The sequence below is a fragment of the Paenochrobactrum sp. BZR 201-1 genome, from assembly GCF_044987585.2.
GTDB classification, from domain to species: Bacteria; Pseudomonadota; Alphaproteobacteria; order Rhizobiales; family Rhizobiaceae; genus Paenochrobactrum; species Paenochrobactrum pullorum.
Genome location: NZ_JBJDRZ020000028.1, coordinates 1 through 57671, shown reverse-complemented (window position 1 = coordinate 57671; position 57671 = coordinate 1). Strand labels below are relative to the sequence as shown.

At 46.9% G+C, this 57671-nt stretch carries 52 protein-coding genes and 1 pseudogene (1 of these 53 running past the window's edge); 38 read left to right on the top strand and 15 right to left on the bottom strand.

Annotated elements, in window-relative coordinates:
* The 4 genes from ACI0FR_RS14615 to ACI0FR_RS14600 form a co-directional block, all read left to right on the top strand.
* Positions 1 to 337, top strand: the end of a protein-coding gene (locus tag ACI0FR_RS14615; protein WP_374833751.1) for an ABC transporter permease. It extends 1460 nt beyond the left edge of the window; only the last 337 of its 1797 coding nucleotides appear in the window; its start codon lies off the left edge, out of view; it ends in the stop codon at positions 335 to 337.
* Positions 337 to 1422: an ABC transporter ATP-binding protein gene (locus ACI0FR_RS14610; protein WP_374833749.1), complete on the top strand. Its 1086-nt coding sequence runs from the start codon at positions 337 to 339 to the stop codon at positions 1420 to 1422. The genes ACI0FR_RS14615 and ACI0FR_RS14610 overlap by 1 nt, the downstream gene beginning before the upstream one ends.
* A 47-nt stretch (positions 1423 to 1469) precedes the next feature.
* Complete coding sequence (locus ACI0FR_RS14605; protein ID WP_374833747.1) at positions 1470 to 2615, top strand: ABC transporter substrate-binding protein; 1146 nt, start codon at positions 1470 to 1472, stop codon at positions 2613 to 2615.
* Positions 2616 to 2836: 221 nt separating this feature from the next.
* Positions 2837 to 3886, top strand: a complete 1050-nt coding sequence (locus ACI0FR_RS14600; RefSeq protein WP_374833745.1) for an LLM class flavin-dependent oxidoreductase — start codon at positions 2837 to 2839, stop codon at positions 3884 to 3886.
* 54 nt (positions 3887 to 3940) lie between these two features.
* On the opposite strand, the gene ACI0FR_RS14595 is transcribed toward ACI0FR_RS14600, so the two are convergent.
* From ACI0FR_RS14595 to ACI0FR_RS14580, 4 genes are all read right to left on the bottom strand, one after another.
* Positions 3941 to 4864 (bottom strand): LysR family transcriptional regulator, encoded by a 924-nt coding sequence (locus ACI0FR_RS14595; protein ID WP_404907033.1) that lies wholly within the window; start codon positions 4862 to 4864, stop codon positions 3941 to 3943.
* Positions 4865 to 4888: 24 nt separating this feature from the next.
* Positions 4889 to 6073: a M20 aminoacylase family protein gene (locus ACI0FR_RS14590; protein WP_404907031.1), complete on the bottom strand. Its 1185-nt coding sequence runs from the start codon at positions 6071 to 6073 to the stop codon at positions 4889 to 4891.
* Between the two features lie 84 nt (positions 6074 to 6157).
* Positions 6158 to 6673 carry a hypothetical protein gene (locus ACI0FR_RS14585; RefSeq protein WP_374833739.1) on the bottom strand — a complete coding sequence of 172 codons (516 nt, stop codon included), beginning with the start codon at positions 6671 to 6673 and terminating at the stop codon, positions 6158 to 6160.
* Positions 6674 to 6688: 15 nt separating this feature from the next.
* A complete protein-coding gene (locus ACI0FR_RS14580; RefSeq protein ID WP_374833770.1) occupies positions 6689 to 7483 on the bottom strand; it encodes a DUF3100 domain-containing protein in 795 nt (264 codons plus the stop codon).
* A gap of 328 nt (positions 7484 to 7811) precedes the next feature.
* Between ACI0FR_RS14580 and ACI0FR_RS14575 the strand changes: the two genes are divergently transcribed.
* Positions 7812 to 8702: an NAD(P)-dependent oxidoreductase gene (locus ACI0FR_RS14575; protein ID WP_404907029.1), complete on the top strand. Its 891-nt coding sequence runs from the start codon at positions 7812 to 7814 to the stop codon at positions 8700 to 8702.
* 14 nt (positions 8703 to 8716) lie between these two features.
* Positions 8717 to 10255, top strand: a complete 1539-nt coding sequence (locus ACI0FR_RS14570) for an aldehyde dehydrogenase family protein (RefSeq protein ID WP_374833735.1) — start codon at positions 8717 to 8719, stop codon at positions 10253 to 10255.
* A gap of 47 nt (positions 10256 to 10302) precedes the next feature.
* Here ACI0FR_RS14570 and ACI0FR_RS14565 read toward each other — a convergent pair whose 3' ends face one another.
* On the bottom strand, positions 10303 to 11244 hold the full coding sequence (locus tag ACI0FR_RS14565; RefSeq protein ID WP_404907026.1) for a sugar-binding transcriptional regulator: 942 nt from the start codon (positions 11242 to 11244) through the stop codon (positions 10303 to 10305).
* 136 nt (positions 11245 to 11380) lie between these two features.
* Between ACI0FR_RS14565 and ACI0FR_RS14560 the strand changes: the two genes are divergently transcribed.
* Genes ACI0FR_RS14560 through ACI0FR_RS14535 form a run of 6 tightly spaced genes read left to right on the top strand, consistent with a single transcriptional unit; the run spans position 11381 to position 17134 of the window.
* Entirely contained in the window at positions 11381 to 12706 is a 1326-nt protein-coding gene (locus ACI0FR_RS14560; RefSeq protein ID WP_404907024.1) for an extracellular solute-binding protein, read from the top strand.
* Positions 12707 to 12713: 7 nt separating this feature from the next.
* Positions 12714 to 13697 (top strand): ABC transporter permease subunit, encoded by a 984-nt coding sequence (locus ACI0FR_RS14555; protein WP_404907022.1) that lies wholly within the window; start codon positions 12714 to 12716, stop codon positions 13695 to 13697.
* 2 nt (positions 13698 to 13699) lie between these two features.
* Positions 13700 to 14620: an ABC transporter permease subunit gene (locus ACI0FR_RS14550; protein WP_374833728.1), complete on the top strand. Its 921-nt coding sequence runs from the start codon at positions 13700 to 13702 to the stop codon at positions 14618 to 14620.
* A 24-nt stretch (positions 14621 to 14644) separates the two neighbouring features.
* Positions 14645 to 15385, top strand: coding sequence for a glycerophosphodiester phosphodiesterase family protein (locus ACI0FR_RS14545; protein WP_404907020.1), 741 nt, complete (start codon positions 14645 to 14647; stop codon positions 15383 to 15385).
* Complete coding sequence (locus tag ACI0FR_RS14540) at positions 15382 to 16086, top strand: HAD family hydrolase (protein ID WP_374833724.1); 705 nt, start codon at positions 15382 to 15384, stop codon at positions 16084 to 16086. Before ACI0FR_RS14545 ends, ACI0FR_RS14540 begins: the two co-directional genes overlap by 4 nt.
* Before the next feature lies 1 nt (position 16087).
* Positions 16088 to 17134 (top strand): sn-glycerol-3-phosphate import ATP-binding protein UgpC, encoded by a 1047-nt coding sequence (locus ACI0FR_RS14535; RefSeq protein WP_404907017.1) that lies wholly within the window; start codon positions 16088 to 16090, stop codon positions 17132 to 17134.
* A 108-nt stretch (positions 17135 to 17242) separates the two neighbouring features.
* On the opposite strand, the gene ACI0FR_RS14530 is transcribed toward ACI0FR_RS14535, so the two are convergent.
* Positions 17243 to 19600 carry a helix-turn-helix transcriptional regulator gene (locus ACI0FR_RS14530; protein ID WP_404907015.1) on the bottom strand — a complete coding sequence of 786 codons (2358 nt, stop codon included), beginning with the start codon at positions 19598 to 19600 and terminating at the stop codon, positions 17243 to 17245.
* A gap of 136 nt (positions 19601 to 19736) precedes the next feature.
* Here ACI0FR_RS14530 and ACI0FR_RS14525 point away from each other — a divergent pair, with 136 nt between their 5' ends.
* The 10 genes from ACI0FR_RS14525 (at position 19737) to ACI0FR_RS14480 (ending at position 33052) form a co-directional block, all read left to right on the top strand.
* Complete coding sequence (locus ACI0FR_RS14525) at positions 19737 to 20765, top strand: ABC transporter permease (RefSeq protein ID WP_404907013.1); 1029 nt, start codon at positions 19737 to 19739, stop codon at positions 20763 to 20765.
* Entirely contained in the window at positions 20765 to 21646 is an 882-nt protein-coding gene (locus tag ACI0FR_RS14520; RefSeq protein WP_374833716.1) for an ABC transporter permease, read from the top strand. The genes ACI0FR_RS14525 and ACI0FR_RS14520 overlap by 1 nt, the downstream gene beginning before the upstream one ends.
* Before the next feature lie 3 nt (positions 21647 to 21649).
* Entirely contained in the window at positions 21650 to 23296 is a 1647-nt protein-coding gene (gene nikE / locus ACI0FR_RS14515) for a nickel ABC transporter ATP-binding protein NikE (RefSeq protein ID WP_404907010.1), read from the top strand.
* Positions 23297 to 23314: 18 nt separating this feature from the next.
* Positions 23315 to 24871, top strand: coding sequence for a hydantoinase/oxoprolinase N-terminal domain-containing protein (locus ACI0FR_RS14510; RefSeq protein ID WP_404907008.1), 1557 nt, complete (start codon positions 23315 to 23317; stop codon positions 24869 to 24871).
* On the top strand, positions 24864 to 25997 hold the full coding sequence (locus tag ACI0FR_RS14505; RefSeq protein WP_374833710.1) for a DUF917 domain-containing protein: 1134 nt from the start codon (positions 24864 to 24866) through the stop codon (positions 25995 to 25997). The genes ACI0FR_RS14510 and ACI0FR_RS14505 overlap by 8 nt, the downstream gene beginning before the upstream one ends.
* Before the next feature lie 40 nt (positions 25998 to 26037).
* Positions 26038 to 27633, top strand: a complete 1596-nt coding sequence (locus tag ACI0FR_RS14500) for an ABC transporter substrate-binding protein (RefSeq protein ID WP_404907006.1) — start codon at positions 26038 to 26040, stop codon at positions 27631 to 27633.
* A 63-nt stretch (positions 27634 to 27696) separates the two neighbouring features.
* Positions 27697 to 28773, top strand: a complete 1077-nt coding sequence (locus tag ACI0FR_RS14495; protein ID WP_404907004.1) for a DUF917 domain-containing protein — start codon at positions 27697 to 27699, stop codon at positions 28771 to 28773.
* Positions 28774 to 28984: 211 nt separating this feature from the next.
* The gene (locus ACI0FR_RS14490; protein ID WP_374833704.1) at positions 28985 to 29518 is read left to right on the top strand and encodes an RNA polymerase sigma factor; all 534 of its coding nucleotides are present in this window, start codon (positions 28985 to 28987) and stop codon (positions 29516 to 29518) included.
* Positions 29515 to 30504 carry a FecR family protein gene (locus tag ACI0FR_RS14485; protein ID WP_404907002.1) on the top strand — a complete coding sequence of 330 codons (990 nt, stop codon included), beginning with the start codon at positions 29515 to 29517 and terminating at the stop codon, positions 30502 to 30504. The genes ACI0FR_RS14490 and ACI0FR_RS14485 overlap by 4 nt, the downstream gene beginning before the upstream one ends.
* A gap of 127 nt (positions 30505 to 30631) precedes the next feature.
* Positions 30632 to 33052, top strand: a complete 2421-nt coding sequence (locus tag ACI0FR_RS14480) for a TonB-dependent receptor (RefSeq protein ID WP_404907000.1) — start codon at positions 30632 to 30634, stop codon at positions 33050 to 33052.
* A gap of 67 nt (positions 33053 to 33119) precedes the next feature.
* Here ACI0FR_RS14480 and ACI0FR_RS14475 read toward each other — a convergent pair whose 3' ends face one another.
* The 4 genes from ACI0FR_RS14475 to ACI0FR_RS14460 all read right to left on the bottom strand — a co-directional run bounded on the left by ACI0FR_RS14475 (position 33120) and on the right by ACI0FR_RS14460 (position 36768).
* Positions 33120 to 33581 carry a copper uptake system-associated protein gene (locus tag ACI0FR_RS14475; RefSeq protein WP_404906998.1) on the bottom strand — a complete coding sequence of 154 codons (462 nt, stop codon included), beginning with the start codon at positions 33579 to 33581 and terminating at the stop codon, positions 33120 to 33122.
* A gap of 24 nt (positions 33582 to 33605) precedes the next feature.
* Positions 33606 to 35213 (bottom strand): copper resistance CopC/CopD family protein, encoded by a 1608-nt coding sequence (locus ACI0FR_RS14470; RefSeq protein ID WP_404906996.1) that lies wholly within the window; start codon positions 35211 to 35213, stop codon positions 33606 to 33608.
* Between the two features lie 61 nt (positions 35214 to 35274).
* Positions 35275 to 35805: a YcnI family copper-binding membrane protein gene (locus tag ACI0FR_RS14465; RefSeq protein ID WP_404906994.1), complete on the bottom strand. Its 531-nt coding sequence runs from the start codon at positions 35803 to 35805 to the stop codon at positions 35275 to 35277.
* Positions 35806 to 36387: 582 nt separating this feature from the next.
* Positions 36388 to 36768, bottom strand: a complete 381-nt coding sequence (locus ACI0FR_RS14460; RefSeq protein ID WP_404906992.1) for a c-type cytochrome — start codon at positions 36766 to 36768, stop codon at positions 36388 to 36390.
* 235 nt (positions 36769 to 37003) lie between these two features.
* On the opposite strand from ACI0FR_RS14460, the gene ACI0FR_RS14455 reads away from it, so the two are divergent.
* The 3 genes from ACI0FR_RS14455 to ACI0FR_RS14445 all read left to right on the top strand — a co-directional run bounded on the left by ACI0FR_RS14455 (position 37004) and on the right by ACI0FR_RS14445 (position 39844).
* Positions 37004 to 38269 (top strand): ATP-binding protein, encoded by a 1266-nt coding sequence (locus ACI0FR_RS14455; protein WP_374833691.1) that lies wholly within the window; start codon positions 37004 to 37006, stop codon positions 38267 to 38269.
* Positions 38259 to 38792 (top strand): response regulator transcription factor, encoded by a 534-nt coding sequence (locus ACI0FR_RS14450; protein WP_374833689.1) that lies wholly within the window; start codon positions 38259 to 38261, stop codon positions 38790 to 38792. Before ACI0FR_RS14455 ends, ACI0FR_RS14450 begins: the two co-directional genes overlap by 11 nt.
* Before the next feature lie 380 nt (positions 38793 to 39172).
* The gene (locus ACI0FR_RS14445) at positions 39173 to 39844 is read left to right on the top strand and encodes a L,D-transpeptidase (RefSeq protein ID WP_374833687.1); all 672 of its coding nucleotides are present in this window, start codon (positions 39173 to 39175) and stop codon (positions 39842 to 39844) included.
* 121 nt (positions 39845 to 39965) lie between these two features.
* On the opposite strand, the gene ACI0FR_RS14440 is transcribed toward ACI0FR_RS14445, so the two are convergent.
* Both ACI0FR_RS14440 and ACI0FR_RS14435 read right to left on the bottom strand, forming a co-directional pair.
* Entirely contained in the window at positions 39966 to 41084 is a 1119-nt protein-coding gene (locus ACI0FR_RS14440; protein WP_404906989.1) for a sterol desaturase family protein, read from the bottom strand.
* Positions 41081 to 41671 (bottom strand): phosphatase PAP2 family protein, encoded by a 591-nt coding sequence (locus ACI0FR_RS14435; protein ID WP_404906987.1) that lies wholly within the window; start codon positions 41669 to 41671, stop codon positions 41081 to 41083. Before ACI0FR_RS14435 ends, ACI0FR_RS14440 begins: the two co-directional genes overlap by 4 nt.
* Before the next feature lie 195 nt (positions 41672 to 41866).
* On the opposite strand from ACI0FR_RS14435, the gene ACI0FR_RS14430 reads away from it, so the two are divergent.
* Genes ACI0FR_RS14430 through ACI0FR_RS14415 form a run of 4 tightly spaced genes read left to right on the top strand, consistent with a single transcriptional unit; the run spans position 41867 to position 45986 of the window.
* Positions 41867 to 42877, top strand: coding sequence for a 3-oxoacyl-[acyl-carrier-protein] synthase III C-terminal domain-containing protein (locus tag ACI0FR_RS14430; RefSeq protein ID WP_374833681.1), 1011 nt, complete (start codon positions 41867 to 41869; stop codon positions 42875 to 42877).
* Positions 42877 to 43854 (top strand): NAD-dependent epimerase/dehydratase family protein, encoded by a 978-nt coding sequence (locus tag ACI0FR_RS14425; protein WP_404906985.1) that lies wholly within the window; start codon positions 42877 to 42879, stop codon positions 43852 to 43854. The genes ACI0FR_RS14430 and ACI0FR_RS14425 overlap by 1 nt, the downstream gene beginning before the upstream one ends.
* Positions 43855 to 43909: 55 nt before the next feature.
* A complete protein-coding gene (locus ACI0FR_RS14420) occupies positions 43910 to 44695 on the top strand; it encodes an MBL fold metallo-hydrolase (protein WP_374833677.1) in 786 nt (261 codons plus the stop codon).
* Between the two features lies 1 nt (position 44696).
* Entirely contained in the window at positions 44697 to 45986 is a 1290-nt protein-coding gene (locus ACI0FR_RS14415) for a F390 synthetase-related protein (RefSeq protein ID WP_404906983.1), read from the top strand.
* A 3-nt stretch (positions 45987 to 45989) separates the two neighbouring features.
* Here the strand turns inward: ACI0FR_RS14415 and ACI0FR_RS14410 are convergent, their stop codons facing one another.
* Positions 45990 to 46211 carry a hypothetical protein gene (locus ACI0FR_RS14410; RefSeq protein ID WP_404906981.1) on the bottom strand — a complete coding sequence of 74 codons (222 nt, stop codon included), beginning with the start codon at positions 46209 to 46211 and terminating at the stop codon, positions 45990 to 45992.
* A 220-nt stretch (positions 46212 to 46431) separates the two neighbouring features.
* Here ACI0FR_RS14410 and ACI0FR_RS14405 point away from each other — a divergent pair, with 220 nt between their 5' ends.
* From ACI0FR_RS14405 to ACI0FR_RS14375, 7 genes and pseudogenes are all read left to right on the top strand, one after another.
* Positions 46432 to 46614 carry a hypothetical protein gene (locus ACI0FR_RS14405; RefSeq protein WP_374833671.1) on the top strand — a complete coding sequence of 61 codons (183 nt, stop codon included), beginning with the start codon at positions 46432 to 46434 and terminating at the stop codon, positions 46612 to 46614.
* A gap of 12 nt (positions 46615 to 46626) precedes the next feature.
* A complete protein-coding gene (locus tag ACI0FR_RS14400; protein ID WP_374833772.1) occupies positions 46627 to 46992 on the top strand; it encodes a hypothetical protein in 366 nt (121 codons plus the stop codon).
* Positions 46890 to 47459, top strand: coding sequence for an ATP-binding cassette domain-containing protein (locus ACI0FR_RS14395; RefSeq protein WP_404907042.1), 570 nt, complete (start codon positions 46890 to 46892; stop codon positions 47457 to 47459). The genes ACI0FR_RS14400 and ACI0FR_RS14395 overlap by 103 nt, the downstream gene beginning before the upstream one ends.
* 255 nt (positions 47460 to 47714) lie before the next feature.
* Positions 47715 to 48242 carry an RNA polymerase sigma factor gene (locus ACI0FR_RS14390; RefSeq protein WP_374833669.1) on the top strand — a complete coding sequence of 176 codons (528 nt, stop codon included), beginning with the start codon at positions 47715 to 47717 and terminating at the stop codon, positions 48240 to 48242.
* 105 nt (positions 48243 to 48347) lie between these two features.
* Positions 48348 to 49286 carry a FecR family protein gene (locus ACI0FR_RS14385; RefSeq protein WP_374833667.1) on the top strand — a complete coding sequence of 313 codons (939 nt, stop codon included), beginning with the start codon at positions 48348 to 48350 and terminating at the stop codon, positions 49284 to 49286.
* Positions 49287 to 49399: 113 nt separating this feature from the next.
* Positions 49400 to 50776, top strand: a complete 1377-nt coding sequence (locus tag ACI0FR_RS14380; RefSeq protein WP_404909750.1) for a TonB-dependent receptor — start codon at positions 49400 to 49402, stop codon at positions 50774 to 50776.
* A gap of 27 nt (positions 50777 to 50803) precedes the next feature.
* Positions 50804 to 52141, top strand: a pseudogene (locus ACI0FR_RS14375) (TonB-dependent receptor domain-containing protein); the annotation flags it as partial.
* Positions 52142 to 52196: 55 nt separating this feature from the next.
* Here ACI0FR_RS14375 and ACI0FR_RS14370 read toward each other — a convergent pair.
* A complete protein-coding gene (locus ACI0FR_RS14370; RefSeq protein ID WP_404906974.1) occupies positions 52197 to 53345 on the bottom strand; it encodes a linear amide C-N hydrolase in 1149 nt (382 codons plus the stop codon).
* Positions 53346 to 53768: 423 nt separating this feature from the next.
* Positions 53769 to 55157, bottom strand: coding sequence for a glutamate decarboxylase (locus ACI0FR_RS14365; protein WP_374833661.1), 1389 nt, complete (start codon positions 55155 to 55157; stop codon positions 53769 to 53771).
* A 496-nt stretch (positions 55158 to 55653) separates the two neighbouring features.
* Between ACI0FR_RS14365 and ACI0FR_RS14360 the strand changes: the two genes are divergently transcribed.
* Both ACI0FR_RS14360 and ACI0FR_RS14355 read left to right on the top strand, forming a co-directional pair.
* Positions 55654 to 56721: a mechanosensitive ion channel family protein gene (locus ACI0FR_RS14360; protein ID WP_461667961.1), complete on the top strand. Its 1068-nt coding sequence runs from the start codon at positions 55654 to 55656 to the stop codon at positions 56719 to 56721.
* A gap of 47 nt (positions 56722 to 56768) precedes the next feature.
* Positions 56769 to 57572, top strand: coding sequence for a hypothetical protein (locus tag ACI0FR_RS14355; RefSeq protein ID WP_461667960.1), 804 nt, complete (start codon positions 56769 to 56771; stop codon positions 57570 to 57572).
* The last annotated feature ends 99 nt before the right edge of the window (positions 57573 to 57671 follow it).

The following is a 57671-nucleotide window of genomic DNA, read 5'->3' as shown; positions in this document are numbered from 1 at the left end:
GCAGCTTGGTAAAGCACCGGAAGAAGCAGGCCAGATTGTGGGTGCCGGCTTCTGGAGACGCTTGGTTTCCATCGTTGCACCTATTCAAAAAGGTTCGCTTGTTTCGGGAATTCTGCTGCCATTTATCTCCGGCATCAAAGGTTTAAGCCTTGTTGTCGTGCTGGCCGTTCCGGGCACTGACGTTCTCACCACTTATGCATTGCGCCTTGTTGATTACAGCTATTCTCAGGCTGCCAATGCTGTCGTCTTGATGATTTGTGTGATCGCTTTTGGCGGCACGATCATCGTTCAAAAACTCACCAACAGTAAATTATCTGACGGATTGGGAGGCAAATAATGTCGAGTATTACACTTCGCGATATCAGAAAAAGCTACGGCAAAGCCACCCGCGCCGCAGTTGAAAAATTAACACTGGAAATTCCAAAATCTGAATTTCTGTGCCTGCTGGGCCCGTCCGGTTGTGGTAAAACCACCACCTTGCGGATGATTGCCGGATTGGAATTTCCAACCGAAGGCCAAATTCTGGTTGATGGCAAAAAGATCGTCTCGGTGGATGATGGCATTTATCTGCCGCCGGAAAAACGCGGTATGGGTCTGGTGTTCCAGAATTATGCGCTCTGGCCGCATATGACGGTGGAGGAAAATGTCGAATTCGGTTTGAAACTGCATAAAGTTGCAAAGCCTGAACGCGAAAAGATCATCAATGACGTACTGCAAAAACTTGGCATCGAGCGCTATCGTGATCGTTTACCTGCGCAGATGTCCGGTGGTCAGCAACAGCGCGTGGCTCTTGCCCGAATGCTCGCTTTGAAGCCTGAAATCATTCTGCTTGATGAACCACTTTCTAATCTGGATGCAAAACTGCGCCTTGAAATGCGTGCGGAGTTGAAGCGTATCCATCAGGAAATGGGTTCAACAGTTGTTTTCGTGACCCATGACCAGTGGGAAGCAATGACGCTTGCAACCACGATTGCGGTGATGAGTGAAGGCGAATTACAGCAGCTTGGTACACCAGACGATATTTATGAGCGTCCGGCCAATCGTTTTGTGGCGGAATTTATCGGTAACCTGCCGATCAATATCACCGAGCTGAATGATACCAACAAAGGCGCATTGGCAGCATGGGTTCGCAGCCTCTTGGCCGCACAAAAAATCGATGTGGCCAAGGTTGGCTCCGTTGGTATCCGTCCTGAATCCGTACGCATCAGTGCTCAAGCAATTGATGGTGGCTGCCTTGCCAAGATCGTGGATGTTGTGCCGACGGGCGGTAGCTGGATCGTTGAATTGTCCGCTGACGGCGAGCAATATTTTGCAATCATTTCAGAAGCACCCGTACAAAAGGCGGGTGAAGAGATCTGGATCACAGTTGAAGCAAACCACATTCATGTGTTCGACGGTGAAGGCAAACGCATAAGCGGTTGAGAACCGCGCAACTCTTTTCGAATTTACGTTTAACCCTGGAGGATAGAATGACTTTGACCATTCGTAATATCGCTGCTCTCTCATTGAGCGTAGCACTTTTGTCCGGCACAGCAGCATTTGCTGAGCCTGCTGGCGAAATCGGCATCAAAGATGCTGATTATTCACTCGAAGCTTTGATTGAAGCTGCGAAAAAAGAACCGGCGATTACCGTTGTTGATGCAACCGGTAAAATCGTTGCTATGGCTGATGCTTTCACCGAAAAATACGGTGTAAAAGCAACTGGCGTGAAAATGAACGGGCAGAACCAGGAACAGGTTATCCTGCGTGAAGCGGCAGCAAATAATGTGCGCACCGATGTTTTCAACATGAGCAACCTGCCATCGGTTACCTCTGAAATTATCGTTCAGGGTGCAGGTTTGAGCTGGCTGCCGCCGGATCTGAAAGATCAAATTCCGGCAGAATATCAAGATCCGGCTATCACCAGTCTTAATCCTTGGGTTTGGGCCTATAATTCTGATGTTCATGGCGATAAATGCCCGATTGATAATATCTGGGCGCTGACCACCGAAGACTGGAAAGGCCGTGTGGCTATACCTGATCCGTTGCTGCGCAATGAAACCATGTTCTGGTTCAACCAGATCGCAGAACATGACGATGCCGCAATGGCTAAAGCTTACGAAGATTTCTTCGGTGAGCCTTTGAAAACAGACGAGAAAAGCGCAACCGCTGAATGGGTCAAGCGTTTTGCCAAAAACCGTCCTAGTGTGACGCGTTCCGACACCGATGTTGGCCCGATTGTTGGTGCCAAGGGTCAGGAAAAGCCATTCATGGGCTTCTTGAGCACATCGATCTTCCGTGATGCTAAGAAAAACGACTACACAATGGGTATCTGCGCTGGAATGCAGCCATGGGCCGGTCAGTTGACTCCCCGTGTAGCCGTAATTGCAGCTGGCACCAAGAGCCCGAATGCAGCCAAGCTTTTCGTTCATTATATCATGACCGAAGAAGGTATGGCACCACAGTTGGCCGATGGTAAAATCTCCTCCAACAAGAATGCCAAAATTCCTGAAGGCGAAGTATCTGGTATCGTGAAAGTCATGGATCAGATGCATGTCCCGCATTCTGAAACAGCTGAAAGCGATTACGCGAAGCTTCAGGATTGGCAGGATTTTTGGACAATTCATTCCCGTTAATTGATAATGGCCCGTTAATTTAAATGGATCAATCAATCATCAAAAGGGCAGCTTGCTGCCCTTTTGGCGTTTTTATTCAAATTTATAAAATTGAAGAATATTTCTTGGATGACGAAATAGTGAACAATGCGTTCGCGTATCCATAGCTGTTGTAGTTACTTTTATATACTATATGTCATCCAACAGTGATGAAAGCCGCAAGAGGCGGCAGGAGATATTCCATGAGAGCTTTTGGTTTTTTAAGTTTCGGCCATTATATGAATTCGCGTGGGTCTCAGACCCGCACGGCTGGCGAAATGCTGAAGCAGGCTGTGGAACTTGGCGTTGGTGCTGATGAACTTGGCGTCAATGGTGCCTATTTCCGCGTTCACCATTTTGCACAGCAGCAAGCTTCACCAATGCCGCTATTAGCAACCATTGCCGCGAAAACCAAGCATATTGAAGTGGGAACAGGCGTTATTGATATGCGCTATGAAAACCCTCTTTATCTGGCGGAAGAAGCCGCAGCACTTGATATTCTGGCTGATGGTCGTATTGCGCTTGGCATCAGCCGCGGCTCGCCGGAAACGGTTGTGCGTGGTTATGAAGCTTTTGGCTATACCGGCTCTAATGATCCACGCGGTGCCGACATTGCTCGTCCAAAATTTGACTTGTTCATGCGGGCAATTGATGGAGAACCGCTGGCATTGGGTGATCATTCGATGGGCTATCGTGGACCAGTACCAATTGAGCCACGCTCCGGCACTTTGCGTAATCATATCTGGTGGGGCTCCGGCACACGCGAAACTGCTGAATGGACAGGTCGTCAGGGCTTGAATATGATGTCTTCAACACTTTTGACTGAAGATTCTAGCATGCCTTTTGACGAGTTGCAGGCAGAGCAGATTATTCGTTTTCGCGAGGCTTATCGTGAAGCAGGCCACAAAGGTGCGCCGCGTGTTTCAATCAGCCGCAGTGTTTTTCCGATCATGAATGATACCGACAGAGCTTATTTTGGCAGTGCGGCGGAAAAACATGATGCTATCGGGATGATTGACGGTTTCCGCTCCACCTTCGGACGAACCTATGCGGGCGAGCCTGATATACTGATCGAACAGCTTAAAAACGACAAGGCAATTGCTTTGGCGGACACGTTGATGCTGACGATTCCAAACCAGCTTGGGCCGGAATATAATCTGCATATTCTGGAATCTTTCATCAAGCATGTGGCACCAAGCTTGGGTTGGAAACCAAACTGGGAAGGCCCTGTCATTGGTGATCAGATCAACTGATTAAAATCCTTTAACCTCCCGGATCAGTAATGGTTCGAGAGGTTTTATATGCACTTAACGAAATGCAGTCATGTTGAATGCCAAAAAACTGCCCAAACGTTCAACTGATGCAGGCAAACGACGGCGCGCGCGTACCATCAGATGGGCACTGGCATCATTGAAAACAGGGTCGGATAATTCACGTATATTCACACTGCCGTTTTCCATTTCGGTAGCAACCGTAAAGCGGGGCAGGAAAGTGACGCCAAGCCCTGCCATGACAAAATGTTTGAGCACATCAATGGAAGACGTTTCCAGTAATGTAATCAAAGCAATACCCTGATCAGCGGCAACGCGCGTGACAAGTTGGGTAATACCGTGCCCTTGGCTGAGCAGGCTGCAAGAAAGGCCGTTGCAATCGGCCATTTGCAGGTTTTCTTTTATTAAGAGTGGATGATGCGGCTGCGCGACCAGACATAAAGGCTGGCGGGAGATCGCAAGAGAACGTACACGCGTATCGATTGTCGGATTGTAGGCAATGCCGATATCCGCATCGCCATTGGCAATCGCATCCAGCACACCTTGCGTACTTCCAAGCTGCAAATCATAGCGGATTTCCGGATAGATTTTGACAAAAGCGCTCAACCCATGCTTGAGTACATCGGCCAGAAAACCTTCACCGCACCTTATCCTGACCCGTTGTTGCTGCACACCGCGTAAAAGCCCCAATTGCTCGGTGAGCAGGCTGCTCTCTTCCAAAATTCGCCGCCCGTAATCCAGCACCAATTCACCGGCCTCAGTCAGACGCATGCCACGTGCAGTGCGTGAGAAGAGTGGAAGCCCTATAACGCGTTCGGTATCGGCAATCTGACGGCTGATAACCGAAGGTGCAACCTGCAAATATTCGGCCGCACCACGAATGGAGCCAATCCGCACCACTGCCATGAACATACGTAGTTCCTTGGCATCAAGGCTTTCCATTGCAGGTTGCTGTTTCAAAATGCTCCTACTTTATTTTATTGCTTAAGCACCGTTGAGTTCGCTTTTGACAAGCTCCACCCAGAAACGTGCACCAGTTGCCAAAATGGCATCATTGAAATCATAATAGGGTGAGTGAAGGCCAGGGTTGTTACCATCACGCCGCGCGCCGAGCCAGAAATAACAGCCGGGTTTTTTCTGAAGCATAAAGGCAAAATCTTCTGCCGCCATACTCGGATCAACATCCAGCACTTTTAAATTCAATGCAGGCGACGCTGCAATTCTGCGGATGATTGCCGCCTCTGCCGGAGTATTAATAGTTGACGGGTAGCGCTCTTCATAAATGAGTTTGGCGTCACAGCCAAATCCTTCAGCAAGAGATGCCGAAATTGACTTGATGCGCTGTGAAATCATTTGACCAACTTCCGGCTTGAACCAACGTGTGGTGCCCCGGATAATCATGATTTCAGGAATGATGTTCCACGCATCGCCGCCATGCATTTGTGTCACTGATACGACGGCAGAATCGAGCGGTGAAATATTGCGACTGGCAATGGTTTGAAGGGCCGACACAATCTGGCTTGCAGCAATCACCGGATCAGCGCCTTCATGAGGCATGGCACCATGGGCGCCCTTACCGGTAATGGTGATTTCAAACGTACCAAATGCCGCCATCATCGCATCGTCACGTGCAACGCATGTGCCGACATCCTGCCCCGGCCAGTTATGTAAACCGTAAATTGCATCAACCGGAAACTTGTCAAACAAGCCTTGATTGACCATCTCGCGTCCGCCACCCTCGTTTTCTTCGGCAGGCTGGAAAATGAAACGCACAGTACCATCAAAATCAATTTTTGTGCAGGCCTTGGCTGCCGCCAGTGCCATTGTGACATGGCCGTCATGCCCGCAGGCATGCATTTTTCCGATTGTTTCAGAAGAATATGCCACGCCGCTTTTTTCTTGTATCGGTAACGCATCCATATCGGCTCGAATGCCGATAACGTGTGTTGAAGTACCCCGTGTGAGACTGGCGACAATGCCCGTTTTGGCAAAGCCTTCCACTACATCATAGCCCCAGCTTTTCATTTTTTCAGCAATGAATTGTGCTGTATTATGTTCTTCAAAACCAAGCTCTGGATTGCGGTGCAGCTGATGGCGCCATTCAACGGCTTCAGTAATATCATCTGGTTCAACATAAGCGATCAAGGTCAGTTCTCCGGAGCGTTTCATGCAGTCGGTTCCTGCTGATTGTGACAGCAGGCAGACAAACGGGCAAGTCTTAACCTGCCCGTTTTACTGGTTTTAAAGATGGAGTTAGCCCATGATGCGTAAGGTTAAATCGGCAATCACAACGGAGCCTAAATAGGTGCCGAGCATTACGCAAATGGCAATAATAACGATTTTCCAGCCTGAGTGACGTGCAATTTCAAATTCATTGCGGGTTAAAGCCAGGCCACCATAGGCGAGAGCAGGCGTTGCAAGCGATAGGAAGTTAAGTTTATCGACCTGAGCAACGACATATTCATTGCCGGGAACACCCGGAATGGTGATGATGATCGCAAGCAGCGATACCCAGGCGACACTTGGCAGATAAAATGGTGCATAACGCGCCAGAAACAGGCCGCCAAGTGAAGCCAGATATAAAATCGCCATGCCGGGGAAAGCTTCTATAATGCCCACACCGGTGCCGACCAGATTGGAAAACAGGCCCAACGCACAGGCAATCAGCAGCAAAACCGCATTTTCACCAATATTGATTTTACGCTCATCGGTTGATTCAACGGAGAGGGTCAGCTTATCGGCAGCTTTTTTAATGGATTGTGATGTCATAATTTTTTCTCCCCCTTAATTCTCTTCCCGGTATAAATCCGGCCGACATTTTTTAAACAGCCATTCAGTGAGTGGCAGAGCCACAAACAAGCCGACATAAAGTCCGGTTGCATAGGTGAGAATATTACTTGCTGCAGCAAGAGCGAGGATGATGTCTTTTTGTTCAGGCACAACACTCACCAATCCGCCTGTACAGGCGGCCAGCATACTGCCGGAACCAACACCGCAAGACATGGCCAGCGCACGAACATCAAAAATACCGAGTGCATGAACCATTGGTGGCATGATCGCAAAAATGAATGTGCCGATCAGGGTGCCGGTTGCGTAAACACCCATAACGCCAGCCCCTTCAGGGCTGTCCAGGCCATATTTATCAACGATGAGTGCCAGATTGGGTTCACGGTCGATGGAGTAGACCGCGCCGACGGTTTCACGTCCCATACGAAGTAAATACACTGCAATCGGAAAGGCTACAACAATAGTGCCAAGATTACCAATTTCCTGCAATACAAGCGCCGGACCCGCGGCGATAATGGCTTTGATCTGCGGGCCCACAGTGGTGCCGAATTTTGCAATAAACGGCATGATCGCTATGGTGATCATGGTGCCGGAAAGTTTAACTGAATCGGACTTGATGAATTTTCCTGTCGCTTTCAGAATATTGGGGTTCAAGAATATAGCCAATGCAAATGCATAAAGCATTGGCAGAAAAATAACGGCTCCAATACCGATATTGATACGTTGAACGCCAATCAATTCTGAAACCAGAATGATCAGTAATACCAAGCCATGTAACCACAGATGGTGCATACTAAAATTATTTTGCCCCTTCACAATGCCCTCCTTCAAATGCAATGCGTTATGTCGTTAACCGGCAACAGATCCCCCTCCGTTCCGGTGATAGGCGCATACATTACTATAGGGGTAATAAGAGTGATCTCCCGTCCCCTTTTGTAAAATGCAAGTATGATGGGATTTTAGTTCTATACCAGACCCATCATTGACAACATTGCGTTGCTTAAACAGCAACGCTTGAAGTGTTGCTGTAAATGTAACGCTTTGTTGCTGTCTGGCTGGCTATGCTGATGCGTTTGTTAGTGACAGGCTTTACCATCATGTCTTGGGGAAAGGAACCACTATGTCGGAGCAGAACAAAATCATTGTTGGTGTTGTTGGTCTGGGCAGTATGGGGCTGGGGATGGCAGCGACATTAGCCTCCAAAGGCTTTGAAACTTTAGGCTTTGATCTTTCAGCGGAACGTCTTGAATTTTCAGCAAAAGCAGGAGTAACTGCCATTAAAGATCTGAGCGATTTGTTCAGAAAGTCAGATTTTCTTGTATTTTCATTACCAACAGCGCGTGACGTGGAAAATGTCGTCAATGACTATGGTCATCTGCTGGGCGCTGAGCGTCAGAACCGTGTAATTATCGTAGATACCTCGACCTCGGAGCCTGATGTTAGCCGCCAGTTGGCGGCTAAGCTCGATAAGATGGGGCACGGCTTTTTGGATGCACCTGTCAGTGGCGGACCGGCAGGGGCTGCAAGTGGCGCTTTGACCATGATGATTGGCGGCACTGATGCAGATTTAGCCTTAGCTCGCCCTGTCATTGAAGCGCTTTCGGCTAAAGCATTGCATGTGGGGCCAAGTGGTGCGGGTAATGTGGCTAAGCTTATCAATAATATGTTGGCGGCCGCGCATATGATTACAACTGGTGAAGGACTTAAAATTGCTTTGGCTGCAGGTATCAGTCCTGAATCGGCACTGCGTGTCATTAATGCAGCTTCCGGAAAATCCATGATCAGCGAAGTTCATTTTCCGACATGGGTGATGAATGATCGCTTTGACAGCGGTTTTTCAATGGGGTTGATGCGCAAAGATGTGCGTTTGGCGCAAGCTCTGGCTGAAAAAAACAATGTTGAAAATCCGTTGACTGCCATGGTGGCCAAGCTTTGGGCGTGTTCAGAACACCTGAAAGACACCGATGATTTTACCCGTATGGGTGCTTATCAGTCCGATACGGCAAAGTAAGAAGGGAGAGAGTTATGACAGAAATTTTGGATAATCAATCCGAGCGGATTTCACAAATTTTTAAAAGCTTTTTCCCACAAGCTGAAATCGGTAGTTTTATCGCCGGAACCATTATCGCTGGCACCGGTGCTGAATTGAAGCTGACTGATCCGGCAACAGGAAAAACCTTCGCCAGTTTTAAAGATGCAGATCAGTCCGTAATCGATACCGCAATGGCAGAAGCTGCACGCGCTCAGGTAGAGTGGATGCAGTTGACTGCATCGCATCGTGGTCGTGTGATGTATGAAATCGCACGACGTATTCGTGAACATGCGCCATTGATTGCAGAAATTGAAAGCCGTTCTGCCGGACGCCCGATCCGTGATATTGGCGGCGAGGCCGTGCGTGTTGCCGAAATGTTTGAATATTATGCGGGCTGGTGCGACAAGCTTTATGGCGATGTCATTCCGGTGCCAAGTTCTCATCTCAATTATACACGCCATGAACCGATTGGTGTGGTTGCACAAATTACACCGTGGAACGCACCGCTCTTTACCGGTGGCTGGCAAATTGCACCGGCTATTTGCGCCGGTAATGCGGTGGTCATCAAACCATCCGAGTTAACGCCTCTAAGCACGCTTATTTTGGGTTTTCTATGTGAGCAAGGTGGGGCGCCGCGCGGTCTCGTCAATGTGATTGCAGGGGCCGGTTTAACTGCCGGACAGGCAATGGTTTCGCATCCGCGCACGTCTTTGGTGGTATTTGTCGGTTCGGCACAGGCAGGTTCAGCCATTGCTGCGACAGCTGCTAAAAATGTTGTGCCATGTATTCTGGAACTGGGCGGTAAATCGGCCAATATCGTCTTTGCTGACGCGCAGATGGATCGCGCGATTTTGGGTGCGCAATCCGCTATTTTCAGCGGAGCAGGGCAGTCATGTGTGTCAGGATCACGTTTGCTCGTCCATCGCTCAATCCATCAGCAATTCGTGGAACGTTATGCTGATGCTGCCAACCGCATTGTGGTGGGCGATCCTTATGACCAGAACTCGCATATCGGCCCTATCAACAATGAACGCCAATGGCAAAAAATTGATCAGATGGTGCGTGAAGGCGTAAAAGAAGGTGCGCAACTGGCCGCAGGTGGTTTAAAGCCGGCAAGCTTGGAAAAAACCGGTGGCTTCTATTATGCGCCAACTATTCTTGATGCGGTTAAACCATCAATGACAATTGCGCAGGAAGAAGTCTTCGGGCCTGTTGTGGCGGTGATGCCTTTTGACGATGAAGCTGAAGCCATAGAACTTGCCAATAGCACAGCTTATGGTTTGGCGGGTGCCGTCTGGACGCAAAATGTTGCACGTGCCCATCGCGTGGCAGGTCAAATCCGCGCCGGAACCTTCTGGATCAACAGCTATAAAACAATTTCGGTGATGTCGCCCTTTGGTGGTTTTGGCCGTAGCGGTTATGGCCGTTCCAGCGGACGCGATGCTTTGCTGGCCTATACGCAGACAAAAAGTGTTTGGGTCGAAACAGCAGAAAATCCTGCAATTACATTTGGTTATTCGCCAGAAGTTTAAATTTTGCTTTAACAAGCTTGGCTGGGAGTTGAGAAAGCTTCCAGCCGTCAGTTTTCTTGAGCAAGAATGGACTTTGCACTTTCGGCATCAATAGCCAAAATTGTTGGATAGCTGCCGCGTAAAACAGCTGTAACAATAGGCACTTTATGTGCTCCGCCACCGACAATCAGCCGGTGGCGGATTGTTTTCAAGCTAGTCAATTCCGGTGCCAGAACCTGTCGGTTAATCGTATGGTCAAGCTGCTTGCCTTCAGCATTCAAAAAGCGCCCTGCCAGATCACCAACGGCGCCATGTTCTTGCAATTCTTCAATATCTATCCCTTCCGGCAGACCATAGCGTACTTGTAATGAACGGTTGGAGGCATCGCCAACACTGAAATAAGCCAGATCAACATTGCAGATCGTTTCATAGGTACGGCGGAAGACGGTTTGCGAAATGATTGCATCACGTGATTCAGGTGACTCCGCATAAACTGGTGCCACAAAATAACGGCACTTGGCCGAGAAAATTTGAGCAAAACCACGCACGATTTCAAATGTATTGATTTCAGTGCCTTGTGTCAGACCGCCGGTCATGGAGTGAACTTCCATATCAGCACGCGGTTGTGGTGTCATAAACTGGATGGTCTCACGCAATGTCGAGCCCCAAGCAACACCAAAAGAGCGAATATCATGCGCTGCAATGAAGCGTTCAAGATAGGCTGCAACAGCCCGCCCCATGATTTTATGGATCTGTGAAGCATCTTCCGGTGTTGGCACGACGATTGCATCTTCAAGGCCAAACCGCTGGCAAAGCTCTGCCTCCAATGCCACGCAATCGGCCAGCTTACTATTGAAAGATACCTTGACCACACCATCACGATGCGCTTGTGCCAGCATTTCATTGACCCGTCGTCGCGTTAAATGAAGGCGGTCGGCAATCTGCGCCTGGGTTAAACCTTCTACATGATAGAGCCACGATGCTCGCACAATCAGGTCATTTTGCTCCATCATATTTTCCTTAAGTTACATTTGTCATTTGAGTGTAACATATGTGCGTTAATCATCATGCATCATCGCTGTGGCACGATTCTTCTGATGATAACCGTTTTACAGCTCATACAATCATGCGTCTTAAGGATCAAATATGACGTCGCTCTTTAAAAAAATCCTGACCAGTACAGCGGCAGGTAGTGTTCTGCTGGCAATGACAATGCCGGGCTTTGCCGCAGATCGGATAAAGGTTGAATGGTGGTATGCGATTAGCGGCAAGCTTAGCGAAACCGTACAGGAGCTCATTGCTGATTTTAACGCTTCGCAGGATAAGTATGAAGTTGTCGGTATCCATAAAGGAAATTACGAAGAAACAATGGCTGCGATGGTGGCAGCTTATCGTGCCGGTCAGCACCCGACCATTTTGCAATCGGCAGAGCGCGGTTTTCTAACCATGCTGAACTCCGGAGCCATTATTCCGGTCAACAAGCTGATGGCGGATCAGGGTTATAAAACCAATTGGGGTGAATTTATTGAACCAGTCGCCAGTTTCTATGTGGTGAATGGTGAACCGGCTGCATTGCCATTCAATTCTTCAACGCCAATCTTCTGGTTTAATGAAGACCAGCTGAAACAGGCTGGTTTTGATGGCCCAGGAGAAACATGGCAAGAGGTTGATGAGCGCCTTTACGCTTTGAAGGAAAAAAATATCACCCAGTGCCCGATGGCATTGGCTGCTGATTACCATTGGAGTTTGTTTGAAAATTATTCCGCCATCAACAATCAGCCGTTTGGCTCCAAGTCCAATGGTTTTGATGGTCTTGATACTGAATTTGTTTACAATAAAACGTCAGTTGTGCAGCAGACAGAACGTCTGAAACGCTGGATTGATGATGGTATTTTACATGTAGCGGGTGAGGGCTTGAACCCGGCGCAAATGTTTACTTCTGGTACCTGTGCAACTTTGATCAACTCGACTGCGAGCCACTCAAGTGTCGAATCTTCGGCCGATTTTAAATGGAACGCGACTTATCTACCTTATGAAGAGGGTGTTGAGCCGCAAAACTCTACCATTGGTGGTGCAGCCCTTTGGGTGCTTGGTAATAAATCTCAAGAAGAGCAGGCGGGTGCCGCAGCATTCTTGGACTTTGTGGCTAAGCCTGAAACACAGGTTTGGTGGAGCAAGGCCACCGGTTATGTGCCCGTTACCACAGCTGCTTATGAAGCTTTGAAAGCAGAAGACTATTTCGAGAAAAATCCAACCCGTGAAATCGCTATCAAGCAGCTTTCACGTGGCACGCCAAATGAAAACTCACGCGGTTTCCGTTTTGGTAATCACAACCAGACCGGTGCCATCATGCTGGAAGAATTGCAGGCAGTTTGGACAGGTCAGAAATCCGTGCAGGATGCACTCGACTCGTCCGTCAAACGCGGCAATGAAGTTCTCCGTCAGTATGAGCGGATCAATGCCGGTAAATAATGATAGTATGACTATATCTGCTGGCGCTTTTTTGCGCCAGCAAAAGGCGGGCAAATTTAAGTTTTCGGGCTGGCTTACGAAATTGACGACGCCGTCGCTGACCGGTTTGAAACCTGCGCATTTTAAACGAAATGGTGCCGGTTTTGTGCTGCTGGCACCCCAATTGCTGATCCTTTTATTTTTCTTCTACATCCCTGCTTATAAAGCTTTGTCACTGGCTTTTGTCGAAACAGACCCGTTCGGAATGAGTGTCATTTTTGTAGGGTTTAATAATTTTATTCGTCTCTTTGCCAGCCCTGAATATCGCTTTAGCGCAATGCTCACTCTTGTGCTTACCGTTGTGCAAAGTGTGATTACGCTTGGTCTTGCCGCAATGCTTGCTTTTGCGACTGATCGTGTAATCCGTGGCCGTGCTATTTATCGTCGCATTATTTTGTTGCCCTATGCGATTGCGCCGGTTGCGTCCGGTACAATTTTTGCATTCATGTTTAATGCCAATGTTGGCCCTGTCGCCCATTTCTTGCATGATCTCGGCCTGCCGTGGAATCCGGCTTTGCGCCCAATGGATGCGCAAATTTTGGTGGTGCTGGCATCTGTATGGAACCACCTTTGCTACGATTATATTTTTCTGGTCGCAGCCATTCTGTCTGTTCCCAATTCATTGATGGAAGCAGCGGCTCTTGATGGTGCGCGTCCTGTGCGCAGATTTTTCACAGTGACTTTGCCGCTGATCATGCCGACCTTCTTCTTTTTGATGATCATGAATTTGATCTACGGCCTGTTTGAAACCTTTGGCTTTATCGACACCATGACGCGTGGTGGGCCTGCGGCTGCTACCAGTACGCTTGTTTATAAAGTTTATCAGGATGGTTTTGTGCAGCTTGATCTGGGAACCTCAGCCGCACAATCGGTTGTGCTGATGGGTATTGCCATTCTTTTCACAATTTTTCAGTTTCGCGCGGTTGAACGCCGCGTTAACTACGGGGGCTGATCATGGTTGAACGCTCACCCATTCTGACCTTCTTTTGTCACACAATCTTGCTGATCGGAGCGGTGATTGTCTGCCTGCCACTTTATATGGCTTTTGTGGCCGGTTCACTTGATTTTGCCAGATTGCAACAAATGCCCTTTCCGTTGCTACCGGAAAGTGAGTTTTGGAATAATATGGTAACGGCATGGACAACGGTTGATTTTTCGCAGCTCTACATCAATTCCATCATCACCACGACACTGATTGTTGTCGGCAAGGTGACGGTTTCGCTGATGGCAGCTTTTGCCATCACTTATTTCCGCTTTCCTTTCCGCATGACAATGTTCTGGATCATTTTTATCTCGCTGATGCTGCCGATTGAGGCGCGCATTATCCCGACCTATGAGGCGCTTGCCGATGTGGGCGGGCCATTGCGTGATTTTTTCCACGTCACGGGCATCAGTTGGCTGGTGGAATTGGCGACCGGATATCGGCTGGAACTTGGGCTGCAATGGAATTTGATCAATAGTTATAGCGGGCTCATCTTGCCGTTGATTGCCTCTGCTTCCGCTACATTTCTATTCCGCCAGTTTTTTCTAACAGTGCCGGATGAATTACTGGAGGCTGCAAAGATCGACAATGCGGGACCGCTGAAATTCTTCGTCGATATTCTGCTGCCCCTATCGGTGACAAATATTACTGCATTGGTGGTGCTGCTTTTTATCGGCAACTGGAACCAATATTTATGGCCGCTATTGTTCACCACCACACCGGATATGAAAACCGTTGTGCTTGGGTTGCGTAGCCTCGTGCCAGGGCCTGATGAGCCACCGGCATGGAACATTGCCATGGCTGCTTCTTTCTTCGTTATGCTGCCGCCGACGCTTGTGGTTATCTTCTTGCAGCGCTGGCTGACAAAAGGCGTGACGGATGTTGGCAAATAATCTTTTCTCATAGGAAAACTATAAATGACTTTTATTATCGGCCATCGTGGCGCCCGTAATCTCTGGGCAGAAAACTCCCTGACTGGATTTCGAAATCTGTTGGATTTGAATGTCGAGGGTGTCGAATTTGATGTGCATCTGACCAAAGACGGCGAATTGTTGGTGATGCATGATGCTTTGCTGGATCGTACCGCTGAAGCACAAGGGCCAGTTTCGGAATTATCAGACGGCGAACATCGTCAAATCCGCTTGAAAAACAGCACTGACACTATTCCAACCCTTGATGAAGTGCTGGCAATCTACGCAGAAACAAAGCTTGAGCTGCATATTGAACTGAAAAAAGACGCTAAAGGCCAAGCCTATCAAGGTTTGGAAGCAAAGGCTGCGACCGCAATTGATAAATTCGGTTTAGCTGAGCGTGCTTATCTGACCAGCTTTTCTGTCGATGTGCTGAAAACCATTCGAGATAAAGCCCCGCATATTCGCACATTAAATTCTTATCATATGCCGGATGCTGAAGCAGAAGGCGTGGTGGAAGGATTGAAAACGCGCCTTGCGGTTGCCGACATTGTTGCTGTTGAAAAACAACTTTTGGGCAAATATTGGGACCAGATTACTGCTGACGCACCGTTATCGCGTCTGGGTGCTTGGGTGCCCAATGAACAAGCTGATCTTGAAAAATGGATGAATTGTGGGCTACGCCAGATAACCACCGACAACCCAGATACGGCTCTTGCAGTTAGAGGCTCCGGCAAAACAGTATGATGAATAAACCTGAACTTGTTATTTTCGATTGTGACGGGGTTTTGATTGACAGCGAGATTTTGTCGAGCAGAACCTTGTCCGAAGCACTCCGTCGTGCCGGTGTTGATCTGTCGCCGATGGATGTGCATCTGCACTTTACCGGAAAATCCGAACGCGACATCCGCCTTATTTGCGAAGATGAATATGGATTGACTAATACCGATGCGGTCTTCGCATCATGGCGTGAAACGATCTATCAAGCTTTTGAAAAAGATCTGCAACCGATGGCCGGCATGCCCGATTTGGTGCGTTCACTTCAGGTTAAAAAATCTGTGGCCTCCAACAGCCGCTATGAGCGCCTTTTATTAAGTCTGGGGCGAACCGTATTATGGGAAAATCTGGCACCCCATGTTTACGGTGCCGATAGTGTTAAAAATCCAAAACCTGCGCCGGACCTGCTGTTGCATTGTGCCGTGCTGCATGATGTGCGGCCTGAAGCGAGCGTCATGATTGATGATAGCCCGCACGGGATTAGCGCTGCGATTGCGGCCGGTATGATGCCGATTGGTTTTATTGATCTCAATGATCCGCGACCGAACCGTGAAATGATTTTGCGTAAGGCTGGTGCTGCCCATATCGCGAATGGCGCAGAAGAATTAGGCGATATTCTGCACATGCTTGGTTGTATGCGCGAATTTGTGCCGGATGAAATGAGTAGTTAGAATGGCTAGTATATACCTTCAAAATATACATAAAATATATGCCGGCGATGTCACAGCCATTCATGATTTAAACCTGAAAATTGAAGACAGCGAATTGCTGGTTTTGGTTGGACCTTCCGGTTGTGGTAAATCCACATTGCTGCGGATGATTGCAGGTTTGGAAAGTATTTCCGGCGGTTCCATCAGCATTGACGGAACGGTTGTGAATGACAAGGAACCGGCAGAACGTGACATCGCTATGGTGTTCCAAAATTATGCCCTCTATCCGCATATGACCGTGCGTCAAAACCTTGAATATGGCTTGAAAAACCGTGGCACTCCGCGCGCAGAAATTGATCGTCGCATTAACAATGCCGCGCAGATTTTGGAAATCTCGGCATTTTTAGATCGCAAACCACGCCAGCTTTCAGGTGGGCAACGACAGCGTGTAGCAATGGGACGTGCGATTGTGCGCGAACCTAAAGCCTTCTTGTTTGACGAGCCGCTTTCCAATCTGGACGCAAAACTACGTGGTCAGATGCGCATCGAAATCCGCCGTTTGCAGCGTGCACTTAAAACTACAAGCGTCTATGTCACCCATGACCAGTTGGAAGCCATGACTTTGGCCGATCGTCTAGTGGTGATGAATGGTGGGCGCATTGAACAAGTTGGCAAGCCGATCGAGCTTTATGACCGTCCGGCCACTGTTTTTGTGGCGAGTTTTATTGGTTCTCCGCCGATGAACTTGTTTACCGTCAATGAATTGGCAGCAATTGAAGGCATCCGGTTGCCATCCGGTTTACCTGCACAGGCAGGACTTGTCGGTTTCCGTCCTGATCATATCTCTCTTCATAAAGATGATGGTATTAATCTTTCTGGTCTGGTTGAACTGATCGAGCAAGTGGGTGGTGAGAGCCATGTCTATGTGCGCATGGAAGGTCTTGATAAACCATTGGTAACGGTGTTGCAGGGCAGACTGGTTTTAAACGAAGGTGATATACTGCGTTTCACAGTGCCATATGCCAACTTGCATTATTTCAATCAGCAAACCGGTTGCCGGATTGATTAAAAGAAACGACTGAGTGCTGGAAACCTGTATGCAATAAGGGTGATGCGCTTTATAAAATAGTAGCTAACCGACATTAAAAAATACCGGTTAGCTCATAGCATAACTCGATTAAATCCAGCCAAGAGCAAGTGCCGATTTAAGTGCTTCGCTGCGTTTGCGGCAGCCCATTTTACGATAAAGATTGCTTAAGTGAAACTTAACAGTCACTTCCGAGATGCTTAATGTATGGGCTATGCGTTTGTTGGACATACCTGAACCCAAAAGCTGCAACATTTGTATCTCACGTTGTGACAGCCCGCCTTGAATGGCGCGAGCCTGCGGGGAGTCAATGGCTTTGGTTAAAACGGTCAATGCCGTTTGTGCTTCAGGAGATGTTTCGATGAAACTACGAATGCGTTTTTCTTTTAAAAGCGGTGATAAAAATATCCGTTCTTCTGACAAGACACCGTAGCAGCCAAGGCGCTTGGTTGTTTGCAAGGTTGAGAGCAGACCGGCACGTGCTTCAGCAATATCCCCGCGCCGAAAGGCTGCAAAGCTAAGCCATAATTGCAATGCCACTTTTTCACGGTTGGTCACTTTAGGATTGACCAATAAAGCATCCAGCTGTTTGGGCAAATAAGAACGTGGCGTCCATTGGTGTACGGCATCACGCAACCATGCCATGGCGAATGATATTTCATCGCGGCGGCTGATACGGCTTAATTCATCAATCGCACTTTCTACGCCGGTTCGCCCCATCGGCATACGCACGGCCGCAAGCGTCAAGGCTGCATCTTGCCAACGATTGGCATTTTGATAAGCAATTGCAGTGCGGATTTCCATCATCGCATTAAATTGCAAGCCCTCGGACAGGTGAATCCATAAATGATCCAGAAAGCCGGGGCGAATGGCAACCGGAAAATTGTCGGCCAGTATTTGTGATGCATAGTGAAGAGCAAATTGCATCAGGCTTGGCCATATTTCAGCAGCAGCAAAGGCTTCAAACTCATTATTTACAAATGCGAGAAGATCACCTGGTTGGCCTGCTTCATAGTCAAGGCAGGCTTCAGCCAAACGTAACATACGAAACTCTTGGACTGTGGGATGCGAGACCTGTTCCAGCCTGCTTCTGGCTTCAATGGCTGCCTGACAAGCAAGCAAAACATCACCATTCATCAAGCGCAATACAATTTGATGTAAATGGATGAAAAAATCCAATAATGGCCGGTCGCCGCTACGTTTTAAATACATCAATGCACGCGCGGCGGCCGCCTCTGCTTCACGAAAATTTCGCCGTCGCACTTCGAACTCGATAATTGAGTTGTAATAGCCTGCCCATCGCCCGTAGGCGCGCATTGGATAGTCAGCCATAAACTCACCAAGTCTGGATATCATCGTATCGCTTGGTGTTAAATCCTCAGAAATCATCAGCGTCAGTCGGAAAGTTTTAGCTGCGAATGAAAATCGTGATTTACGGGTCAGCACCTTAAGAGGATCGATATAATCAGCGCCCATATGGCGCATCAAAAGGTGGCGCACGCGCTGTAATTCTCCTTGTTTTAACAGTGTGCGGGCAACTGCAAAAAGTACGGTTTCATCATCCGATAACATCTGCGTGGAAAACCGCATGATGATGTCCTGAAATGACTCCAGATCGGACTCATAAATAAGCTCGCGGCCTTGTGCACGTTTTAAAATTTGCGCAGCATTATGCTCATGATTTTCATCAAGCAAAAGCCGCATAGCCTCAAGCGGTTGCCCGGCTTTTTCCAAAGCTTTTGCGATCTCAAAAAGATTTTCATCCTTGCGGTAACCTTCCAGTTTTTCTTTTACTGCTTGCTTGAGAAGGTGTCGCAGAAGATGATTTTTGTCCAAATTTTTAATCAAGGAGGGGGGCAATAAACTGTGCCAACGCGCACGACCTTGCTGCTTGGGATTGTCAAGCCATATGGATAATTCGATAATTTCTGCGGGATGGAATTGTGCTAAAAAAACCTCATCCAAATAAGCAATACAATTCCTCTCATCCATTTTTTTTGCAAGCGGAAGAAAGGATGGCCATTGTGCAAATTCCTGCATGACCATTTGTCTCTGTTTAGGTGCAAGCGCTGTCAATTCACTGGATTTGAAACTGAAATGCTCGCCACCATAGACCGTAACACCATGATGAAGACCATGACGTGCTAGTCCTCGAATATGTTGATCGGGACGGCAGGCAATATAAAGTTGCATGTTATCAGCAATTAAATCTGGCAAAATTTCCGCTTCTATTAAATTAATAGGAACATCCCATAATATCTTGTTTTGTTGAATATATTTTTTATTAATCTGAGCTGAACAACAAATATTTACTCCAAAATCTTCTGCCAGAAATTCCAGTAAAACAGATTTTCCTGCACCACTGGGCGCGCGCAAAAACACAACGGCAGCCGTGTCTTGTATGATGCGTTTACGAAGCAATTGCCTTGGCAGAAGATTTTTTTTCATGTTCAAACTCATAAAATATTCTTATAAAAATACCTATACTAATTTTGAAAAAAACTATACTTTTTGGCGGTTGTGCCTTGGGCATCATGCGCAGATTGTTACTGTCTGAAATGATGATGCAGAGGAGGAGGCGCCAATGCAGCAACACCCTTTATTCGCTATCGTGACGAGATTAGGCACATTCATTCTGGTGATGATTGCCTTGTCAGTTATGATTTTTATGCTGGCACGTGTTGTGCCGGGCGATCCTGCGCGTATGGCTTTAGGGCCTGCCGCAACATCTGAGCAGGTTGATGCTCTTCGCTTGTCGATGGGACTCGATCAGCCATTGATTGTCCAATATCTGGAATATATCCGTAAAGCCTTTCATGGCGATCTGGGTATGTCGCTTGTTTCGCAGCGTCCCGTAACAACCGATCTGGCAAGCACTGTTCCGGCAACCGTTGAACTGGTGCTGGTCTCGGTCATTTTCATGTTTCTTGTGGCAATTCCGTTAGGGGTTATCACAGCGCATTACCGTGACCGGGCACTTGACCATATTGGTCGTGTATTGTCGCTGACCGGTGTGATTATTCCAAGTTTTCTGTTTGCGATTACGCTGCAATTGCTGGCTGCACGCTATTTGAACAATTGGCCTATTATTGGCCGCATCGATCATAATCTGAATTGGCACGGCGGTCCGACCGGCTTTCTCATTCTTGATGGTTTGCTGGCAGGTCGTTTTGATGTGGTGGCAAGTGCTTTTCAGCATCTGGCACTACCGGCATTTGCCCTTTCAATGGCTGGTATCGGACAGATTACCCGTATCACCCGCTCATCAATGATTGAAAATCAGCGTAAAGACCATGTGTTGACTTTACAAAGCTTTGGTGTGCCGGAGCGTGTGATTATTTTTCGTTATTTGCTGAAACTGTCGTCCATTGCGCCGCTGACAATTATGGGGCTCGAATTTGCATCTCTCATCGGCAATGCCTTTGTGATCGAGATGATCTTTGCCTGGGGTGGTTTTGCGTCCTATGGCCTCAACTCTATCCTGCAAAAAGATTTGAATGCTGTCACCGCTGTGGTGCTGGTGGCTGGCTTATTCTTTATCATTGCCAATCTGATCGTTGACATTCTGATTTCGATCATTGACCCGCGTCTTCGTCATAAGGAGGCTCGCTGATGGCCGACATTAAAATGCTTGATGCCAATGATCGCGGACTGAGTGCCAGCTATATGATGTGGTACCGTTTCTCTCATAATCCAGCGGCCGTCATTGGTACTTTCATTCTGCTTTCTGTGGTGTTTCTGGCAATCTTTGCCCCTTGGGTAACACCTTATCCGAAGCATATCGGTGCAGTTGTTGATTTTCGTGCAAGGCATCTGCCGCCTGATCTGACACATTGGTTTGGGACTGATAAGGCCGGACGTGATATTTTTACCCGTACTATTTTTGGCCTTCGCATTTCATTATTGCTGGTCATTGGCGTGCTTGGTATCTCGGTGCCAATTGGTGCAGTACTGGGGTTGGTTGCCGGTTATTTTGGTGGCTGGACTGAGAAGATCATCAGCGGTCTGACCAATGTCATGCTGGCGATGCCACCATTGGTGATGGCGCTTGCTGTTTCCAATTTGCTGGAACCAACCTTGATGAACGCAATGATTGCCATCACTTTGCTGTGGTGGACATGGCATGCACGCCTGATCTATGCGGTTTCAAAATCGGTGGCATCTGAAGATTATATTGAGGCGGCACGTCTGGCCGGTGCTGGACCATTGCATATACTTTTCCGTGAAATCCTGCCCAATTGCGTGTCGGTTATCTCGGTTAAAACCACATTGGATGCGGCTTTTGTCATCCTTTTTGGAGCAACACTCAGCTTCCTTGGCTTTGGTGTCAAACCTCCCATTCCTGATCTGGGGTCTATGGTTGCCGATGGCCGTCAGTTCATGCCGGATTTCTGGTGGGAAGTCTTGTGTCCGGGATTTGCCGTTCTTTATGTGACGCTTGGCTTCAACCTTTTAGGTGATGGATTGCGCGATATGTTTGATGTGGAGAATTGAGCTTTGACAGAACCACTTCTTAAAGTCGAAGGCCTCAATGTTACCTTCACCACTTATGGCCGCAGCCGCCAGGTTTTGCAAGATGTGAGCTTTACCGTTGCTGCCGGCGAACGTGTAGCGCTGATCGGTGAAACAGGTTCTGGCAAGTCCGTTACAGCCAAAGCAATTATTGGCACTTTGCCGAAAAATGCAAATGTTACTTCTGGTGCAATCTTTGTTGATGGCCGTGATGTTTTCACGATGAACCGCAATGAGCGTGAAGCGCTCAAAGGTTCGGCTTTTTCACTGATTATGCAGGATCCGCTTTCATCGTTTAATCCAGTTTTCCGCATCGGCACGCACTTGGATGATGTGATGCGCTTTGCTGATAAACGCAACGGCATTAAATCCTCTAAAAAGGAACGCCGCGAACGTATTGCCGCCGTGCTGAAACGTGTGCAATTGGCAGATACCGAGCGCATCATGAAAGCCTATCCGTCGGAGCTTTCCGGCGGCATGCGCCAGCGAGTACTGATTGGCTTGGCGCTGTTGCATCAACCGAAATTGCTGATTGCCGATGAGCCAGGCACGGCACTGGATGTGACGACACAGGATGAAATCCTCAATCTGATCAACCAACTGGTTGCCGAAGAAAATATGGCATTGTTGATGATTACCCATAATCTCGGTGTGGTGCGTAAAGTCGCCGATCGTGTGGTGGTGATGCATCATGGCGATATTGTTGAAACGGGGAAATGCACGGATATTCTGCTCAATCCGCGCGAAGACTATACGCGATCACTCTTGGCTGCTGTGCCGCCGCTCTATGGTGACAAGGTCACAACGATTGCGCAGACAACGGGCAAGCCGATCATCACGATCGACAAGCTCAATAAAATTTACGGGCGCCGTGCTGGCTATCATGCGGTGCGTGATGTCAGTATTAGTTTGAAGGAAGGTGAGATTTACGGGCTGGCCGGTGAATCCGGCTCCGGTAAAACCACAGTTGCCCGTATCATCATGGGGCTGTCACAGCCAACCACCGGTGACGTCACCATTCATGCGTCAACACCGGAACGTGGTAAAAGACTGACCCAGATTGTCTATCAAAATCCGGGCACGTCTTTGAACCCGAAACGTACAGTCCGGCAGACTTTAACCTTGCCATTAAAATCAATCGGCATGGATAAGGTTAGGCTTGAAGCTCGGCTGGAAGAGCTGATGAGGCTTGTTCGGTTGCCGCAGTCATATTTAGGCAAATATCCGCATGAATTGTCGGGTGGCCAGAAACAACGCGTGGCAATTGCGCGTGCGCTGGCCGCTGAGCCTAAAATCTTGATTTTAGATGAGCCGACAGCAGCGCTTGATGTGTCGGTGCAAAAGACGGTCATTGATCTGCTTTTGCAGCTTCGTGAAGAGCTGGGGCTCACTTATCTGATGATCTCGCATGATCTGTCTTTGATGCGCAATTTCTGCTCACGCATTGCCATCATGCTGCGGGGTGAACTCGTGGAAGAGGGTGCAACGGCAGATGTATTTAGCCAGCACCGACACCCTTATACCCGTGCGCTGATTGCCGCCATTCCGGTGGTAACAGACGCGGAAGAGCGCCTGAAACCAACTGTGACGGAGGAAGAGCGCATGCAATTCCTTGTAAAAACAACCGATTGATTGGAAGAGGAAACGAGCGTGTATCGCGTTGGAATCGATGTCGGCGGCACCAATACGGATGCTGTCATATTACAGGATAAAACGGTTTTGGCAGGGGTGAAGGCTTCTACCACCAAAGATGTAACCTCCGGTGTTATTCAGGCGCTGGAAAAAGTAATTGAGGTGTCTGGCATTGATCGCAGCCGTATCGGCGCGGTGATGATCGGAACCACGCATTTTACCAATGCGGTGATTGAGCGCCGTCATATGGACGAGGTGGCTGCAATCCGTTTAGGTCTGCCGTCCGGTGCAGGTTTGCCACCAATGGTGGATTGGCCGGATGATTTGCGTGAAATTGTCGGTAATCACGCCTACCAAGTAAAAGGTGGCTATGAGTTTGATGGCCGTGAAATTTCGCCGCTTGATGAAGATGCAATCATCCGCATTGCCGGAGAAATTCGTGCCAAAGGCTTGAAGGCGGCGGCTGTAACAGGTGTTTTCAGCGGCATCAATGATACGATGGAAGTGCGTACCAAAGAAATCTTGCAGGAACATTGTCCGGGACTGCCGGTTGTGATGTCCAAAGATATTGGCCGACATGGTTTGCTGGCGCGTGAAAGTGCGGCGATTATGAATGCAAGCCTGTTGTCACTGGCCGACCATACGGTGGAAGCATTTGGCAAAGCTTTGCGCAGCGCCGGTATCAACCGGCCTTTCTATATTACCCAAAACGACGGCACCTTGATGGCTGCTGATGTCGTTCGTGCCTTTCCGGTGCTGACATTCGCATCGGGGCCAACCAATTCTATGCGTGGTGCAGCATTCCTCACTGGTCTTAAAGATGCGGTCGTGGTGGATATTGGCGGCACGACAACCGATGTCGGCTCGCTTTCGCACGGCTTTCCGCGTCAGGCTTCCACCACAGTTGATATTGGTGGTGTGCGCACCAATTTCCGTATGCCGGATGTGTTTTCTATTGGTCTTGGCGGCGGCTCTTTGGTGGTCGAAAAAGAAGATGCAGTGACTGTTGGCCCTAAATCTGTCGGCTACCGTGTCGCAGAAGAAGCTTTGTGCTTTGGCGGCTCGACTTTGACTGCAACCGATATTGCCGCAGCGACCGGCAAAACAGATATTGGCGATGCTGCATTGGTGAAGAAAACCGATGCAGTACTGATCGAAAAAGCCGCAGCAAAAATTGACCAGATGCTGGAAGCTTGTGTTGAGCGCAGCCGCATTTCATCGGCACCTGTACCAGTCATCGCTGTTGGCGGCGGTTCGATTTTGATGCCTGAAAAGGTTGGCGAGTTGAATGTTATCCGTCCGGAAAACTTCTCAGTTGCCAATGCTGTTGGTGCAGCCATTGCCCAGATCAGTGGTGAAACCGACCGTATTTTCACTCTTATTGAAGGTCGCACCCGTGAAAGCGCATTGGCAGAGGCTGAAGCTGAAGCTCGCGAAAAGGCCATTGCTGCCGGCGCAATGGCCGATACTTTGGAAGTCATTGAACGTGAAGATATGCCGCTTGCCTATTTGCCGGGCAATGCCACCCGCATTCATGTGAAAGTTGTTGGAGAAATGGGAAGCTATGATGCCTGAGGCTCGCAAATTGAAATATGATGAAGCTGATTTACGCGTTTTGACGCGTGAAGATCTGGACGCACTGGAAATTGGTTCGGGCATTTTAGGCACTGGCGGCGGCGGCAATCCTTATCAGGGCAAGCTTCTGGCTCTTGAAGCTATGAAGGAAGGCTATGAGCTGAAAATTCTGGCAACCGATAAGATCGAACCGGATGCACTTTGCATGTCGATTGGCGGTATTGGTGCGCCTGTTGTCGGCGTTGAGCGCTTGCGTGAAGGCCGCGAAGGTGTTCGTTGCCTGCGTGCTATGGAAGAGCTGATCCGCACTTCAATTGATGCGGTTGTTTGTGAAGAAATTGGTGGCGCCAATTCAATGAACCCGCTTGTGACCGCTGCTCTTGGTGGTTTGCCGATCCTTGATTGCGACGGAATGGGGCGTGCATTTCCGGAAATGCAAATGACCACTTTCTCGATTTATGGCCATAGTTCAACACCATCCGTCATGTGTGATTTGCATGGCAATTCGGTGGTCTTCAGTCATGCGGCTTCTGAGGTTTGGCATGAGCGCATGGCGCGGGCCTGCGTGGTGGCACAAGGTGGCGGCGCGATGCTGGCAACGGCACCGATGCAGGCGCATTATGTCCATCAATATGGCATTCCGAAAAGCTACACCAAGGCAATTGCTTTAGGTGAAGCGGTGATCAAAGCCCGTAAATTTCAGGAAGATCCGATTGCTGCTATTTGTGCGCTTGAAGGCGGCCGTCGCATCTTCAATGGCAAAATCACCGATCTGAAACGCCATTTGCGCGGCGGTTTTGCAGTGGGCGATATTGCACTTGCCGGTTTTGACGAATGGAATGGTGAAACTGCTGATGTCGCTATTCAAAACGAGTTTCTGATTTTCCGCCGTGAAGGCAAGGTTGAAGTCTGCGTACCAGATCTGATTGTGCTGTTGGATGTGGATACCGGTTATCCGATCACAACGGAAATGCTGCGTTATGGCCAGCGCATCGCAGTTGTAGCGATCCCTTGCCACGATCTGTTGCGCACCGAACGTGCCTTGGAAGTGGTTGGCCCCGCAGCCTTTGGATATCCGGATGTTCAATATTCGCCACTGCCAGCATTTAAGCCCAAAGCTGATTAACGAAAAGCGGGACAACCCGCAAGAATAGAGGAGAACTTTGATGAAAAAAATAACTTGTAAATCACGCCTTGCAGCGCTTTTTTTAAGCGCTGCAATCGCTCTGCCAAGCTTGATCTCGACAGCATCTGCTGACGACAAGGTTTCTATCGCCGTCAATACGATGCAGATTTTCAGCTCACTTGATCCGGCAAAAGTTACCGATTACACCGGTTATATGGCTGTTGTGAATATGTATGACGGCCTGACAACCGTGAGCCCGTCCGGTGAGATTGTACCGCATTTGGCAAAATCGTGGGATGTGTCGGAAGACGGTTTGACTTATACATTCCACTTGCGTGACGATGTGAAGTTTCAGGATGGCACGCCAGTTAAAGCATCCGACATTGCCTGGTCGGTTCAGCGTCTGATCGGCATCAACAAAGGCCCGTCCAACCTGATCGTTGATCTGCTGAAACCGGAAAATATTACAGCACCGGACGATCAGACGGTTGTCTTCAAACTTGATCGCCAGTTCTCGCCATTTATGGCGGTCACACCGATCATGGTGGCGCTCAATGAAAAGCTCATCACTGCCAATGCGGCCAGCGACGACAAATGGGGCGAAGCCTATGTTGGCGAACATTCTGCCGGTTCGGGCCCTTACTCACTGGTAAGCTATAACCGTTCCGCTGATATGGTCATTACCCGTAATCCGGATTATTTCCTTGGTTGGAACAAGGGGACACCGATTGATCAGGTGCGCTTTGTCCAGACAAGCGATGATGCAACCGTCAAAGCGCTGGCTGAAAAAGGCGAACTTGGCCTGACATCTCATGGTCTTGGCAACGAAACTTATGAATCCATTGCCCGTATGCCTGGGTACAAGCTGTTGCAGACCCGCACAGCCGGCGGTTTCATCATCAAGCTGAATACACAGACCTATCCAACGGATGATGTTCATGTGCGCCGTGCCATTGCATATGCCACGGATTACCAGACCATTCATGAAATTATCTATCCGGGTTTTGACATGCAAGGCCCGTTGTCTCAAACCTTTAAAGATGCGCATAATGATGCGATTGAACCGGGCGTCTTTGACCTTGAAAAGGCCAAGGAAGAACTGGCAAAATCCAAATATGCGGGTCAGGAAATCAAGCTCGTCAACAGCTATGTCGCCTCCCTTGCATTTGAAGCAGAAGTGGCACTGATGATGCAGGCCAATCTCGAACAGATCGGCATCACACTTGATATTAAGCCTGAGCCGTGGAACCGTATTGTCGAACTGTCATCCAAGCCGGAAACCACACCTGCCTCAACACAGGTGAATATGTCGCCGACTTATCCATCACCGGATGCGATGTTCTATAATCAGTTCCACTCCAAAGCATCCGGCACATGGATGTCGATGGAATGGTTGCAAAATGCTGAAGTCGATGGCCTGATCGACAAGGCGCGCGCCACAACCGATGTGGCCGAGCAGAATGCAATTTATAAGGAATTGCAGCAGAAAATCGTCGATTTGCAGCCGGATGTCTGGGCTGTGGCGCCAAATCGTCGTTTGGGTGCAAGCAAATGTTTGCAAGGCTATCAGTTCATTCCGATGCAAAGCTGGGATCTGAACTTCTCCAATTTCCATTGGGATTGCACCAAAGACTAACCGACTTTTATCAGACAGGCTCCGTTCTCACGGAGCCTGTTTTTTGCATGAAACAGGTGAATTATGCTTCAAGACTTTGCTTTGGACGATATTGAACCATTGGCAACAGGTGCGTGGATTTTAGGAACCGGCGGCGGCGGAAATCCTTATCTCTCAACGCTGAACTTGCGCCGTCTTTATGAGCAAGGCAAGCGCGTTCAGATCATGGATCCGATGGATCTCGATGACAACGATATGGTAGCCGTCGTTTCTAAAATGGGTGCGCCTCTAGTGGGGCAGGAGCGCTTGGGCGATCCGGCACATCTGGCGCGTGCTGTGGAAGTGATGGAAGATTATCTGGGCAAGAAATTTCGCGCTGTTATGAGTGTTGAAATTGGAGGCTCCAATGCTTTGTCGTCATTTCTGACCGGTGCCATGCTTGATCGTCCGGTCGTAAACGCTGATGCGATGGGGCGTGCCTATCCGGAAGCACAGATGACCTCTTTTGCTATCGGAAATTTGCCGATGTATCCGCTCTCCTTGGTGGATGTGCGTGATAATGAAGTGATTGTCACAAAGGCGGCTTCTTGGAAATGGATGGAACGTGTTTCGCGCTCGGTCTGCACGGAAGTGGGCTCGACGGCTGCCACCTGCAAAGCGCCGCGCACGGGGCGCGAGGTGAAAGAATGGGGCATCCATTATACGGTGACCAAAGCCACTGAACTTGGACGCACAGTTATCAATGCCCGTGCCCGACATGATGATCCGGTTCAAGCAGTGCTCGATTATGAGGGCGGCAAACTATTGTTCAGGGGCAAGGTTGTTGATGTTGCGCGAGAGACAACCGGCGGGTTCTTGCGTGGACGAACGCTGATTGAAGGTATTGACGCTGATAAAGGCTCAAATCTGGAACTGACGTTTCAAAATGAATGGGCCGTTGCTTTTCGTGATAATGAACCTATTGCGATGACACCGGATTTATTATGCTTGCTGGATACAATGTCGGGCGGTGCGATTGGTACGGAATCTGTGCGTTACGGTCAAAGGGTGAGTGTTATCGCCTTACCGGCACCAGCGCTTTTAACATCACCTGCTGGTATAGCGGCTGTAGGCCCGCGGGCTTTTGGTTATGATCTGGATTTCAAATCTGTCTTTGCTTGAAAAACGTAATAAGTGACAGGGTGCAGGTGAGATACACTCTGCGTCCTGTCTCATAAATTTAGCATTGCATGATGCAGATAAATTACATCAATCAGCGAATATTTTGGACAGTGCCGGATATAAACTTGCATTAAATGATCAAGTTTATTAAAAGCCCGTTCAGTTCTGAAGATATCAGCTTTTATGGCTGCGATGGAAATCTGTTGACTTGATGATGTGGGATATTGCTTCACTTTTTCGAAGCTATAGTGCAGATCTGCAGCGTTTTTTACAACGTCGTGGCTCTTCGCATGATGTTGCATGCGATCTGACGCAGGAAGCATTTCTTCGTCTGATGATTTCGCAAAAGAAAGATAGTGCGCATCCGTCCTTGGTTCATCATAAAGCCTATCTCTATAGAATAGCTGCAAATTTGCAAATTGATCATGCACGTCATCTGAAGACCTTACCGTTTTCAGCCTATGACAGTTTGCTAATTGAGATGATCGCCGATCCGTCGCCGCTCTCTGATGATCTTATCATTTTCAAGCAAACTATGCAGCTTGTTGAGCAGGCATTGGCTGAAATACCTGAAGCTGTTCGCCAAATTTATTTTATGCGATTGGATGGACAAACTTTTGCAGACATCGCCAAAGAATTGAATATTCCGTTGCAAACGGCTTATAGCCAATGGGGGCGCATTATGATGCACCTGCAATACAGGTTGCAAAAGATGCATATAAGCCCGACGGATAAAAAGCGATGACAGAGGTAAAATCGTCCAAAGCGCGCGAGCCTCATCCGGATTTGTTTAATACAAATTGGAGCACGGAGGCAGAAGAAGCGATTGATCCGCTGATGCAGGAAGCAATCAACTGGTTTTCGATGCTTAGCGACGGGCAGGCCGATGCCGAACAGATGGCAAAACATCAAAACTGGCTGGAAGCTGATCCGCAACATGCTGAAGCCTATGCGCAGGTAGCCCGCATGTGGGGCAACCTCACTCATATGTCAGCGATCAAGCGCAATAAGAAATCCACTGCAACGATCAACCGGCGCCTTTTTGGCCAATTAGCTCTCATGGCCGTTATTGGTGGTGGTTCAGGAGCGATTTGGTTGAAAAATCGCGGGCATGATTATCAAACACTGACCGGAGAAATCCGACAGTTTACATTAGCTGATGGCTCTATCATTGAGCTTTCGGGTGAAAGCGCTGTTTCGGTTGATTTTAATGCAAAAGCACGCATTGTCATTTTGCATTATGGTGAGGCCTATTTTACTGTAGCGCGTAGCGACAAGCCGTTTGTCGTGAAGGCCGCTGAGGCACAAATAACGGCATTGGGAACACAATTTAATGTTGCTGTACTCAATGATCAGGCCACTGTTATTGTGACCGAACATGCAGTGCGCATTGATTATGCGCATCAAACCGCAACCCTGCATGCAGGTGAAAAATTGATTTATGCGAATAATATAATCAATCCGCCCACACCCTCGGATGATGAAACCGATCTGGCATGGCGAAATGGCAAGCTGATATTTATTGCACGTCCCTTGGCCGAGGTTTTACAAGAGTTGAACCGTTGGAGCCCGGTGCGTTTACGGTTGATTGATGGAGGGCTTTCAAACCATCAAGTTACTTTGATTGTTAATATTAGCGATATTGCTGATATTGTTCCCCAACTCGCCGGATCTCTGCCAATTCGTACGCGTTTTATCCCTCTGATCGGCACTCTCATTTATCGCGCATGATCTTGAAAAAACCGTCTTTTCGGCTCAAAAAATAATTTTTAATAAATATGAGTTTTTTTATCATAAAAACTGCGGGGCATTCCGTCTTGTATCCGAGACGAAGATTTTTCACCTCCGGAGACATGAGATGCCTGCCCAAAAACAATATCACGCTTTAGTAAAATATGGCCGGTTGAATGGTGGAATATCAGCCACAGTTCTGGCTAAAATGCTGCTTTGCACCGTTGCTGTTACGGCGCTGGCTTTGCAAGTCACTCCAGCTAAAGCACAAGATAGGGCAGATCGGCTGGTATCTACAGGCAAAACGGTACAGTTTTCTATTGCCGCACAGCCTTTAGCATCGGCGATTGTAAAATTTGCCGCTCAAAGCGGATTGAATATCATCGCCGATGGTACAATGCCGCCTTCCGTGCAAGCCTCATCCGTAACAGGTGATATGTCTGCCAGCCAAGCTTTGGCGCAAATGTTGAGCGGCACAGGCTACGGTTTCAGGCAGAATGGTTCGCGCTCATTTACTCTGATGCGCCAAGATGGAAGTGAACGAGCAACAAGCGATAGCTCTGCTATTCAGTTGGAGACGATTACAGTTTCGCGTGCAAGCTCAAGCATGAGCGGTTTGGTTTCGGATAAAGAAGGCACCTATCGTACAGCAGCAGCCGTTACGACAACCGACGGCGCAACTTTACAGGAACGCAATGCCGGCAACCTTGACAATGCGCTGCGGTCGGCACCGGGCACATTTACCCGTAAAGCAATGTCCGGCGCCGGTGTTGCGGTCAATATTCGTGGCATGGAAGGTTATGGTCGCGTCAATATGATGATTGATGGGGCAAGACAAAATATCCGTGTGATGGGGCATGGTGTTTCTGGTGGCTCTACTTTCATAGATACAGATCTGCTCGCCGGCATGGATATCGGGCGAGGCGCTTTGGGCGGAGCGGCAGGTATCGGCGCATTAGGTGGAGCGGTCAATTTCCGTACCATTGGCATTGATGACGTGATTTTACCAGGGCACTCATATGGTGCCATGACCACCATTAAATACGGTAATAATGAATATAACTGGTCAAAATTGGTAGCTGGCGGAATGCGCATGGACGGTGTGGGCATTATGGGTGCTTTCAATCGTCGTGATTCAGGCGCCCCGCTTAGCGGTGTTGATGAAAAGGGTAATCGTCTGCGCAATAATAATATGATCGAAGACTTGAAGTCTGGTCTGGCAAAACTGGAGCTGGGCGATGGTCAGGATCATAAATTGCTGTTGGGTGGTGTCTGGTATGATAATGTTTCCGCCATCCGTGGCGAGCCACAGGATTATCGCAACCAGACCTATACAGCACGTTATAATTACACGCCCGACAGCGATCTGATCAATTTGACGGTTAATGCTTTTTATAATGATGCACGGGTTCGTTTTATTAAAGGCAACTATAAAGACCAATTCAATCGCGATAAAGGCAAAGGTATTGATGTAACCAATAACAGTCAGTTGGCGCTAACTGATGATATCGGTTTGAAGCTAACTACGGGTGCAGCCTATTATCATGATGATGTGACAACAGGTCAGGCTTGGGGAACTGGCGGGCCGGGTGATGGTACGCTTGGCATCGGAAGCGTATTTGCCGATGCAACCTTTACCTATGGTATGTTCGATCTGACCACCGGATTTCATTATGATCATTTCCAGTTGAACGGTGATGTCGTCAAGAAAATCAATGGCATCACGACGACCGAAGAGGTTAAACGTAACCAATCAAGTTTCAATCCTCGTGTGACATTGGCTGTAACACCTCTTGAGGGGCTGCAATTTTATACCACTTACGCCAAAACATTCCGTCCGCCGAGTGTTACCGAAACCTTCTTCCCCGGTGCCCATAGTGCGACACCTTCTGACATCACACCGAATCCCGATCTGGAGGGAGAAAGCAGTAAAGGCTGGGAGCTTGGTGTCAATTTGGTTGAAAAAAACCTGCTGGTAGCCAATGACAGGTTGTTGCTGAAGGCTAATTATTTCAACAATAATGTTGAAAATTACATTACCTCCGGCGCCTACTCGATGCCGAACTTACCTGGTCTGAAGTTCATCAATGTTCCGGGAAAAACCCGTATCAGAGGTTTCGAACTGGAAGCCAATTATGACAGCGGCTTTGCTTTTGCTGGTCTTTCATATGCAAAAACAAAAACACAACTGCCATATGGCATGTGGTCAGGTGATTATGGTGTGGGTGCCATCAATAATCTGCCGGATTTCATATTGACTGTGAATGCAGGTTTCCGTGCATTGGATGAAAAACTCACTATTGGGGCACAAGTGCGTCATATCGGTAAAAGTGAAGCACTCAAGCCGCCATTTGGTCCCGAGCTGGTTGATGTCGACAGTTATACTTTGGCAGATGTTTTCGCATCCTACAAATATAATGAAAATGCGACTTTCTTCGTCAATATCGAGAATTTGAGCAATGTCGCTTATAAACCTGCACAATATATGGATACGCGTAAACTGGGTCGCGGGCGCACAATCATTGGCGGAATGACGTTACGTTTTTAAGTCAGTTTATATTACTAATCCGCTGTCTGTTTTTCATGGCAAACAGCGGATTTAAGAGACTGAATATTTAATGCACTGGCGGATGACTGCCGTCATCATTCATCACCATCACACCGTCAAACAACGAAAACTTCTGCACCAAAGCAGGGTCGAATTTTGCTTCTGCATTAACGATTGATTTGGCCATTTCCTCTGCTTGGTCAACAGTCAAACCAAATTGCTGCAAAGCCTTTGCTTCACGTATGCTATCACCACCGCATAAAACGATGTGCCACTGGCCTTTTTGTTGGCGCAGCAATGCCCGTCCGCCCGTTTCACCCTGCGCCCATCCGGCAAGTGCTATATCGCCTTTGATGACAACAGGGGCCACTGTCAGCCTCTGTTCCGGCTGGTCAAACATCTCCATCAAAACATGGCGGATGGCCGCGGGGCTGTTATCATTTTCAGCTGCACTTGCCGGATTACCATAAATACCAATGGTCATGACAAGCCCGATAAATAGAGGCTGCAAATACTGATTGACAGACATGATTATTCCTTTGTGCGCAACCCGTTATGGACGGATCTGGATATCTTCTTCCAAGCGGGCGAGTTCAAAATCATTGATGAGAATATCGAGGCGTATTTTCCATTTTCCAGCCAAAGGCAGCAGCACATCATCAGATTGCCAACTCCCATTTTCTGCCTTTTTTGCTTTACGGCTAAAAGGTTCGATGCCTGCTTCCGGTTGAGAGAAAACAAAAGTAACTTCCTGTGCTTCCAAAGGCGCGAAGTCACCGTCCATCAAAATGGCGGAAACACTGACAGGACCGCTGCGTCCCGGTGTGATTTTGACATCCGCCATCGCTTTGTTTGTATGAATATGTATTTCAGCCGGTTGTGCCTCAGCGATCGCTATAGAGCGCGGCGGCGGCGTAAAACGCCAGCCCGATGCAATGCCAAAGATGACAAAAACCAGCAATGTTTCAATTATAATAGCGCGGGCAAGTTTATGATTGGCGCGCACATCTCCATGCATCACTGGGTCGGTCAATTTCCAGCGATTGTAAGCGGCCAGTAAAAAAAGTAAGAACAAAACAGCTAATTTTGCGATGAGCAATTTGCCATAGGCCGTACCAATCAAAGCGGCGGGATGCTCCACTTGAATGATGGTCAGCGTGGTCCCTGCAACAATCAAGATGATAAGCGCAAATGGGATGAAGTTTGAGAAGCGGCGCAGACCATCTCTCAGATCATCATTGTTGCGACAAAGTGCTAAGCCTAACGGAATAAGTGCACCAATCCAAAGGGTGATCATCAGTGCATGCAGGAAGACGGATGGACGGGTAAGCCATTGTGGCGGGGCTGCGCTGGCATGTCCGGAAAGTGCAAGTGCAACTGCACCAAGTAGCACTGCGCTTAGTGAAAAAAATTGAGCTAAACCTTTGCTTTTTATCAATAAAGATAAAAAAGCTATGATAACTGCGCCAACAAGCGCAAAAACTGTTTGCCCGTAGCTGGTTTCTATTCCTGTTTGCCAGACCTGTGGGGCAAAGAAATGTGTCAGATCGGAGCCCAGCGCATCCAACCCTTGCAAACCAAGCGATAAGATAGTGGCAATAAGCCCGCCGCCAAGAACGTAAAAAACAAAAACGCGTGCAGGCTTTTGAGCTGGCCATAACCAGTGAATAGCAAAAGCACCGCCAATGCCGACAAAGAGTGTGATGTAAAGCAGAAGCTTGCCAAACCAAACAAGGCTGCTGATTGTAAGATCAGTACTTTGCACCAATTGTGGCGGGGCTGCACTTGCTGCGCCGATAGAAAAAACAACTGAACCACCAACCGGATGACCGTCTGATGAAACCACCCGCCATGTCAGCACATGGGTTCCGTTATCCAAATCTTTTGGCGCGACGATATCAAGTGTTTGATCATGGAGAGTAAATTCTTTCAGCTCCACCGCCGATCCGTCCGGCCGGATCAGCTTTAAAACCAGTGGTGAAACAGGCTCGCTGAATGCCAGACTAAAATTTTTCGGTGCAGATTCCGTCACCGCGCCATCAACAGGCGTCGTGCCTGTCAGAGAAGCATGTGCTGATGCTAATGTTGTCAAAATCAACCATAAAAAGAGGCTGATTGAGCCAAGGCGTGTGAAGCGGGATAGATCAGATATTCTCGGCATGAAGCTCTCGGTTTAGTATTAGATGAGACCGGCGCAATTGATGCGCCGGTAATCATTGTTTTTAGTGACCACTCGTTTTTTCCAGCAGTTTAAGTCCTGGAGCTGGTAGCTCCAGATCATCGGATGTCTGGCCATCTCCCGGAATTTCAATCCAACGTTCCGCCAGATCGCCCGGGCATTGTTGCACAACAGGGAAATAGAGCATGTCTCCGGCTTTCAGGTCAGTAGTCAGGTAACCACGCAAAACAAATTCATCATATTCGTCATCACCGAGATTTCCGCCGCTCCAGATAACCTCTGTGACGCCTTCGGTAGTTGCAGTGCCGTAATAATCATAGCTTTTGCCATATTGACCGCGTTTTTTTTCTAGTTCCCATCCGGCTTTTGGCATTGGTTTGACTGCAATGACACCTTCAGGAATTTTCACACGCACGACATTGGTCGGTTTGCCTTCACAACCATGCGGAATACGCAAAATTGCTTTATAGGTTGAGCCGACCAGCGCTTCAGTTTTTTCAAGGCTTACATGGGCAAAAGCTGTAGAACTGCTGATGGTAGCCATGAGGGAGGCAGTTATTAGTTTTTTGATCATTTTCAGATTCCCATAAGAATTTGACCGGTTTTCCGGCAAGTGTTGTGGCATTAGAACATGCGATAGCCAGACCGAGTTTTGCTGGTATCTTATGTCGTCAGACGGGGGGAAAGGTTGGTAGAGAGTTTGACGATCATCAGATGAAGATGCACCGCTTTGGCCTGTTATTGGCAATTACATAATTTGAGGGGGGGAGCGCGGGCTTCCGGGTCTGCTTGCGACAGCAGAAATATTTAATGGTGATCCTTTTACCAAACTAAAGCTTGCAGCGTCAGAAGGCAGCGGATTAAAAAGCCAGTGACTGGTGGGCCCAGCAGAATTTTCTGATGCAAACATGCTGCAATTAACACTGCAACAATCAGGAATGAGAGGACGATCATCCTGATCTGTTGAGGTGTCGGATGATGAGGATAATGTTATGCAAATTGGGTTGCCAAATGCGTCAAGCACTGGCGATGCGGCAGCATAAGAAGCGGCAAACGCAATAATCAGTGACTGGAAGACGAGCAAGCATACAGCGGCAAGCGCTATAGCTTTTACCCGTAATATCCGCCACGAATTGTACAATTTTCTCTCCGCTTATCAGTTGGCTTTTGCAGGATCAGTTAAATAAGCAATCAGGTTGCTCAAGTCTTGCGATTTTTTCACACCGGCAAACGCCATTGATGTGCCTTTGACTGTAGCTTTCGGTGCACTTAAAAACTGGATCAGCAAATCTTCATCCCAGCTTTTGCCATCATTTGCAAATTCTGTCATGGCTGGGGAATATTTAAAGCCTTCAGCTGTCGCTACAGGACGTCCGACAATACCAGTCAAAGTCGGGCCGACGCGATTGGCACCATCAATTGTGTGGCAGGCCTGACATTTTTTAAAGACATTTTTACCAGCTACAGGATCACCGTCTGCCAATGCAGGTACAGTAAAACTGATCAGAGCGGCCAGTAAGGTGAGTTTCATTTTCATTTCAATTTCCTGTTAAATCAACGCTCTTGCTACGATAACCATAACGTTTTTCAGCAAAAATCGTTCATTTCAGATTACAATTGACACTAATATCAATGCCGGCTGAATGCGCCCTTGGACAAATTGTCCAAGCCAGGAAAGAAATTTGGTGGTCATTTTGTCTGAGAAGACATTGAAAACATACAGTGGTTCATTGCATATCATCATTCATTAAATGCGGATTTTTGAAAAAAACATGCCTGCTCATATCCATAATCTAACCGATAAACAGCATTTTTTGCTATTGATACAGTTGCGGTGGCTTGCCATTGCAGGGCAGGTGGCAACCATTTTTCTGGTAAGCCATTGGATGAAAATCAACCTTCCAGTTACCTTGATGGCAGGGGTTGTTTTCTTTCTCATCGTTTTGAATATTCTTAGTTTTATTCATTATAAAAAGCAGAAATTTATCAGTAAATTACAAATCTTTGCCGAGCTTTTGCTGGATGTTCTGGCGCTCTCCATTCAATTTTATCTCAGTGGCGGTGCTTCCAATCCGTTTATCACACTGTTTTTGTTACAAATCATTCTTGCCGCCGTTTTGCTGGAAGCATGGGCAACATGGATACTGGTTTTCGTAACAAGTGCTTGTTTCATTGTTCTGACGATTTATTATCTGCCCATTGATATTCCCCACCATCATGGCAGTGATTTTTTCAACCTGCATATACAGGGCATGTTTATCTGCTTTGTGCTGGCCTCAATATTGTTGGTCATATTTGTAACCCGTATTCAGCGAAATTTCAGAAAGCGTGATGCTCAATCAGCTGAAGAAGATCATATCGTGCGTATGGGTCTGATGGCTTCAGGTGCTGCACATGAACTTGGAACACCAATGGCCACGGTTTCAGTTATCCTCAGTGATTGGCAGAGAATGCCGGTTTTCAACAAAGATCCGGAGTTGCAAGAAGAACTAACTGATATGCTGGTGCAGATTGATCGCTGTAAAACGATTGTATCCGACATTTTAATGTCGTCCGGAACAATACGCGGCGAAGGTACTTTACGCACGACAATCAATGCGTTTTTGGATGAGCTTGTCGCCGAATGGCAGGGGATTCATCCGGCATTACAGACAAATTATATCAATCATTGTCATCCGGATGTGCCGATTATCTCGGATATTGCTTTAAAGCAGATAATTTTCAATGTGCTGGATAATGCAAGGGCAGTTTCAAAAAAAATTATTGAAATAACTGCGCGCTGTGAAAACGATGATCTAATTATTGCGATAACTGATGAAGGACCGGGCTTTAACGCCGAGGTGTTGGCTGAATTTGGCAAACCTTATCACTCGACCAAAGGACGGCCGGAAGGTGGCCTTGGACTTTTTCTGGTCAGTACAGTTGTTCGTAAGCTGAACGGGCACGTGACGGCCAAAAACAACAAACCAAAAGGTGCTACCGTAATTATTAATTTACCGCTTGCTTCACTTCGTGATGGAGACAAAGATGGACATTAAACGCTCATTGTTGATTATCGAGGATGATGCATCTTTTGCCCGCGCTTTGCAGCGCTCTTTTGAGCGGCGTGATTATCAGGTATATTTGTGCCAAGATATTGCACCAGTTCATGATTTGTTGGCCAGTGTTTCCCCGTCCTATGCAGTGGTGGATTTGAAACTTCCGAGTGGTTCCGGATTGGAGTGTGTCAAGCTTTTGCATGAACATGATAAAACCATGAAAATTGTAGTGCTGACCGGCTTTGCAAGTATTTCGACAGCAGTGGAGGCGATCAAGCTGGGAGCTTGTCAGTATCTGCCCAAACCTTCCAACACCAATGATATTATCGCAGCTTTTGACAAGATTGATGGCGACGCCACCGTGCCATTGACGACCCGCCCGACATCGCTAAAAAATTTGGAATGGGAGCGCATTCACGAAACCCTGGTCGATGCGGAGTTCAATATTTCAGAAACAGCCCGCCGTCTTGGCATGCACCGTCGCACATTGGCGAGAAAGCTTGAAAAACAACGGGTAAAATAAATCCGCATATTTAATTTTAAAGCCAAATCAAAACTATCTACAAAGTTGCAGTGTGACCATAAGTATACAGTCGGCTTAAAGAGTTTTCGTAGGTAAGCCAAAAACTCTGGTAATTGAGGGGCTGCATGACATTTGCCCCAATAGGAACATATTTATAATCCTATTCAAGACGCGAATGCATCACGGTTTTTCGCTTTAATTTTGTCGGCTATATGAATTGAGATACTCTCCCTTTTCGTATCAACCGGCACAATTGCGTAAAGCTTTGCTAACACATCATATTTCGTTAACCATGGCTGGTCTATTGTAAACGCAAACAGGATTGATGTGTTTACATTGCACCAATCGCGAATAGTTATTGATTGTAGGATAATTATAATATGTCTCTGACACGTAGAGCATTTGTTGTTGGCTTGCCCGCCGCACTTGCAGCTTGTACATCAACACAAGCTTTAAAAGATGGGCCTCGGGTTTCCGAATATCATAACGCGATGTATGCAGCCGTAGAAGGTGAACCGTTTGCGGTTCCTGCACCTAACCTGAAAAAGATCGAACCTCAATATTATCGACGTGAAGTTGCTTATGCGAGTGGCTACCTGCCTGGCACGGTTATTATTGATACGCAGAAGCGCTTTCTCTACTTGCAACAAGAAAACGGTCGCGCATTACGTTACGGCATCGGTGTCGGTAAAGCCGGTCTCGAATTTGAAGGTGAGGGCACGATCCAATATAAGCGCCAATGGCCAAGTTGGACACCAACCCCTGACATGATTAAACGTGAGCCTGAGCGTTATGGTCCATTGGCATCCGGTATGGCGCCGGGTCCGACAAATCCGCTTGGTGCGCGTGCGCTTTACCTCTTCAAAGATGGTCGTGATACACTTTATCGCATTCATGGAAGTAACGAAGATTGGTCGATTGGTCGCGCAATTTCAAGTGGTTGCATCCGTTTGCTTAACCAAGACATTATTGACCTTTATACACGCATTCCAAACGGCACCAAGGTTGTTGTTTTGCAAGGTAACTCTGGTCAGATAGCCTCTGCATCTTGACGACTATGATCATGTGCCGGGCTGATTGGTTAAAATCTTGCCCTGGCACATAATGATTTTTAAAGAGCGAAACAAACCAACAAACCGACAGCTAATTAGCTTGAATTTCTTGAACGCGTAATCATGGTGCGCTTATTGGTTTGCGTCCCCAGCCCCAAAAAACGGCTGTACTATGAATGACGAGGATAAGCATAAACACCATCCAAAATGGGTTATGCCATTTAAAATAAACCGCAAAACTTAGTAGCATTAACCAGGTAATACCGAGCCAGCTGTTGATGCCCCATCGTTTGCCCTCACTAATGCCTCCCAGCGCCACAGAGCCACTGGCCAAGAGCAAAAAAAGCACGATTTGTTCCGTTAATGACTGGCTGATTTGATAGCCATATAGCCAGATATATCCGGTTACCAGTATGAATAAAATCACCGCACCGCTGAGTACAGTGAAACCGGAACTGATGAAATCAGGTGTTTTAACTGCTCTTTTCTCACGGCGTTTTTGCAAATAGTCGCGAAAAGGTTCATTGCTGGCGACAAACGGATTTTGCGACGGTTTTTTGCCTTTTACACCATAAGCAAAATCTGTTTCCGGCAAATCAGGCCGGTATGTACCAAATAAACGATCCCAAAAAGCAAAGCTGCCAGCATAATTTGCATCGCTATAGTCACGATCATTAACATGATGAATGCGATGATGAGCGGGGGTTACCAGAATATATTCCAGCCAACCCAAACGTGGTGTCAAAGCACTATGGTTCATCAGCTGAATTGAATAATGCAAAACTGAAACGGTAATGAAAACCGGCAGCGGCACCCCCAAAAGCGCGATCGGGATAAAAAAGGGAATTGAAGCCAACGACGAATACCATGAATTGCGTACAGCCAGCGACAAATTAAAATGCTCGCCTTGATGGTGAACCACATGCACTGCCCAAAGAAGTGCAAATTTGTGGTGTAAACGATGCAGCCAATAAAAACAAAAATCCCACATTAAAACCGCAAACAGCCATAGCCAAATTGGCGGCCAGTCGGAAACCACATTCAGACTGAAATGAGCAACAATAAAGCCATAACAGGCAAGTTCCAGACCGCGAAACAACCAAAGCATCATATGGCCGGAATTCAGATTAAAAACGACATCGTGCCAGTCGACTTTTTCTTTGCCGGTTCTGATTAAAATGAACATTTCGCCGAGTACCAAAACGATCAGCAGCAGGATCGGGAAAGCAATTGCCATCATGACACAGGCCTCATAATATTTTTTTTATTCAGTTTCAGAATATAGTGTGCAAGTAACCCTGCACTGATTGCCAATGGCGTACCGCTAATAGCATCGATGAATTGATGCCGGTGTAATTGCAAAATGGAAACAGTAATTGCGACAGCCCATAAAGCAAGAAAAGCGCTACGAAGCAAATGTGTTTTATCCCAAAATGCATAAAGCGAAAGCAGTGTGAGTGTAACATGCAGTGACGGCAGGCAGTTTTGCATGGAATCAACAGCGATCAACATTTTTAGAGCAGCTGTACTGATTGTATCGTGTGTAATCGATGGAAATTCCATGGTTGTTGGCCATAGAATAAAAATAATGCCGGCACCTATAGCCGAGAATTGCATGGAGCGCGCCAACCACACAAGTTTCTGATTTTGGCAATACAAATATGCTAAAGTGACATATGGGAAAAATGACAAATACAGCCAGATTGCATTGGGATCAAACGCAAACCATTGATCAATAAATGAAGGTTGCAGCATGATGGCAGATGCCTGATCCTGACTACTCGTCAGACTATAAACAAGCCCGACAGATCCCCAGCCGGTCAGCATGTACCAAAAGCGCAAATATAGCGAATACATTTAGTCTCCAGATAGCAAAATATGTTTGAAAACAAAGTATTTCGCTTAAAATCGGCTTTGTTTCTTAGTCATTTTTCAGAAGCTCAGAAAATAAAACACCTCTTGACGGCTGTTAGCTATCATGCGACTGCGTAAATGAACACCATAAATTAAGTGCAGATATTGATGACAATCATTGAAAATGGTGCGGGGAAACCCGGATTGAAAATTGCAGGAACCGGCGCATATCTTCCAAAAACCCGGCTTCTTTCCAGTGAAATTGACACGCAATTAAACTGGCCTCTGGGCACAGTCGAAAGCCGTTTTGGTCTTCATGCGCGCTATGTTGCAAAAGGGGAAGAGACAAGCTCCTTCATGGCGGAAAAAGCGGCACGACAGGCATTGCATGCAGCAGGTATAGCGCCGCAAGAGCTTGATCTGATCCTTGGTGCTTGCGGCGTGATGGAACAAGTCATTCCATCAACCGCTACTTTGGTTCAGGCGCGGCTGGGTTTGGGTAAATCCGGCATTCCGGCCTATGATGTCAACGCAACCTGCCTGAGTTTTATTCAGGCACTAGACTTGGCTGCCATGAAAATCCAGCTTGGGCTAGCCCGTAATATCTTGATTTTTTCCGCTGATATTGCTTCTGTCGGTTTGAACTGGCACGAACCGGATGTAGCAGCCATTTTTGGTGATGGTGCAGCTGCGATTGTTTTAACCGCTGATGGTGACGGATTGATAGCCAGCCGCTTTGAAACTTATTCAGAAGGCGGTGATGCTTGTGTTCTGGCAGGCGGTGGCACACGTATATCAGCGGCTATTGATCGTGATGCTGCTGCAGAAGCTTCTTATTTTCGTATGAATGGGCAGGCGGCGTTTCGCATTACTGCCCGCTATTTGCCTCGCTTTTTAAAACGATTATTTGCACAAGCCGAAATGCAGTTAACTGGTATCGATTGTATTATTCCACATCAAGCCAGTGGACCTTCACTCACTCACGGGCTGGCGCGTCTCGGTCTCAATCCGGATAATGTCATCCAGACATTTGCACGATATGGCAACCAGATTGCTACCTCAATACCGATGGCATTACATACGGCAATTACGGAAAATCGTCTGAAACGAAATGATGTGGTTTTGCTGGCCGGCACTTCGGCCGGTATTTCCATCGGCGGCGCGATCTTGCGGTATTGATGGCAAAAGTTTTTGTAACAGGCGCAACCGGATGTCTTGGTAACTATTTAAGTCGCTATTTATCCGCGCAAGGACATCAAGTCGTAGCTCAGGGACGCGATATTCAAGCCGCGCGCGGGTTAGTAGCTGCAGGTATTACGTTCCTTCCATTTGACCTGAGAGGGGACTATCCAGATGCTGCTTTCAAAAGTGTAGATATAATCTTTCATTGTGCAGCGCTTTCTTCTGCCTGGGGGACGGCAGAGGCGTTTCAGACGATTAATGTCACCGCAACGCAGCGCCTGCTTTCAGCCGCGACCAAGGCGCAAGTTCAAAAATTTGTGTTTGCATCATCGCCCAGTATTTATGCCAATGGGAAAGACCGTTTTAATTTGAGCGAAGAAGCATCATTACCCAATCATTTTCCAAGTCACTATGCACGAACAAAATATGAGGCGGAATGCTTGGTGATGGCGGCTGATCAGCAAAACGGAATGCGTACAACCGCGATACGCCCAAGAGCCATTTATGGGGCAGGGGATCGCTCCTTGATGCCACGTCTGTTGGAAGCTATTCAACGTGGTCGTGTACCGATGATTAATGGTGGTGAAAGTTTGATAGATATCACGCATGTCACGGATGCGGCACGCGCTATGAGCTTGGCAGGTTTTAAAAATGAGGCCGGCGGTGAGATTTTCAATATCACTTCAGGTGTAGCGTTTCGCTTTTCTGAATTGCTTGCAGCAGTCTGTGCTTTAAAGAATGCAAAACCGCGTGAAATACACATCAAATACGAGAGCGCAATGCGGCTGGCCAAAAGCCTTGAATTTCTGCATCGGATTTTTATGCCCGCAAAAGAGCCGGTCATTACCTGTCAGGCTGTTGCATCGCTCGGACGTAGCCTGACATTGGATATCAGCAAAGCTAAAACTTTGCTCGGCTATGTACCAATGATGGCAATGGAGGATGGTATTCGAGATTATGTCAACAGCCTCTGAAATAATATTGGACTTCATGAGTTTTCATGTTGGTTATTGCCGCGGACCCTTGGCAATGACACAGCGTGGTGCGCCATGGCGCATGGGAAGCTTTCCGGCAGGCGTTGCAGTGTTTCGCCATCCACTGCATGGGACAGTTTTGTTTGATAGTGGTTATGGTGCATTATTTGCAAAAGCGACGAAACCGTTTCCCGAACGAATTTACCGTTGGCTGACGCCGGTTCATTTCAAATCAGAGGATAATCTTGCCAATCAATTAAAAAAACGCGGTGTTGCCTCACCCAATCTGGTTTTTCTGTCGCATCTCCATGCCGATCATGTTGCCGGTTTATTTGATTTATCGGCCATTCCGCCCGTTATCACATCGAAAATCGCGATTGACAAATTATCATGCAAGCGGCTTGCCAGTTTGCAGGCAGGCTGTCCGGCTATCATCCGTGACAGTTTATCGTCGTTGCCATTACAGCCAACGGAAGATTTTCCAGTCCTTGATCTAAAACCTTATGACCTGCAAGCTTTCGGCTGTGGCTATGATCTGCTGGGCGATAAATCTGCCATCGCAATCTCTCTGCCTGGTCATGGTTTCGGGCAAATGGGTCTCTTTTTACCTGCAACCTCACAAGGTGCGATATTTTTAGTCGCTGATGCAATCTGGAGCCTTGCGTCAATCCGCAGTAACTTGCCGCCGCCACAGATAACCTTAAAACGTCTTGGGAATGCAGCTGCTTTTATGGAAACATTTGCAAAATTGCATGCTTTTCATAAAACGCACCAGAATGTCAAAATCATAGCATCCCATTGTACTGAAAGCTATCCAATGCAGATGCGCCGGAGATTTTAGAATGAACTCGCTTGGTGTATTTTTGCGTGCTCGTTATGGCAAAGGCTTTTCAGCACGGGCAGACATTGAGGAGCACCAAAAAAAAGCATTCTTGCATTTACGTAAAAATATCATGCCACGTTCGCCTTTTTATAAAAGCTTTGCCGATAAACCACTCAGTGACTGGCCATTGATGAACAAGGTGCTGATGATGCAGCATTTTAGTGACATTAATACTGCAGTCATCACCAAAGACGAAGCCTTGCGCATAGCACTTGCCTGCGAAGAAAAGCGTGATTTTGCTCCTATGATTGGAAAAATTGCTGTTGGGCTTTCTACCGGAACATCAGGCCAGCGCGGGCTTTTTGCCTCCAATAAGCGTGAACGTGCTCTATGGGCAGCTTTAATGCTCGGTCGCTTCTCGCCATCTTTTTTACGTTCGCAGCGCGTCTCTTTCTTTTTGCGTGCCAATAATATGCTCTATGAGCGCTTGGGAAACATTCTTATCAGTTTTGAATTTTATGATTTATTGCGTACTTTTGAAGAGCATTTGAGGCGTTTGACCGATCAGAAACCCACTGTGCTGATAGCACCTGCACAAATTTTAGGGCTTTTGGCAAAAGCTCAAAAGGATGGTGTTATAAACATTGTACCTCAATGTATCATATCAGTGGCCGAAGTCCTTTCTCCTGAAGATAAAAGATATATCGAGAACATTTTTAAAGTTAAGGTTGATCAGGTTTATCAATGCACCGAAGGTGTGCTCGGCATGACCTGCAAAGCAGGCAATCTGCACCTTAACGAGGCTTATGTGCATATTGAGCGTGACATTCTTGAACCTATAAGCGGAGCTTTTGCTCCTATTATTACAGATTTGACACGCGAAACATTGCCGATTTTAAAATATCGCCTTGATGACATATTGATACCGGACGACGCGCCTTGTCCATGCGGATGTGCCAGCCAGCGTTTAAAACGTATTGATGGGCGTTGTGACGACATTCTCTATTGGCAAAAGTATGATGGTAAATTGCAAATGATACCATCAGATGTCATCCGTCAAAGCATCGCTACAGCGAATACGCCTGTCCAGGATTATCGTGTCATTCAATATGGTCAGGAGCGACTGGATATATGGCTTGAAACAGATAATTTACAACAAGCTTGCCGTGACATTGAATATAATTTGCAAACTGAGGCCGGAAAACTTCATGCGCACTTGCCAAAGCTGCATTTTCATCAAGATATAGAGCTGCAGATCGATCAAAAACGAAGACGCGTCATATTTAAGAAAAGCTCGTCGGCAATCTGAACTTTATTTTATCTGCTCATCATTTTTCATGGATGGCAGCATTGTTAAAGCACCTGTAATCAATGCACGGACACCTAATATATAGGTTAGGGGAGTACCCTGCTCGATTGTTTGGCTTTCTTCTGTGCGAGGTGGAATAAGTGTATCCGCCACAGCCACACAGACATGCGAAACCGTTAAAAACAGCCAGTGTGATTGCTCGGTTGTCATTTGATAGCTGTGCATCAACGCTTGCTGATGCTCAATGCTGCAACGCCCACAATAGAAATGGACGGAAGACCCACAATTTGTACTGCCTGCCAAAGAAAGGTGCGTCCTTTATCTGGATTCCTCCAAAGTTTTCACGTCAAGTATCGCCAGCGCCAGACATACATTGGATGCGCTGGATACTTGGCACAATGCCCGCTTAAACAGACTTCTCCGATCGTGAAATTGGAAAACGAATATGAGTGCTCCAGACAAGACTAAACCTGCACCGAATATATGGCAGATCATAAATCCCGTACGTGGTAATCGTTATTATGCCATGTTTTTATCGGCTCTGGCTGCACTGGCGACAGTACTGGCACTTATTGCACTGGCATGGGAGATACAACTTCTTATCAGCGGTCGGACAAGTATTCCTTAGGAGCCGTTAGCCGTGGCGGCTGTTTTTACCGCTATTGCTTATGGCCTGTGTCTGTTGGCGTTTAATTACCCCCATTACGCAGCTTTTCGGCTGGAAACCCTGCTGCGTAAAGGTTTGGCCGATCGCCTGGCTCAGGTGCCGCTCGTTTATGTACAGCAAAATGGAGCCGCAGGACTAGCAAAAGTGATGATGGATGATGTGAAAAATCTACATGCTTTTGTGGCTGACATCACGCCCCTTTATGCTTGCGCCATGCAGATCCTCAAAAGGGTGTTGTGCGCATTGGCGGGCATGATATCCGCTCCATATCGCCTAAGGTCCTCAATAGTCTGGTGCCTGTTGTATTTCAGGATGTCTATCTGTTTGATGATACGGTAATAGCCAATATCCGTATGGCCAAACCATCAGCTACCGATGAGGAAGTGGTTGCGGCTGCCCGTGCAGCTCATGCACATGATTTTATCAGCCATTTGCCGGCCGGTTATGAAACCCGCATCGGCGATCTTGGTGGCCGGTTATCCGGCGGGGAGCGTCAACGGATGAGTATTGTGCGTGCAATGCTAAAAGATGCACCGATTGTTATTCTGGATGAGCCGACAGCAGCCTTAGACACCGAAAGTGAAGTGGCAGTGCAAGCTACAATTGATGCATTGGTACAAGAACGTACAGTGATTGTCATTGCGCATCGTTTGTCCACGATCGCAGCCGTAGACCATATTTTGGTGATTGAAGACGGCAAACTTGCAGAGCAGGGCACACAGTCTGAGCTTATGCAACTCAATGGTCGTTTTGCTAAAATTTGGTATACCCAGCAGCAGACACAGAACTGGCATGCCTCTAATTAACTAATATTATTTTTAAGGTTTATGTTCAAATGGCGGTTAAAAAACGCCATTTTCTTCGTCGAGGAGTATGAATTTAAACTTGACAAAATGACGCATCTATTGAATGCATGAGCTTGCAACCGCCACTTACAGATTTAAAATTAAACCAAAATGCTGGAGAAAATCTTTTTCTCAAACAGGCAGGTCAGATTTTAGCAGCGATTGTGCATCATGGCATTCTGCATAGAATGATATTATAGCAAAGCGAAAAAGTTTGTGTCATCTTTAGTTCTTTCTGACGGCGAAGACCCGAACACATCATTCACTAAAATTATTGAACGTTTTTATGGCGAGTTGAAAAACTATGCCCGCCATAAAGTGGGTGATGACGCCATTGCAGAAGAACTGGTACAGGAAGCCTGTCTGAGATTGGTGAGTTCGGGAGAAGAAATCCCCCATAATCCAAGAGCTTACCTCTATCGCATTCTGGGTAATCTCGTCACTGACCATTATCGGCGGAAGGCGCGTTTCAATAATAATTTTTCTTTTGCTGAAGCGGTCGAGCCGGCCGATGAGCAGCCTGACATTGAACGCGAAATGATCGCACGCCAAAGGCTTGCCATTCTGGTTCAAGCTGTGTCAGAACTGCCGCCAAGGTGTCGGGAATGTTTCATACTCAGACGTTTCGACGAGCTTTCGCATGCAGAAATTGCAGAACGGATGAAAATAACACGCAGCGCCGTTGAAAAACATCTCGCCGTTGCAACTGTCTATTGTGCACGGCGTTTGAAGGCCCATGAATAGTTTTAGGTCAGGCATGAGGTTTTCAGTTTTTCAAACGTCTTATAGATTGACCGTTTATAAAAACCGGTCTGTTCTTTCCTCGAAGTGTGGGGTAAGCCGGTGACGATGTCGGGCTCAGCAAAAACAGATAAATTGAACGAAGCGGCAGAATGGTTTTTTCGCCAGGATGGTGTGCGTTTATCAGTTTCCGATGAGATTAGTTTTCAAAGCTGGCTCGCGGCTAGCGATGAAAACCGTGCAGCCTATGCCGAAATATCAGGCACTTGGGACGAGCTTGCGCAAATACCGCAACCCGCTGTCATGACCGCGCCGATAGCGCGCCATAACTGGTGGTCTAAATCTGTGTCCGCGGCTTTTGCTTCTGTTTTTCTCTTGGCAGCAGGTGCGTGGTATAGCGATGTTGCAACACGTATATCCGCCGATGGTTATACGGGTACAGGAGAATTGCAGACGATGCATTTGCCTGATGGCTCAATTGCCGAGATGAATAGTGGCACTGCAATTGCGCTTAGCTATTCACCCGATGAACGGCGCATCCGTCTTTTAAAAGGGGAGGCGGTTTTTACGGTCAGTGCTGATCCGCAACGCCCCTTCATCGTAGAGGCCAATGGGGGTGAGGCGGTAGCCCTTGGAACCGTTTATGGTGTACGCGATGATGATAATGGTGCCACTGTAACTGTCATTGAAAGCCATGTTGCAATTTCTGCTTCAGCCAATGGTCAACAAGTCAAGTTGGGACAAGATCAGCGTATTTCGTATATGGACGGCAAACTTGCTTCAATACAGTCGGTTGATGCTGCGAGTGAAACCGCATGGCGGCGCAACAAGCTTATCTTTGTCGACAAGCCGCTTGGCGAGGTTGTTGATGAACTGAACCGTTATCATAAAGGCATGATACGCATCATTGATGGTTCAATCCGCTCACGTCGTGTCAGTGGTGTGTTTGAAACAACCGATATTATTAAGGTCATTGATACCTTGAAAAAGTCATTCGGCCTCAATGATACGAGGCTTGGTGAGATGGTCATTTTAATCCACCAATAATTTTTTTATTATTTGTTGATTTTTTTACTCCGGTTTTGTCGCCCTGATCGTCATAGCAATCGAAAGCACTGTCATCCGGCTTGTGGGATGACATTTGAAGACAGGGGTTCTTGATGAATTTTCGATTTGAAATGCCGCGTAGATCATCACGCAATTTAATCGCACTGCTGATGGCAACGGCTTCCATATCTGTTTTGATGAGCGTGGGAACAAAGCCGGTTCTTGCACAAAATACGGCCCAACAAGGGGCTGCTGCCGTGCAATATTCCATTCCGGCGGGTCCTTTACCACAAGCACTAAACCGTTTCGCGGATATTTCCGGCCTACAGCTTGTTTATGACGCAGGCGTCACGAGTAAATTACGTACAAAAGGTTTTTCGGGAAAGGCGACAAATACAGAAGCCCTTTCTTCACTTTTGGCAGGAACGGGTCTCATCTGGCGCTCTGCCGGCAACCGTTCAGTAACAATTGAAAGTCCTGCCCAAAATAGTGCCGAAGGAGCTTTTGTCGCCCCCGATGGTGATATCACACTTAATACCATTACTGTCAGCAATAATGGCAGTATTTTAGGCAGTCACGACGATACATACACCACTGCAGGCTCTGTCAATTATATTTCAGCGCAGGAAATCGAACAGAAACGCGGAACATCGGCTGGTGATTTTATCGCCGGTATTCCGGGCGTTTTGAACGGTGACAGCCGAAATTCCGGCGCGCTGGATGTCAATATTCGCGGCCTGCAAGGGCAGGGGCGCGTGCCGGTTGTCATTGATGGCGCCACACAAGAGCAAACAGTTTACCGCGGATATAACGGTGCCCGCTCCGGTAGTTTCGTCGATCCTGATTTTATCAGCGAAGTTTCGATTGAAAAAGGCGCAAGCGGAGCGGCTGATGCTAATGGTGCCATTGGTGGTGTTGTACGTATGACAACGCTGGGTGTGCATGACATTCTACTGCCGGATCGTCAGTTTGGTGTCCGCTTGCGTGGTGGGTTCAATACCAACAGCACGTCTGCTCCGCCTGTTCTGACCGAAGGTGGTATGAAAGGCGGTTGGCACCAACCTGGTACTCCACCCAATGTTCGTGATGGCGGCAATATGGATCGGCCATCTTTTTTAAAGCCGACCGGTGGAAATGGCAGTATTGCCGCCGCATTCAGCTCGGAATCTGTTGATCTTGTTGCTGCTTATGCCAAACGTAAAAACGGTAATTATTTTTCAGGCAAACATGGCAGCGGTCAGCCATATTTTGTTGATAAAAGTACAGATCCTGATTTTCCGAACATTGGTTATGAAGGCCTGTCGCCCTGGAAGGGCGGAGAAGAAATTCTCAATACGTCAATGGAAAACGAATCCGTCTTATTTAAAGGCAACTTCCAACTTGGCATTGATCACGCATTGGAGCTGAGTTTCATGCGTTATAGGAGTGAATTTGGTGAAATTATGCCGACACGCATCGGCACCCACACCAGTGCTGTTGGCGTTTTCTAATCTGAGCCGGATACGCTTGACCTTAAAACCTACAATGCCCGCTATCGTTGGTCACCTGAAACTGATCTTATTGATTTGAAGATCAACGCTTTCCGCACCGATATGGATCATCGCGCAACCAATTTGCTGCCCGGATGGGGTGGGATAGTGACGACAAGTGTCAACTATGCGCAAACAATTCGTAACGGAATTAATGTTTCTAACGAAAGTCTGATTGAAGCTGTACCAGGCGATTTTCGTTTGGAATATGGTGGTGGCTGGCAATATGAAACGCTTGGGTTACCTAAAGATATTGATGATAAACAATGGGTTATCAACCATTCTGAGTTTCCGCCACGTTCCGGTAAGCGCACCGAGAATAATGTCTTTATGAACGGCAAATGGGAAATCAATCCGCAATGGACGGCAACAGCCGGTATTCGTTACTCAAGCTTCCGCACATCCGACGACAACAACAGCATGAAGATGATCAGTAACTGGCCGGATTTTGAATATGAACTTATTCCGGGCAAGGTGATCCATGTTTCAGGTCATGGCATATCCAATCATGCATCGTTGAACTGGGAGCCTCTGGATGATTTACAACTTTATGGTCGCTATTCGGACACTGTTCGTATGCCGAGTATTTTTGAAACTCTGAAAGGTTTCTCAACGGCCTATCTGCCAGAGGGGCTTAAGCCTGAAAAGGCCAGAAGTTTTGAATTTGGCGTGAATAAAACCTTTGAAGATCTAACCGGACACAGCGACCAGTTCAGAGTACATGCAGCTTATTATAATAATCACATTGATAACTATCTGACGCGTTCAAATATCATTTATGATGAACCGATTGGAGGGTATGTGGGCGGTCTCGGCATGATCAATCTTGATTATGCCAAGATGGCCGGTATTGAGTTGAGCGCGGATTATAAGCTCGGTAATTTCACCGCAAGACTGGGCTGGAACCATACATTAACATCACGTTTTTGTGCCAATCCTGGTTCATTATGGAAACAGGACCAACTATGCAGTGAAGGTGGTTTTACCAATAGTTATGCGCTCCAGCACGTGCCGCCGAAAGATACGGTTTCATTAGAACTCGGTTACAAAATGTTTGATGATCGTTTGACACTTGGAACGCGCATTTCGCATTATTCACATCGTTTTGTCGAAAGCACAGTGGAAACGACAACGGAAATTCAGCCAGGCAAATGGAAGCCTTATACATTGGTCGATGTTTTTGGCAGCTATAATTTCAATGAAGCAACACGGCTTGATTTTGCGATCGATAACCTGACGGACAGATATTATATGGACGCGTTGAATGCGGCCTTGATGCCGGCACCTGGACGCACGTTCCGAATGAATATGACAGCCAAGTTCTAATCATAATTTTAAAAGCAGGGTGTGAATCCACACCCTGCTTATTTTTATAGAAAATTTATTTCATCAAAACATCAGTGGCATCAAAAATCTCTAATTGTGAGATTTTCTCAAGCGGTGCGATTTTAAGTTCCGAAAGAGCGAATAAACGGTTCAAGTCAAATTTGGTAAAATTAATGCCGCTATATGTGCGCACATAAAATTGGTTATTGGCCAAATCGCCAAGCACTGTCCATGATGTGTATTCGGATTTGTATTGAGCGTCACCAATTGCAGAAGCGCTTTCAATATCAAGCCCGCCGGAATTAATTGGATCAATAGTTATACCTCGAGGACGGTCAAAATTATTCATAATATGACCAAGCATACGGATTGCATCTTGAGACGGCGTCTTTTCAGCAAAATTTGCATAATAAGCAGCACGTACAAAACGACCTACAGAGGTATTGGATGAGGGCAATCCAGCTGTAGCAATGCCTGAGTCAGGCTGGGAGACTTCTAAATCTCCAAATTTTCCTTTTGAACAATCGAGATTATTCAAAAATGTATAATTGCTGAGATTGGTCAGGTGCCAATTGAAATCCGGCCCATTTGTCATCACGCCAACAGGATTATCATAGACATTTTGTTTTTCATCTGAAAACTCAACAACAATAGACTTGCCTGAGCGGTCATGAATAACAAAATGAAACGGGGTTACCGCTCCTTTTAAAGGTGCGAGTTTAGTAAGAATGACGATGTTTTCTTCTAATGCAGCTTTTACATCCGCAGCAGTGGCATACTGGCCAAGAACCCATGCACCAAGATCAACAGCAGCAAGCATCGCTTTGTTCTGTTCTGCTTTGTCGACAGGCCCTGAAGCACCAGCATAAGCCAGAACGCTAAAGGTCAATCCCTGATCATTTATTCCTTCCAAAATCTTAAGATCATTCAGGCTGCCATTGGGAATCGCAATTGCGAAAATGGCATGGCTGGTCTGAAAATTGAGAGCCGGATGATCATCTGCCGTCGATGTAAATTGATGCCCTTTAGGGATACTGGCTAAGACATATGGAAGCTCAACTGACAGTTCCATTGTCCGTCCTGCATATGCATTTCCTTCTTTGCTGCGGAATAACAAAGCCGTACAGGCGAGCAGAACATTGCTGGAAACATGATAGGATGCCGTGTCGGTCAAAAAAGGCAGAAATGTTGAAATCAAAGACATATCATACTCGCTTTTATCTGGTTTTACTTCGAAGACTTGTAAATTTACCCGCTTTATCCGTACAGAAATACATGTATATTTTCTATATGAATGGTACTGAAAAATACACGATATGAGCCAGTCTGCTTCATATTTGCCATAGCAGCTTTCCGAGTGCGGAAATCGCCCTGATATGTCGTAAAAACAAATCCATTGGGTAGATTGTCAATAATGTGCATCATCAAAAACAGTTCGGCTTACACGATTGCGGTAAACTTCTTCAATTTTGTTTGATTGTATAAATCTGCGTATAGGTAAATACGCAGACCTGATTTTTATTTCTTCCGTCAGGGCGACGGGAGAAAACATAGTGTCGCCCTGAATGAACAATCTAAGACAAATAAGGGGCAGGACCCGCATGCCCTTTGCCTGAATTTGTTCAACTTAGCCGTGATTAAAGCCAGTTGCTTCTTGTTTCGACAATGGTTTGCTTACCGGATGCTTTTCGAAATAATCCAGCGTACGTTTGATATCATCGAGCAAAAGACTTGCCAGATCATAGCTGACACCATGGCGTACCAATATTCGCTGAACAACCAGATCTTCACGGTCTGCGGGCATGGAATAGGCAGGCACTTGCCAGCCGCGATTTCGAAGCCGATCTGCGAAATCGTACAAAGTATAACCGCCAACTACAGCACTTTCTTTCAGCTTCCAGGCAAGTGCCGGAATGCCCTTTTGGCTGTCACCGTCGAAGAGGATCTCAAATGGACCCATTTTTCCAATCTCGCGCGCAAGGTACTGTGCAATTTCATAACAAGCATTATGAATTTTTGCGTAGCCTGTGCGGCCCAAGCGCAGAAAATTATAATATTGTGCGATAATCTGGCCACCGGGGCGCGAAAAGTTCAATGCAAAGGTCGGCATGTTTCCGCCGAGATAATTGACATTGAACACCAACTCTTCAGGTAAGTCAGATACTTCGCGCCATACGACCCATCCCGCTCCAAGCGGAGCCAAACCAAATTTATGGCCTGAAGTATTGATAGATTTGACGCGAGGAAGACGGAAATCCCATTCGAGATCAGGCGCACAAAATGGAGCTAAAAAGCCGCCGCTTGCACCATCGACATGGATGGGAATATCAAGTCCAGTTTCGGCCTGGAGTTTGTCAAGTGCGTCATGTACAGCCTTAACCGGCTCATACTGGCAGGTAAATGTAACGCCAAGTGTCGGAATAACCCCGATGGTGTTTTCATCAACGCGTTTGAGAACTTCTTCAGGACTCATGATGAGTCGATCACCTTCAAGCGGGATTTCGCGCAGTTCAACATCAAAATAACGCGCAAATTTATGCCAGCAAATCTGTACAGGACCACAAATCAAATTAGGTTTATCGGTGGGTTTTCCTTCTGCTGCACGGCGTTTGCGCCACTGCCACTTCAGCGCCAATCCACCAAGCATCGCTGCCTCAGAAGAGCCGGTTGTTGAACAGCCCATTGTGTTAGCAGCATCTGGAGAATTCCACAAATCAGCAATCATATGCACACAACGCGCTTCAATTTCCGCTGTTTGTGGATATTCATCCTTGTCGATCATGTTTTTATCGATCGATAAATCCATAATTTCGCGAATTTCTTCATCAACCCAGGTTTGACAAAATGTAGCAAGGTTCTGGCGCGAATTACCATCGAGCATCAATTCATCACGAACTGCCGCAAATACATTGCGCGGATTTCTTTCTTCATCCGGAAATTTAGTTTTCGGCAGAGAAGTTGACAACTCTAATGACGCATAAACGTCATCAAATTCACTATATTTGTTATCGCTCATTGCAGAGATCCTCACTAGTGATTGAATGGTTATCTTTATGCATATTTTATTGTAGGTGATTTTTTATTTTTATATTTCGTAACTTTAATTTGTTCAATTCTTAATATTATAAAAGGTTATAAGTCAAAAAATCCTCTGCCTCGATATTTACCATGTCAAAATATTGAAATTATTGCATTTTTTAAAGAAAATCTTTAATAGCGTGCCTTAACTATGACAAGTAAAAATCATGAATCTCCAAGTTAAGGTTAACATTGCTGATGATTTACAACATTGGCCGTGTTGCTTGCTTTGATTGAAATCAAAGCGTGTTCATTTTAACCATAAATTTCGTCTATAAACAGCAAAACTGATATTCTTAAAGGAGTGTCATCGGTATATTATTGTTATTGAAGTTTTTATGATACTGCTTTTAAAGTTATATCAATGGCTTTGAACCATCTTTTATGTATGGCTTAATGCCATTGGACGTTCGCATTTTTGCAGCGGAGAAAGTATGACTGAATATTGGATTGCCGCAGGTATAATTTTACTTTTAACAAGCACTGCATTTACCATCTGGTTTATGATGCGGCGCGAACGTGCTTGGTCATCCAGCATTCTGGCGCATATTATCTATATGATGTCATTATACGGGGTCATACTGACCTTAAGACAAGTTGTCTTCATGCTGCTGCAAGCTTATAAAATAAGCGCTATCACGCCTGATATGATAAATACAGCGGCCATTGCATTCATTGCTATTTTAACCCTCCAGCAGCTTTTCCAATTAATAAATCGATTGACGCACGCACAGATTCGCAAGGGAAGTGATCCGACATCGGCGCGTATGATTTCGCGCATTTTGAAGCTTTCACTTTTTTTGTTTCTTATACTCATGTTCGGGGAGCATTTCGGTATCGGTCTTTCCGGATTGCTGGCCTTTGGTGGCATAGGTGGCATTGCAATCGGCGTTGCCGGCAAAGATATGCTGAGCAATCTGTTTTCAGGTGTGATGTTATATTTTGATCGTCCCTTCAATATTGGGGATTGGGTATGTTCACCTGACCGTCAGATTGAAGGTATTGTCGTTGAAATCGGTTGGCGGATTACCAAAATAATAACATTTGATAACAGACCCCTATATGTGCCCAATTCTCTATTCTCAACGATCAGTCTTGAAAACCCCGGGCGCATGACCAACCGCCGTATCAGCACTACAATTGGTCTGCGGTATGACGATGCGGATAAGGTTGCAGCTGTGATAACAGACATCAGAAAAATGCTTAAAAACAATCCATCAATTGACCAAAGTCAGAATTTATTGGTTTATTTTAATGAGTTTGCTGATTCATCGCTCAACATAATGGTTTATTGTTTTACAAAAACAACACATTGGGCGGAATGGTTGGATATTCAGCAAAATGTCTATTTGCAAATCATCCAGATCGTGCAGGCGCATGAGGCTGATTTTGCTTACCCGACACAGACATTGTTGATCAATCCTGAGCCTGCTGTGCCGGTACAAAACCCAGCAGCTAATCTTTCAGTAGGAGCAGGGGAGGGAAACGCTCATTCGTTATAAATACTGTTATAATTTTAGTCTTAATTATAAAGCTATGATGCGGCATAATGAAAAAATTCAGACCCTTTATTATCAAACATAAGTTTATTTTTAACGGCGAGGAAAAAACATTTCTCTCACGCGTCTATCGTAAGGGACTCGATTTTTCCTCGCGCCTGCATGACGTAGAAACAACAGCTTTTTGGAAAACTTGCACCTATAATCGTTTTATCGGCATTTCATTCTCAGTCGGTGCCTTTTTGTTCGGCTTTGCAAGTATTTTGATGTTTTGCTCATTGAAGTGGGGTTGGTTAAGTAACTTGACCAATCTGATTTTTTTTGCGGGCTCAATACCTTTTACGCTTGCAGCAGGATTACAGCATATTCAATCGGCAAACTTTTCGCCGACACCTGATCACAATAATAATAGATTTAAATTGATTGGCTGGTCACCTGCTAACGCGGGCTGGTTAAGCACCTTCACTCAACTCCTTGGGACACTTGCATTTAATATCAGTACTTTTAATGCCATAGCGCCACCATTGAAAGCCATGTTAAGTGTATTGGAAATATGGACACCAAATTTTGAAGGTTCGGTACTATTCTTGATATCCGGTTATCTCGCATTTATTGAGGTTGATAATCGTTATTGGAGTTGGAAGCCTAAAGATATATCCTGGCAGGCGGTATTTGTTAATTTGTTTGGTTGTATTGCCTTCATGATATCTGCTGTCGCACCTCAAACGCCGGAGGATGATAAGACAAATTGGATTTGGTTATATTCCAATACTTATACGCTCATTGGTGCGATATGCTTTTTCATTGCTGCTCAGTTACTTATCAGAGAAAGTAAACAAGCTTCTCCTGATTAATCGACTTGTTCCATAACCTATCTTATCCAATTCAACACTATAACAGCTATATAGAGATGCGACACTTGGGCAAATTAGAGATGCGACAGATTTTGCAGC

Bases quoted from the DNA above. Each gene is read 5' to 3' on its own strand.
- ACI0FR_RS14575 (WP_404907029.1), top strand. From the start codon at position 7,812: ATGTCGGAGCAGAACAAAATCATTGTTGGTGTTGTTGGTCTGGGCAGT.
- ACI0FR_RS14365 (WP_374833661.1), bottom strand. From the start codon at position 55,157: ATGAGCGATAACAAATATAGTGAATTTGATGACGTTTATGCGTCATTA.
- ACI0FR_RS14540 (WP_374833724.1), top strand. From the start codon at position 15,382: ATGATGAATAAACCTGAACTTGTTATTTTCGATTGTGACGGGGTTTTG.
- ACI0FR_RS14590 (WP_404907031.1), bottom strand. From the start codon at position 6,073: ATGAAACGCTCCGGAGAACTGACCTTGATCGCTTATGTTGAACCAGAT.
- ACI0FR_RS14465 (WP_404906994.1), bottom strand. From the start codon at position 35,805: ATGATCAAAAAACTAATAACTGCCTCCCTCATGGCTACCATCAGCAGT.
- ACI0FR_RS14485 (WP_404907002.1), top strand. From the start codon at position 29,515: ATGACAGAGGTAAAATCGTCCAAAGCGCGCGAGCCTCATCCGGATTTG.
- ACI0FR_RS14550 (WP_374833728.1), top strand. From the start codon at position 13,700: ATGGTTGAACGCTCACCCATTCTGACCTTCTTTTGTCACACAATCTTG.
- ACI0FR_RS14470 (WP_404906996.1), bottom strand. From the start codon at position 35,213: ATGCCGAGAATATCTGATCTATCCCGCTTCACACGCCTTGGCTCAATC.
- ACI0FR_RS14560 (WP_404907024.1), top strand. From the start codon at position 11,381: ATGACGTCGCTCTTTAAAAAAATCCTGACCAGTACAGCGGCAGGTAGT.
- ACI0FR_RS14545 (WP_404907020.1), top strand. From the start codon at position 14,645: ATGACTTTTATTATCGGCCATCGTGGCGCCCGTAATCTCTGGGCAGAA.
- ACI0FR_RS14500 (WP_404907006.1), top strand. From the start codon at position 26,038: ATGAAAAAAATAACTTGTAAATCACGCCTTGCAGCGCTTTTTTTAAGC.
- ACI0FR_RS14480 (WP_404907000.1), top strand. From the start codon at position 30,632: ATGCCTGCCCAAAAACAATATCACGCTTTAGTAAAATATGGCCGGTTG.
- ACI0FR_RS14415 (WP_404906983.1), top strand. From the start codon at position 44,697: ATGAACTCGCTTGGTGTATTTTTGCGTGCTCGTTATGGCAAAGGCTTT.
- ACI0FR_RS14585 (WP_374833739.1), bottom strand. From the start codon at position 6,673: ATGACATCACAATCCATTAAAAAAGCTGCCGATAAGCTGACCCTCTCC.
- ACI0FR_RS14435 (WP_404906987.1), bottom strand. From the start codon at position 41,671: ATGCTGACCGGCTGGGGATCTGTCGGGCTTGTTTATAGTCTGACGAGT.
- ACI0FR_RS14565 (WP_404907026.1), bottom strand. From the start codon at position 11,244: ATGGAGCAAAATGACCTGATTGTGCGAGCATCGTGGCTCTATCATGTA.
- ACI0FR_RS14450 (WP_374833689.1), top strand. From the start codon at position 38,259: ATGGACATTAAACGCTCATTGTTGATTATCGAGGATGATGCATCTTTT.
- ACI0FR_RS14360 (WP_461667961.1), top strand. From the start codon at position 55,654: ATGACTGAATATTGGATTGCCGCAGGTATAATTTTACTTTTAACAAGC.
- ACI0FR_RS14370 (WP_404906974.1), bottom strand. From the start codon at position 53,345: ATGTCTTTGATTTCAACATTTCTGCCTTTTTTGACCGACACGGCATCC.
- ACI0FR_RS14405 (WP_374833671.1), top strand. From the start codon at position 46,432: ATGAGTGCTCCAGACAAGACTAAACCTGCACCGAATATATGGCAGATC.
- ACI0FR_RS14425 (WP_404906985.1), top strand. From the start codon at position 42,877: ATGGCAAAAGTTTTTGTAACAGGCGCAACCGGATGTCTTGGTAACTAT.
- ACI0FR_RS14580 (WP_374833770.1), bottom strand. From the start codon at position 7,483: ATGCACCATCTGTGGTTACATGGCTTGGTATTACTGATCATTCTGGTT.
- ACI0FR_RS14385 (WP_374833667.1), top strand. From the start codon at position 48,348: ATGTCGGGCTCAGCAAAAACAGATAAATTGAACGAAGCGGCAGAATGG.
- ACI0FR_RS14445 (WP_374833687.1), top strand. From the start codon at position 39,173: ATGTCTCTGACACGTAGAGCATTTGTTGTTGGCTTGCCCGCCGCACTT.
- ACI0FR_RS14410 (WP_404906981.1), bottom strand. From the start codon at position 46,211: ATGCACAGCTATCAAATGACAACCGAGCAATCACACTGGCTGTTTTTA.
- ACI0FR_RS14475 (WP_404906998.1), bottom strand. From the start codon at position 33,581: ATGTCTGTCAATCAGTATTTGCAGCCTCTATTTATCGGGCTTGTCATG.
- ACI0FR_RS14570 (WP_374833735.1), top strand. From the start codon at position 8,717: ATGACAGAAATTTTGGATAATCAATCCGAGCGGATTTCACAAATTTTT.
- ACI0FR_RS14495 (WP_404907004.1), top strand. From the start codon at position 27,697: ATGCTTCAAGACTTTGCTTTGGACGATATTGAACCATTGGCAACAGGT.
- ACI0FR_RS14555 (WP_404907022.1), top strand. From the start codon at position 12,714: ATGACTATATCTGCTGGCGCTTTTTTGCGCCAGCAAAAGGCGGGCAAA.
- ACI0FR_RS14600 (WP_374833745.1), top strand. From the start codon at position 2,837: ATGAGAGCTTTTGGTTTTTTAAGTTTCGGCCATTATATGAATTCGCGT.
- ACI0FR_RS14355 (WP_461667960.1), top strand. From the start codon at position 56,769: ATGAAAAAATTCAGACCCTTTATTATCAAACATAAGTTTATTTTTAAC.
- ACI0FR_RS14420 (WP_374833677.1), top strand. From the start codon at position 43,910: ATGACACAGCGTGGTGCGCCATGGCGCATGGGAAGCTTTCCGGCAGGC.
- ACI0FR_RS14490 (WP_374833704.1), top strand. From the start codon at position 28,985: ATGATGTGGGATATTGCTTCACTTTTTCGAAGCTATAGTGCAGATCTG.
- ACI0FR_RS14525 (WP_404907013.1), top strand. From the start codon at position 19,737: ATGCAGCAACACCCTTTATTCGCTATCGTGACGAGATTAGGCACATTC.
- ACI0FR_RS14460 (WP_404906992.1), bottom strand. From the start codon at position 36,768: ATGAAAATGAAACTCACCTTACTGGCCGCTCTGATCAGTTTTACTGTA.
- ACI0FR_RS14535 (WP_404907017.1), top strand. From the start codon at position 16,088: ATGGCTAGTATATACCTTCAAAATATACATAAAATATATGCCGGCGAT.
- ACI0FR_RS14505 (WP_374833710.1), top strand. From the start codon at position 24,864: ATGCCTGAGGCTCGCAAATTGAAATATGATGAAGCTGATTTACGCGTT.
- ACI0FR_RS14520 (WP_374833716.1), top strand. From the start codon at position 20,765: ATGGCCGACATTAAAATGCTTGATGCCAATGATCGCGGACTGAGTGCC.
- ACI0FR_RS14605 (WP_374833747.1), top strand. From the start codon at position 1,470: ATGACTTTGACCATTCGTAATATCGCTGCTCTCTCATTGAGCGTAGCA.
- ACI0FR_RS14440 (WP_404906989.1), bottom strand. From the start codon at position 41,084: ATGATGGCAATTGCTTTCCCGATCCTGCTGCTGATCGTTTTGGTACTC.
- ACI0FR_RS14610 (WP_374833749.1), top strand. From the start codon at position 337: ATGTCGAGTATTACACTTCGCGATATCAGAAAAAGCTACGGCAAAGCC.
- ACI0FR_RS14455 (WP_374833691.1), top strand. From the start codon at position 37,004: ATGCCTGCTCATATCCATAATCTAACCGATAAACAGCATTTTTTGCTA.
- ACI0FR_RS14380 (WP_404909750.1), top strand. From the start codon at position 49,400: ATGAATTTTCGATTTGAAATGCCGCGTAGATCATCACGCAATTTAATC.
- ACI0FR_RS14430 (WP_374833681.1), top strand. From the start codon at position 41,867: ATGACAATCATTGAAAATGGTGCGGGGAAACCCGGATTGAAAATTGCA.
- ACI0FR_RS14530 (WP_404907015.1), bottom strand. From the start codon at position 19,600: ATGAAAAAAAATCTTCTGCCAAGGCAATTGCTTCGTAAACGCATCATA.